Consider the following 57,671-nt stretch of genomic DNA (forward strand, 5'->3'; position numbering starts at 1 on the left):
CCAGCACCCCGAGCGCCGCCTCGTAGAGCTGCGTGGCGTGCACGGGCAGGCTCGGCGCTCCCAGGGGCACCCAGCCGGCCGCAGCGTGGTCCGCCGCCGCGGGGCTGCCGGCGGGAAACCGGACGCCCAGCGCGCCCGCCGTGACGCGGCCGTAGTCGCACCCCGCGAGGAAGCACCCCGTGCGCACGCTGGCGTAGGTGATCCCGAGCCCGGGCACGAGCCGGTCGAGGAACGGGAGCACGGGCGCGCCGCGGCGGAGCAGGACCACGCCGGCGACGAGCACGCCCGCGATGAGGCCTCCGTACGCGGCCCGTCCGGCATGGAGCACCGGGCCCCACGAGCCCCGCGCGAGCGCCTCGGGCGCGGCGCGCAGCGCCTCGAAGACGTAGCCGCCGAGGAGCGCGGCGACGTAGCCGCCGAGGAGCGCGCGGCCCTCGACCCCGACGTCGCCCCGGTCCCGGCGCACAAGCCAGAAGAACGCCATCGACCCGAGGAGCCCCGCGACCGCGACCATCACCGCGTAGGTCGGCGAGAGCCACGGCGGCAGGCCGTGGCGCTGCAGCCAGAGCATCACCGCCCCGCTCACGCCCGCCTCCGGATGCGCAGCAGCATGTAGCCCGCGGGCATGAGCAGCCAGAACGCGGCGCCCAGGGGCCCGGGCGCGCCCGGGCGATCTCCTTGCAGGTCGCGCCGGCCGGCGCTCAGGCGGCAGGTCGTCGACGGATCACCGTCCTTGGCGTTCCTGCAGTCCTGGTTGCAATCGCTGCAGTTCTGGTTGCAATCGCTGCAGTTCTGGTTGCAATCGCTGCAGTTCTGGTTGCAGCCGGCGACGTCCTCGTTGCAGCCCGAGCAGCCGCCGCCGCAGCTGCCGCAGTCGCTGGAGCCGGTCGAGCCGCTCGGCGCGCTGGTCGGGATGCCGGACGGCGCGGTCGGCTTGCCGTACTGGAGACAGCGGTCGAGCACGCCCATGCAGCCCGCGTCCGCGGCGAAGGCGAGCGCGCCGTCGCGGCCCGCGATCGGCAGCGCGGCGCACGCGCCGCTGCCCGCGGAGAGGACGCACTCCTTCACCCCCTCGATGCTCATCAGCGCGAGCACGCAGAGCGCCTCGGCGTTCAGCGCGTCGGCGTTGACCCACGCGCACTCCGCCTGCGCGTCGGCGAACTGCGGATCGGTGCGCTCGTGCTCGCAGGACCCGGCCAGGGCGCAGGTGCACACGTCCCGCACGCCGGCGGCGCACTCGGCGATCGAGCCGGGGAGGTGATACGGGTTGGCGCGCACCGACTTCGGCTCGATCCGGGGGAGCTCGGGCAGCGCGACGGCGCCGCCCGGGGGGCCGGAGGGCGGGGGCGCGTCCGAGGGCGAGAGGGCGCTCAGCGCGACAAGCCACGCGGCGTTGACGTACACCGCGCGATCCTGGGCGACCACGCCCGCCGGCAGCCCGGTGACGCGGATGAGGTCGCGCGCGCCCGCGCGCCGCGCGAGATCCGCCACGATCGCGCCGGCCCGGCCGTCGAGCGCCGCGTCCTCGAGCCCCGCGGTCTCCGGCGACGCCGGCTGCCCCGCGAGGACGGGCCGGGCGAGCGGCCCCTCGGACCCGCGCTCCGCCGCGAGGGAGCGGAGCACGAACCCCTCCGTGGACGGCTCGAGCGCGCCGAGGACGATCGCGTCCTCCCCGAGCTCCTCCCGCGCCGCGTCCGCGCTGCGGACCAGCGCCGGGACGCTCGCGATCTCGGCGCCGGGGATGGCCGTTTCCTCTTCCTGCGCGCGGTGCGCCTCCTCCAGCCGCACCGCGACGTCGTGGAGGGCCTCCTCGGGCAAGGCCGCCAGGACCTCCGGCGCGGCGCTCAGCGCGTCGCGCAGCGGCAGGCCCTCGTAAGGCGGCGTCTCGGCGCTGCACGCGCCGAGCGCGGAGATCGCGAGCAGCACAGCGGTACGGCGGATCGCGCTCTCGATGACGATGTTCGTTCGCATGCCCCCCAGCTCTCGCCTCCTGCGAGCCCGCGGAGCCTGACGGGAGTCGCCGTCCTTGCTGCGCGAGCGGGCGCGTCGCCGGTGAAGACACCGTCTCGAGGAGACCAGCAGAGACTGCCAGAACGAGAGGCGCTGGCCAAGGCCCATGCGGCGAGCGGAGAGGCGCGATGTCGCGAAGGCGAGAGGCCTTACGGCGGACGTCATCCGACATCAGGGGCGCTCGCCAGCGGGGTGAGACAGGGGTGCGCGCGCTCGGCCTTCTCTCCAGGTCAGAGCCGCCTTTCGGAGCTCCTCGGCCGCCGCGACGTGAGCACGACGAGGATCTCCACCCACGTGCTGAAACGCGGCGGCCTGACCGTCTGTAGCCCCCTCGACGGCCCCTTCGGTCCAGGGGTGTGAACGGACCGGGATGTGTCCGGCAACCTCACGATGAGGCGACCGCGCCGTGTCACTCAGGCGCGACGCGGCACGGCGCCTCCGGCTGCGCGTCCGCCGCGCCCCTTCCAGGCGCCCCCGGCCCCCAGGAAAGACGGCGGTTGTCGCCGGTGTTCGGCGGATCTGTCCTATGGCGCTGGACAGCATCTGGGCCTTGCGGCGCAGCGCCGATCCGTGAGATTTTCCGTGAGGGGAGGTCACAAACGGTGACGATCCAGACAGACCTGGTCCGGCGGCCTCGGTTGACCAGTCGACTGATGGTCAGGCCGCTCTAAACATATCGGGGTTACCATGGATAGATGCATCAGGTGTGACGGAGAGCTAGAGAAAGGCTTCATGCTCGACCGAGGTTCCGGCGACATCACCAGTCAAGCCGAATGGGCGAGCGGCGCTCCCAATACCTCACTTTGGCGGTTCTCTGCCGTTCAATCCGGCAACAAGGCGCTACCTGTGGTCACTTACCGTTGTAAGAGTTGCGGTCGTCTTGAGTCGTTCGCACATGCCGCGGCCTAACAATTCATTCAAGCCGACGCCGCTTCGCGGCGCGCCTTGATTCAGGCGTTGGGCAGACGGGCGTCAGCGCTCTGCTGATCACGATCCAAGCCACGGAATCGAACATGGCGTACTGGATCAACACGTACCACCCCCTCACCGCGCCCGGCTCGATCTCATGGCTCAGGAGATCGACAAATTCTACGGATCACGATGGCCGGCTACAGGGCTTGCGACGCAGCGCGGATCCGTGAGATTTTTCCGTGGGGGAGGGCACAAGAAGGCGACGATCTAGACAGACCTGCTCCGGCGGCTTCGGTTGACCAACCGACTGATAGTTGGGCGTAGTAGGTGACGAGAACGCTAAGAGGCCGAAAACGTGGCACCTTGGAGTGCGCACCCTGAGCATCGCGCCTCGGCTTCCGCCCTGATCGCAACCGGCGCCGGTGATGCCTGGGGAGGCGACGCTCTCGATGGCTCGAAGTAGCACGGAGGACAATCGAACGCTTGACAAGCTGCGCGGCTCTAGGCTTGGCTCTTGCCCGGAGGAGAGCAGACCCGATGGGACGCCGAACAGGTTTTCTCGGAACGCTCGCGCGGGAGATGGAGAAGTCAGCCAATCGAGCCGCCGCCGATGGCCGACGCCAGACGAGGCGTACCGAGGCTATGCAGAGCCGCGCCATCGAGCGGGAGATGGTTCGCTACGAGCGCGAGCAGGACCGGTCTCGCGTCCGCGCGGAGCGCGAGGCCGAGCGTCGTCGGATCGCCGCCGAGCGCGATGGCGCGGTACAACGGAAGCAGGAAGCAAAGGACGCACAGATTAGGGCCTGGCGGTTGGAGTACGAGGAGCACCAGGAACGCGAGCAGGACATTGATCGCATCGCCAACGACGCGCCGGAGGTGGAAGATCGCGATCGGCTCTACGCCGATCTCGCGGAGCGTCGAAATTATGAACCGCACGCATTCGTGGCGCCGACCCCGCCAAACAGCGAGGCGAAGGCGCGGAAATTGCGCAAGCAGGCCGACCACGAGGTGGAGGTGGCGCTAGCCTCCTTTCGTCCGGAAACGCGCGGAGTCCGGCAAGCGCAGGTACTCCTTGGGATTATTGGTATCGGCGGGGTCTGTCTGTCATTCGTGCAGGGCGTCGACGGGTCGTCGATTCCTACTTACGCACTCCTCGTCGGAATCGCCGGCGTGGTCGTGACGCAGTTCGTGGCGGTGAGGCAAGCGAAGCAGCAGCACGATGCACTCCAGAAGACGGTGGAGCAAGATGCGCGTGACCGACTGCAAGAAGCGCTCGACGCGCTCGCGCGCGAAGACGTGGCGCGAGCGCAGACGGTGCTCGCGACGGCGCGCGCAGCGCATGAAGCGGAGATCGAGGCGGCACGCACGGAGTTCAAACGGGAAGAGGATGAGCGCTTGCACGCGCTGCGCGAGCTCAAGGAAGGGAAGGTGACCCGCATGCGCGAAGCGCTGGAAGCCACCCTGCCGCTCGATCTACCTGCGCCCTGCAACGTAAGCTTCGACGTGCATTCTTCGACTGTAATTTCGCTTAGCCTCGATGTTCCAGAGCCAAGCGTCGTGCCGACGACGGAGGCGAAGCTCCTTGCCAGCGGGAAGGTCAGCTATAAGGAGAAGAGCGAGAAGCGAATCCGCGAGCAGTACATGCGGCTGGTTACCGGCCTGGCGCTTCGTCACGCCTCCGAAGCGATGTTGAACCTTCCCACATGTCAGACTGTTGAGCTGAGCGCGTTTCGTATCGCGCTGGATCCATCGATCGGGAGACCGACGCGACAAAGCATACTAGAGACGCGCTTCGATTATCCCACCCTCGCGCCGATAACCATGGACGGCATTGATCCCGTGTTGGCACTGAAGCACTTCGTGCATCGGATCAACGTTGGCCGAGATCGCGATCTGCAGGCGCTCGACGCGAGCGGAGCCTGACGAGCTGCCGTCGCGTGTCTCCCGTCCGGTACAGGCGTAGATCAGAACAAGAGTCGCAGCGCTGATGGCCACACGCCCAACAAGCCGCTGCTGGCGACGGCGCTGCGCGCCGCAGACCGGCGAGCCGTTGGGCAGGTGTCCGGTAATCAGAGGGCATCCCTGAAGAAAGCCGCTGCGGGCATGGGGTGCTCTCGAGCTCCCGACACCGCAGACCGGTTGCTCTTGAGCGCCGGACGGCCACGAACCCGCACGAGCACGAGCTCGTGCGCTCACGGCCGGGGCCGGCCGCGATGGCGCCAATGAGCCGCTTCGTTGCGCTCGATCTTCGAGGGTGTACAGTTAGACGTATGCCCCGCATGCAGGTCTACCTCCCCGACGATTTGTATGAGCTTGTGAAGGCGCGTGGTCTTCCGGCCTCGGAGCTGCTGCAAAAGGCGGTGCGGGCTGAGCTGCGTCGGCTTGATCTGCTCGCCGAGACAGACCGCTACGTGGCGGAGCTGGTGGCGGAGGTCGGGCCGCCTGCCGCAGGCGAGCGCGCTCGCGCTGGCGCCGTCGCGCGACGGGTTGCGCGAAAGCCCACCCGCCAGGTGGGCTGACCGGCGTGTTGCTTCTCGATTCGGGCGGAGTTACCCGTCTGGCCGAGCGATCCCGGCAGGCAGCGGCGCTGATCCTGGTGCTTCGCGAGCAGGACCTGTGGCCGCCCTTTGTCCCCTCCGTCGTGCTCGTGGAGTGCTTGCAAGGGCATCCTGGTCGTGACGCCCTGGCGAACAGCTTTCTCAAGACGTGCGACATCGTGGAGGAGATCTTCGAGCCGCTGGCGCGGCGGGCTGCGCTGCTCCGGAGGCGAGCCCGTCGAGGCTCCGCGGTCGATGCGCTCGTCGTCGCGCTCGCGGAGCCAGGCGGAACCGTACGCACCTCGGATCTCGGAGATCTCTCCGCGCTCGCCCAGCATCCGCGTGGCGTCAGGGTGGAGAAGGTCTGAAATCATCGTGAACAGCAGACTGCTCAACAAACCGCTGCTGCCGACGGCGCTGCGCACCGCGGCAGACCGGCAAATCGTTGGGTGGGCGAAGGCGTTTCGATGGCGTGTGGAAGGCGAAAAGATGCTGGAACAGCTGCCGAGTTTGCAAATCGCACCACCGGTGTCCATTGGAAGTGCTGTCGCGTACGACGCTGATCGCGCCTGGGTATGTCGCTTCGATGTACGAGGTAAACCTTACGTAACTCGGCTCGCCACAGCGGACGGTGCGGTTGGATGGCTTTCGTTGCACGATGACCGCTCGCGCGCAACAAGCTCAAGCCCAGCTCGCTCGTCCTCCGCTGCTCCCGATCGGGCAAAGGGGAGCAGTCGGGGGCGGCAATCCCGGGCGCAGACCCTACGGCGAGAAGCGCATCGTCTCGGCAGCGAAGCCGTCGCTGCCTCGGTTCGCCTTGTCGCGCGTCTCGTCGAGCACATCCGCGATGCCACCCGGGCCCCCTGGGCCGATCTCGAACGTGACGCGATCCAGGGTGAGCTGCTCGTCGTCGGCATAGGCGATGCCGATCGAGGGCCCGCCGGCGCCCCCGCCGCCGTAGCCGCCCTTGCCGCCTCCGCCGCCGTAGCCGCCTCGGCAGGCGTATTCGCCCCCCAATTCCGGCGCCTGCCCCGGCGGGCCTCCTTGCACACCCTGCCCGCCGAACTGGCCTCGACCCCCCTGGCCTCCACCGCCGCCCGTGCCCGTGATGACGCGCGTTTCCCGCAGCGTCAGCTTGCTGCCGGCATGGGCGAAGATCGCGATGCTCGCGCCGCCCGCGCCGCCGCCGCGGCCGCCCGCGCCGCCGCAGCCGCCGCCGCCGCCCGAGCCGCCCGATCCTCCTCCCAGCGCCGCGTTGCCGCAGGCGCTCCGGCCGCCCGGCGCGCCGCCGCCCCCGCCGCCCCCCTGGCCAGGCGCTCCCGTGCCGCCCTGGCTGCCAGGCACGCCTTCCCACCCGGCCTCGGTGAGGCGTCCACCCTGGCCGGCTACGCCGGGCCCGCCCGGCACGCCGTCTCCCCCACGGCGGCCGTCCTCGCACCGGGCGCCGTCTTTCGCGCCGGCGCCGCCCAGGCCTACGTCCCTGGAGTTCGGGGCCGGCAGTGGCTTGCCGTCCTCGGCATCGCCACCGCGGTCCGGGGTCCCGTCGCCCCCTTTGCCGCCTGTCGACACCAGGTCGCCGCACACGGTCGTCACGGCGGGCGCGCCGGCCACGGTCGCTCCCGAGCAAGCGTCCCTGCCGATCGCTCCGATCTCCCCGTACGCTGGCTGCGGATCAACGTAGACCGCATCCTCGCCGTGCTTGCCTCCTCCTCCCCTGTCCGCCTGGATCACGCTTCGAAGCACCTCCACGTTCGCGCCCGGCTGGAGCCTCATCGCGATGGAAGAGCGATCCGGCTGCAATCTGCGCTCGTGCTGCACGTGCATGTCCACGATCGTCGATATGCCGTCGGTGGCCCCCTCGCCGTCGTCCTGCGCTGCCACCACGGTGATCGGGGGACCCCCCTCGTTTGGTGAATAGAGGATCGCCGGCTTGTTGGTCACCCCTTCCGTGTAGTGTCTCCATCTCGACCAGCAAGCGAACCCGCCCCACAGATCGATGCCGGAGCGCAACGTGATGCCCTCGGCGTAAGAGTCGGTGCAGGCGAACACCCGCCCGCGAGCACGCGGTGCGAGCGCGACCGCACGGGCGAGCGTCTTCACCGGTTTCTCCATCGTGCCGGGATTGCTGTCGTCTCCAAACGACCGGCTCGCGAACACCCCGCACCCGGCCTGCACGCGCAGCGCGGCGAGCCCCTCGAGACACTCCTCCTCCGAGGCCGCGGGCTCTGGGTCGCAGGTGCCCCCCTCCGCGCACGGTGGGCCGAACGGCTCCGCTCCGCACCCCAGGGCGGCCGGAGAGGACAGCAGCACGATCCATGCAGCGGCTGTGATCTTCATGATCCTCTCTCCCTGATCATTCCCGTGCGAACGGCCTCATTGGGGCGGCACAATCAGCTCGGGGAACTCCCAGAGGACGGCGGTCTGGCCGTTCTCCGCTCTGGCGTTATCGTCGTTCGGATCGCCTCCGACTCCGCCGGCACCAGAGGCTCCCCAGGCCCAGTCGGCGCTCTCCGTGAGGTGAACACTGCTGTCCACGAGCGCGATGGTGATGGATACGCCCCCGAGCCCTCCGCCGCCATGGCCGCCTTTGCCTCCGGCGCCACCCCAACCCCCGTCGCATGCAAAGTAGGCCGCGGGGGCGATAGCTCCACGGGGGCCCGCTGGCCCGCCCCAGCCACCCTCTTGCCCCCGCCCCCCGTTGCCGCCGCGACCCCCATCGCCGGTGATCATAGCGGTCCTGTCCACCAGGACGTGAGCATGCAGCGCGATGATCCCGAAGCTGCCGCCTCCGTAGCCACCGCCTTGGCCACCGCGCCCTCCGCAGCCGCCGGCCCCGCCCGAGCCGCCGGACGGTCCGCCTTGCGGATCCACTGGGCGGCACTGCCCGTTCGTTCCGACGCCGCCCCCACCGCCGCCCCCTTGGCCGATCCGTCCGTTCTGGCCGTCCTGTCCCGAGAACCCCTGCCAGCCGCGCGCGCTGATGCTTCCGTACTTGAGCCGGTCCTCCACTCCCTTCCCGGCACCGACCCCGTTCGCGCCGGGCTCGCCATCGTCGCCCCACTCGCCGGGCGTACAGGTCATCGCCCCGCCTTTTCCCCCTTCACCATCGTCCACCGAGCCAGACCCCGGTGTCACGCCAGGCGCCGGTGCACCTGGCTCGCCGTCGCCGCCCGCAGCGACGTCGCCGTCGCCGCCCGCGCCGCCGATGGACCTCGTGCCGTCCTCGCACACGGTCACCGCCGGCGGAGCGCCCTCGGTCCAGCCCGCCCGGCACCCATCCCCCCCCTTTTGGCCACCCACCCCATCCGGCGCCCGCCACGGCGTGTCCTGGGGAGCGCTCTCCCCGTCCGCCCCATCCGCGCCGTTCCCCGTCAGGATCTCGCTCGACACCACCTCCACCGCGGCGCCCTCGCGCACGATCATCCCGATGGATGACCCGCTCGGCCGGGTCGCGTCCGCCGCCACGAGCCGCACGCCGAACACCGCCGACGTCATGCTCGCCTGGCGCGCCTCCACGGTGAGCGGCACCCGCTCCGGCGCCGGCGCGATCTCGGTGAAGCTCTCCTCGCCGCCCCAGGTCCACGCCTCGGCGGCGCAGTCCCGCCCGCCCCAGATCGCGACCCCCGACGGCAGCACGACCGCCTCCGCGAAATCCTCCGCGCAGGCGTACACCCGCCGCGTCCCCCCGGGCTCCGCGGCCTTCTCCACCGCGCGCCGCAGCGTCCTGACGGGCGCCTCCCTCGTCCCGTCGCTTGCGTCGTCGCCGCGCCGCGCGACGAACACCCCGCACCCGTCCTTCGCCGGGCTCGTCGCGGGATCGCCGTCGCACGGTGACGCCGGCAGCACGGGCGGCGTCTCGCCGGGGAGCGGCTCGCAGCTGTAGGTCGCCGCGCAGTCCGCGGCATAGGAACACCCGGCGCCCCCCGCGGCGCTCCCGCAACAGAGCGCGATCACTGCGACCGAACGCAGCGCTCCTCGACCTCGCGTCCCGCGCATCCCCATCGCCCCGCTTCGCCTCACCAGACGCCCTGAAGAACGAGCCCGGCCTGCGTTCCCGCCGCGCTCGGGACCACCTGGACGACCTCACGGGCCGGCGTGTCGCCCAGGAGCCATCCCTCCGCGAGGAACGACGCCGCCGTCGCGACCCCGAACACGGCCCCCGTCGCCAGCGCCACATTGCCGAGCGTGGCGAACAGATCCCGCTCGGCCACCTCCTTGCGGATCTCCGTGCACGCCGAGGGTGCGTTCGGCCACCAGCAGGTCGTCGACGTCCAGCCTCGCCGGCGGCGCACCACGTCCCGCTCGGCCAGGTTGCCGTCGAGCACATCGGCCCGTAGCAGGAGCACCGCGCCCGCCCCCAGCGCGGCCGTCGCCAGCGCCGCGCCCCCGATCCGCAGCTCCGTCACGGGGACCGCCGACCGCGCCGCCGGCCGCGCCGCCGGATCCGCCGCCCGCGCCGGGCCGCCGCCGGCCGCCTGCGGCGCGCCGCGCTCCGGCGCGCGGCGCAGCTTCAGCGTCAGCGAGCTGTCCTTGCCTGCCTGCCCCTCGAACGCGCCCAGCGCCTCGGCGTGGCCATCCAGCCGCGCCCGCACGGTGTGGTGCCCCGGCTCCAGGAACAGCTCGTAGGTCGGCGCCGGGCGACCCAGCGTCTTTCCATCGACGAGGACCTCGGCGTCCGGTGGATTCACACCCAGGTAGAACGTCACCACCCGGCGCTCGGCCTTCTTCAATCCCTCTTCGGCCCGCTCCGCCAGCCCGCTGCGGAGCGCGTCACGGTGCCTCAAGCTCTGCGCCAGGTGCTCGGCCGCGTCTCGATACCTGCCCAGCGCGAGCTCGCACAGCCCGAGCTCCGCGGCGATCTCGGCGCGCTCCGCGTCGGTCGTCCACGCCGCGTCGGCCGCCTTCAGCGAAAGCTCGTACGCCGCCGCGGCCTCGACCCACCGCCCCGCATCGCGCGCCTGCCGAGCACGGCGCAGCGAGCTCGCCAGGGTCGATGTTTCGCGCGGACCCGAGACCGCATGCGGCTCGCTTGCGCTCGCCACGCCCTCCACCACCGCGACGACTCCCATGAAGACGCACGGCAAGAAGGAGCAGAGCGCGTGACGCACGTCACCCTGAATACTCTTTCGCGCGGGCCCCTGTCAACGCGCCGTTTCCCGGAACCGCCGGGAATTCTCGTTCACGACCGCGTTCAGGACGGCCAGAATCGTCACCGGATCGATGAACGAAAGAGAATTGGAGCATCGATGAAGGAATGTCTTTGTGTCTTGGTTCCACCAGGGGGCTCAGGAGGGCGGAATGAGGAATGCCGCCATGGCGTCGCCAAGCAACGGAGCAGCTCCCCCGGCGGGCAGCGCTGCGATCCGAGGGGAGGAACCCTCGCCGGCCCCGTGTTCCCCCTCTTCGCGAACGCGTACGGTGGCGCCGTCTGTCCCACCTTCTTCCGGGGGCTCGGTCGATTGTTGAACCTTCGGACCGGGCCCGGATCGTCTGCTGGATCGTGGACCGAGCAACGCCGACCTGCCCTCTACCCGCCCGCGTGAGATCGCTCGTTACTTACGTCGGGGTGCCCTCGCGGGACATCGACGACGTCATGCAGGACGCGATGGTGCGCCTCTGGGAGAGGCGAGAGCAGGCCCGATCGGCCAGGAATCCGAGCGCCTTTTGCGACAGTGTCGTCCTGAACACGGCTCGAGATCACCGCCGGGGAGCGCACAGACGCGAGGAGGCGCTCACGGGCTTTGACGAGACGGCGCTCCGCGATGAGCGTCCGAGCCCCGAGGAGCACGCCATCGCGCGCCAGGAGGCGGCGCTGGTGCGGCAGCTCATCGAGCAGATCGGCGAGCGGCACCGCGGGGTCTTCATCGCGTGCGAGCTCCTGGAGCGGCCGATCGCCGACGTCGCCCGAGAGCAGGAGATCCCGCTGGAGACCGCGCGAAGTCGCCTGCGCCGGGCCTGGGAGGAGTTCGAAGAGGCGGCGGCCCGGTGGGAAGCGAGGCACCGAGACCGCGGCGCTCGCCGGCTGCGCGCGGTCCTGTTCCCACCCTGGCTCTTCGCGCGGCGCCGGCAGCGGCGAGACGGCCCCACGCGCTCGATGGCGGACGGGATGGTCATCGCCTTTGCGGCGGCGCTCGCCGTGCTGGTCACGAGCCACGCCGAGCCGGCCGGGCCCGTCCAGAGCTCCAGGGCTGCTTTGGTCTCGACCGCGATCGCGCCGCCGGGCGCGCAGGCCGCGAGCGACCCTGCGGAGGCCACGTCCACGCCCGCCCGCTCGACGCACGGAGCGCCGGTCAAGGCCTCTCTCGCCCCCGCCGCGCCGGCAGGCCGGCCAGCGAGGCAGCGCCCGGCGGGCGGATCCCGCGAACGGGATCTGGTCGCCCGCGCGCGGACAGCCGTGGAGGCCGGTGACATCGTGTCGCTCGTCGAGGCGCGACGCCTGCTGGAGGAGCACGGACGGAGGTTCCCGCGCGGGCGCCTGGCCGCGGAGCGCGAAGCGCTGCTCGACCGGCTCAGGTGAAGGCCGCGCGGTAGGCCACGGCCGAGCGCGAAACGGCCTTCGTGACGAAGGTCGCGCTGCACAACCGTGGTTCGTGGCCGCGGCCAGCAGGGGATTGAGCGCCTCGTGAGCGGGCTTGTCCGCGCGCGAGCGAGGATCCTCACGGAGCATTCACGTTTCATTGAGAGGCGAGCCATGGAATTTCCTGCGCTGCCGCCGCGAGGGGCGATCGTGCATTCCAGCGGATCATGCAGCTTCGCCGAGGAGCCGGCCCCTGTGGCGCGGCACGACAGGACGGCTCGTCCGGTCGCGTCCAGCGCGCCTCGCGTCGCGCCGCGGACGACGGTGCCGCCGGGATCTCCGTACGACGGGGGGAAGCCTGGGGCGGACATCGGCCGTGAGCACGCCTTCAGCACCCTCTTTCAGGCGGAGACGATCCGGCGCGTCCACCGGTGGCTGGGGAAGCTCCGCGTGCCGGAGCGCGATCGACACGACCTGAGCCAGGAAGTGTTCCTCGCGGCGTGGACGAGCTTTGGCCGCCACGACCCGGCGCGCGGCTCCGTGGCGCGGTGGCTGAACGGCATTGCGGTGAACCTGGCCGCGCACTACCACGCGAAGGCCTCTCACCGGCGCGAGGTGATCACGGATCCGGAGGAGCTGCGCAAGGCCGGCGGCGGCGCGACGGCCCTCGATCACCTCCTCGCCGAGGAGCGGCGGAACGTGCTGAGATCACTCGTCCTGGAGCTGCCGTTCGAGCTGCGCTCGGTGCTGGTCCAGCGCGACCTCTTCGAGATCTCCATGAAGGAGATCGCGGAGACGAGAGAGATACCCCTCAGCACGGCGTACAAATGGCGCACCAGGGCGCTCCACGGCGCGCGGGGAGCGCTCGCGAGGCGCCTCGCTGCGGAGTAGCCGCTCGGGCCGTCATCGGCTGTCCTTTTCCGTGAAGCCGAGCACGTGCATGCCGAACGAGGCCGCGAGGAGGATCGCCGCTTCGAGCGGAATGCGGGCGCCCTTCACGCGGTTCTTCGCCGGATCGATGAACAGATCCTGGGACCGAGGGAACTGCGCGTTTCCAAGGTCGCAATCCTCGAAGCGTGTCCCCGCGAAGCGGCACTCCTCGAACACGGCCCCGACGAGGTCCGTCGCGGCGAAGACCGACTCGGTGATCGCGCACCGCTCGAAGCGCGTCTTGCGCAGCGCGAGCGAATCCATGATGACGTATCGCATGTCGCAATCCTCGAACGACACGTCGGGGTATTTCGTGATGTTCGTCCAGTTGATGCCCATCAATTTGCACGAGTTGAACGCCACGCCGCGCAGCGAGAGCATGGTGAGGTCGGCTTTGGTCAAATCGCAGCTCTCGAACACGCAGTTCTCGAGCCGGGTGCGCGTCCAGCGGCTCTCGCCGAGCTTCGAACGCCGGAACACACAATCACAGAAATCTCGGCCGCTCAGGTCCGCTCGTTCCAGAGTGAGCCCATCGAACGTCTCACCGTCGAATGAGTCTTTCCCTTCGAACGGATCCAGTTTCCCTGGAGAGATCCCTCCACCGCCGCCAGCGCCGGGTTTGGGAGTATCGTCGATGTTCAGCCGTCCTCGTCGGGCCATTCCCTGCTCCAATTCACTGAACGTTTAAGATATCATGTCATCGTTTGGTGGGGGTCGTCAAGGCGCTCCAACGCCACCGTAGCTCACGGTAGCCCGTGACCGCCCAGCCAGGGGCATCGTGAGCGTCCGAGGACGCGTGGTGGATCCGACTCAGGCCGATCGGCGATGGCGATTCCCCCTCGTCCTCGCCTAGAACGCCGAACAGGTTAAAATTCAGCTAAATTCAACAGATTGTGGCACCCGTCGGAGCCGCCGAGGAGCACGCTGGAAGGGCACGGCACCCAGTCAGACGAGAGACCGCAAGGGCGCGAGGGGCGCAAGGGAACAGAGATAGAATTAACTTCTTCTCCCCCCTTGCGCCCCTTGCGCCCTTGCGGTCCTCTTCCCATGAGTCGATTTTAGCGGAATTTCAATGTGATCGGCGTTCGTGCGCCAGGCCAAGCCTGGGCGAGGAGGAAGCGATGAGCTGAAACTTCGCGAAGAAACCCTGCGGGTGAGAGTCCCGCCCGGCAAGGTTGGCCCACCAGCCGGAAGCGAGTCTTGCGGGGCGCCGGGCGACCGGCGTCGCGAAGCGTAGACAGCGAGCGTGCGGGCCGTGGGATGGAGCCTCGAAAGATCAGAGGTCGTGGGGTCGACGCCGTGAACGCAGCGGAAGACAACATCGTCGCGTCAAGAGCGAGCCCGGGTAGCCCCCGGTCGCAGGGCCTGGCGTGGCGACCCACCGGGGTCAGAGACCAGGGCACGTACGCAAGGGTTTCCCGAGGAACCTGGGAGGTCCCGCCGCCTCCACCGAGAGGTGGAACCGCCGAGCGGAGCGCAAGCGAGCGGAGCGGGGGCGACGGGAAGTCGGAGTGCACTCGTAGTACCGCGGAAGCGGGGGAACCAACCCGAGGGACCCCGTGGAGGGAAGGGGAGCACCGGGGCACGGGATCGTTGGAGGGAAAGATGAAGGAGACATCGGGCTCCGAAACCGTCTGCACGAAACTCGAACGAATAGCGGAGCTGGCGCGGCAGGCACCCACCATGGTGCTGACGACGCTCGCCCATCACATCGACCTGGACTGGATGCGCGAAGCCTACCGGCGAACGCGCAAGGACGGCGCGCCCGGCGTGGACCGGCAGACCGCGGAGCAGTACGCGGAGCAACTGGAGGACAACCTCCGGTCGCTGCTGGAACGAGCCAAGGCGGGCACGTACCGCGCGCCGCCGGTGAGGCGGGTCCATATCCCGAAGGGCAACGGGGAAACACGCCCGATCGGCATCCCGACCTTTGAGGACAAGATCCGGCAGCGCGCGGTGGCCATGGTGCTGGAGGCCGTCTTTGAGCAGGATTTTCTTGACTGCTCGTACGGTTTCCGGCCCGGCCGTTCGGCACACCGAGCGCTCGCGTCGTTCTGGGACAAGGCGATGGAGATGGCGGGCGGATGGGTCATCGAGGTCGACATCCGAAAGTTTTTCGACACGGTGGACCGTCAGCACCTGATGGATGCGCTGCGCCGCAGGGTACGAGACGGCGTGCTGCTCCGTCTCATCAGCAAGTGGCTGCACGCGGGCGTGCATGAAGACGGTAGCCTCAGCTACCCGGAGGCCGGCACACCGCAGGGCGGCGTGGTTTCGCCGATCCTGGCGAACATCTACCTGCACGAGGTGCTCGACACGTGGTTCGAGCGCGACGTCCGACCCCGGCTTCGAGGCAGGGTACACCTCATCCGCTACGCGGACGACGCGGTGCTGCTGTTCGAAGTGGGAGAAGACGCGCGCCGGGTGATGGCCGTGCTACCGAAGAGATTCGGCAAGTACGGGCTGAGCCTGCACCCGGACAAGACGCGCCTGTTGCCGTTCCAGCGGCCGCCGAAGAGACCCCCGCCGAGCGGCGGGGCGTCGCCGATGTGGCCGTCGACGTTCGATCTGCTCGGCTTCATGCATCACTGGGGCAGGTCGCGGCGAGGCAACTGGGCGATCAAACGCAGGACCGCCAAGGACCGCTTCAGCCGCGCGCTGCGGCGCGTGGCGGAGTGGTGCAGGGACCTCATGCACGATGAGCTGAGCAGCCAGCAGGGGAGCCTGGCCATGAAGCTGCGGGGTCACTACGAGTACTACGGGATCACCGGGAACTCGGAGGCGCTCCGTCGCTTCGCCTGGGAGGTTGTGGCGGTGTGGCGCAAGTGGCTCGATCGCCGCTCGCAGAACGCCAAGATGACCTGGGAGCGGATGCACCGGCTGCTGGAGAGGTATCCCCTTCCGCGGCCGCGCATCAGGCACCCCGCTCCTGCACGCTCGTAGCGAACCCGTGTCCCGAAGAGCCGGATGCGGGAATTCCGCACGTCCGGATCTGTGGGGGGCCGGGGGGCAGTCGACCCCGGTCTACCCGACTAGGTCGCCGCCGACGGCTCGACCTCCTCCGGCGCGCCGCCTTCCTCCGCGTCGACGTCGCCCGCCTCCTTGCCGCCGGCGGATGCGCCTCGGGTGACGGGGAACGGCGCATAGTCCCTCATCTTGTCGGTTCCGGCAAACCAGTATTCGGCGGCGGCGCGCAGCCTCCGCTCCGCGGTCACGACGAGCGTGTACGCGGCGTCGCGGACCTTGCGCGCGCGTTGCGCCTCGGGAGTGAACGTCTTGTCGGCGAGCACGCGCGTGAGCAGCGGCGAGAGCTCTCGGAGGCGGGCCGCGGCGGCGGCCTCGCCGCGAGGCGCCTCCCGGAGGGCCTCCGCGTGCTCCGCGCAGAGCACGAGGAGGTCGGAGACGTCCTGCACGAGATCCGCATCGCCGCTGCCCGCGCGGATCGCCGCGAGTCGCTTTTGACCCTCCGGGCTCTTCTTGAAACGAAGAGCGAAGAAGCGGAGGAGCGTTCGCCGGAGCGCTGCAGCCTCGGTGGCCGGCTTCTCGAACGCCGCGATGGCCCGCTCCCGGCGCCGCTGTGCGGCTTGCCAGCGCGATTGCGTGACGCGCAGGAGCTCGATCTTGTCCCGGAACGTGTGGAGGTCCTCGCGCGTGATCGGGGGCTCGTCCTCGGGGAACGGGGTCCGCACGAGATCCACCGCGTCGCGCTCGGCGGCGAGCAGAATGCGGCTCGACCAGATGACGCGTCGAGCGAGCTTGCCCGGGAACAAGAGCGTGTTCTCGCCGAGCGACTCCGCCTCTCGGAGCAGCTCGGCCTCTCGAGCCGCGCTCAGCGTGTACGCCGCCGCGCCGCGGGACGGCGGCGGTGCGCCGTCCGAGTCGCTCGAAGCGCGCTTCCGGGGGGCCTTCCTGGTCGCGGAGGACGCGGGGATGGGTGCCTTCGGTGCCATGATGAAACGTCGCCTCCTTGTCGGGGGTCAGCGCCCCTCTGGACGGAAGGGCGGATGATCCGACAAGCGTATCGGCACACCAGGAGCTCTGGCCAGAAAAGGAGAGCGCGGTGCTCACGTCGCAAGCAGCTCCGTGGTTCCCGCGGAGGGGGCGCAGGAGGGGAAAATGTTGCGCAGTTCACGCCGATGCGTGCCTGGGGCGGCGCAGCAGGGGTGGCGGCGGTGCGCAGGCGTCGAACCAGGGCTGCTCACGACGCCCACAGGGGCGGGCAGGACGGTGCCGGGGCCGCGCAGGAGCCAAGCGATTGTGACACAGGACACCCATGGGGCTGCGCAGCAGGGGTGCCGGGGCCGCGCAGGAGGGCGCGGGGGCTGCGCAGCAGGGGCGCCGGGGCCGCGCAGGAGCGCGCCGGGGCCGCGCAGCAGGGGCGCCGGGGCCGCGCAGGAGGCGCGGGGGCTGCACAGCAGAGGCGCCGGGGCCGCGCAGGAGGGCGCGGGGGCTGCGCAGCAGAGGCGCCGGGGCCGCGCAGGAGGGCGCCGGGGCTGCGCAGGCGGGTGCGGGGGCCGCGCAGGAGGGCGCCGGGGCTGCGCAGGAGGGTGCGGGGGCCGCGCAGGAGCGCGCCTGGGCCGCGCAGGAGCGCGACGGCGCGGCGCAGGTCGTGGCGCCCGCCGCCGCGACCGAGCCCAGGTCCGGCGGCCGGGCCTCTCGCTCAGCTCAGCTCATCTCGAGGAAGAGCCGATCCGGATCCTCCAGATACCCGATGATCTCGTAGGCAAACGCCGCCCCCACGTGACCATCGATGATCCGGTGGTCGAACGACAGCGACAGCAGCATCACCTCGCCGATCACGATCTGCCCGTCGCGCACCACCGGCTTCTGCTTCATCTGGTGGATCCCGAGGATCGCGACCTCGGGGAAGTTCAGGATCGGCGTCGCGAACAGCCCCCCTTGCTGGCCGAGCGACGTGATCGTGAACGTCGAGCCGCCGAGATCCTCCGGCTTGACCCGCCCCGACTTCGTGTCCTCGCCGAGCCGCGCGATCTCCTTCGCGATCCCGAGGACGCTCCGGCGATCCGCGTCGCGCACGACAGGCACGATGAGCCCGGCCTCGGTCGCGGAGGCGATGCCGATATGGTAGCTCTTCCGGACGACGATCTCCTGCGTCGCCTCGTCGAACGCGCTGTTCAGCGTCGGGTGCCTCTTGAGCGCGGCGACCACGGCCTTCACGAAGAAGGGCAGGAAGGTCAGCTTGACGCCCTCCTTCTCGGCCAGCGGGCGCAGGCGCGCGCGGCGCTCCTTCAGCGCCGAGACGTCGCACTCCTCGACGAAGGTGAAGTGCGCCGCCGTGTGCTTCGACCGCGACATCCCCTCGAAGATCCGCTTGCGCACGCCGCGCAGCGGGATGCGCTCGTCGCCCGGCGCCGCCGGCAGCCCGCGGCCGCGCTCCCCCTCGCGCCGGACCGCCCCGCGCCCGCGGTCCTCTTCTTCTTCGAGCAGCTCGGCCGCCGCGCCCGCCAGCCGCCTCGGCGCCACCTCGGACAGCACCGGCGTCGCCTCGGCCCCCTCGGGCGCCTCCAGCGCCCGCACGTCGTCCTTCGTCACGCGGCCCCCCGGGCCGGTCGGCGGCACGCGCCGCAGGTCGACCCCGAGATCGCGCGCCAGCTTGCGCGTCGCCGGCGTCGCGAGCGGCTTGTCGTTGAAGTAGGCGGCCTCGCCGGCGCCCAGGCTGCCGTTCGTCCACGCGGGTCGCGCCGGCGCCACGAGGTTCATCCCCGGCAGGTCCTCCTTGATGTCGCCGACCGCCGTCGCCGCGGGCTCCGCGGGGCCCGTGTTCGCCGCGGATTGCCGCATCCCCGTCCCCGACGCGGGCGACGCGGGCGACGCGGCGACCGAGCGGTCGTCGAGGTCGAACACGACGAGCACCGAGTGGACCGGGACCACCCCGCCCACATCGCCCCGCGTCTCCACGATCCGGCCCGAGCGCGGCGACGTGATCGTCACCGTCGCCTTGTCGGTCATCACCTCGACCATCGGCTGGTCCTCGGCGACCACGTCGCCCGGCGACACAAGCCAGCTCACGATCTCCCCCTCCGTGACACCCTCGCCGATGTCCGGAAGCCTGAACTCGTACTTGCCCATGCGTCAGTACCTCGCTGTCTCGAGGATCGCCGGAAGGATACGATGCGAGAGCGGGAGGTACTCGTTCTCGAGGGTGTAGGGGAAGGGCGTGTCGAAGCCCGTGATCCTGAGCGGCGGCGCCTCCAGGTGGAGGAACGCCTTCTCGTTGACCAGCGCGACGAGCTCGGCCCCGAGGCCGCAGCTCTTCGGCGCCTCGTGCACAACGATGAACCGGCCCGTCCGCCTCACCGACTCGATCACCGTGTCGATGTCGAGCGGCCACAGCGTCCGCAGGTCGATCACCTCGCACTCGATGCCCTGCGCGGCCGCCTGGTTCGCCGCGTCGAGCGCCTCGTAGAGCATCGCCCCCCAGACCACGAGCGTCACGTGCCAGCCCGGCCGGACCACCTTCGCCTGGCCGAGCGGGACCGTGTAGTCGCCCTCGGGGACGTCCCCCTTCGCCGCGCGGTAGATGCGCTTCGGCTCGAAGAACAGCACTGGATCGGGATCCCGGATCGACGAGAGCAGGAGCCCCTTCGCGTCGGCCGGGTTCGACGGGCACACGACCTTCAGGCCCGGCACGTGGATGAACTGCGCCTCGGGCGACTGCGAGTGGTAGTGCCCGCCGCGGATGCCGCCGCCCACCGGCGTGCGGATGACGAGCTTCGACGGGTACTCGCCGCCCGAGCGGTAGCGATACTTCGCCAGCTCGGACACGATCTGGTCGTACGCGGGATAGATGAAATCGGCGAACTGGATCTCCGGGATCGGCACGAGCCCGTAGAGCGCCATCCCGATCGCCGCCCCCACGATCCCGTTCTCCGAGAGCGGCGTGTCGATCACCCGATCGTCCCCGAACTCGTCGAACAGGCCCTGGGTCACGCGGAACACCCCGCCGACCTTGCCGACATCCTCGCCGAGCACGACGACCCGCGAGTCCCGCCGCATCTCGTGGCGTAGCGCGTCGTTGATCGCCTGGACCATGTTCATCTGAGGCATGCTCTTCGTCTCCGTCTCTCGGCCAGAAGGTGGGAGTGCAACCTCACAGGCGCCCCCGCTCCCCTGGGGACCCCGTCGAGCGCGGGCGGCGGCGCCACCCCGGCCGTCGGCGCTGCCCGGCGAGCCGCCCCGCCGAGAACGCCGTCCACGCCGCGCCCGCGCGGCCTAGCGGCCGCCGTGGCCCTTGGGCCTCGGGCCCGCCTTGAGCTGCTCCCGCTGCTCGACGAGGTGCCAGGGCGGCTCCGCATAGACGTCCTCGAACATCGAGTCGAGCGACGGCGGCGCCACCTTCTCCGAGACCGCGATGCAGGCCTTGACCTCCGCGTCGACCGCCGCCTCGATCTCGCGATCCTGCGCCTCGGTCCAGCCCTGGGCGCGCTCGAGGTGCCGCCGCAGCCGCTCGATCGGGTCGAGCCGGCGCCACGGGTCGAGCCACGCGTCGGGGCGGTACGCCTTGGGATCGTCGCTCGTCGAGTGGCCCGACAGGCGGTACGTCATCGCCTCGATGAGCGTCGCGCCCTCGCCGCGCGCGGCGCGCGCGATCGCGTCGCGCGCCACCTTCACCACCGCGAACAGGTCGTTGCCGTCGACCCGCACCCCGGGGACGCCGTACGCGACGCCCTTGCACGCGAACGTGTTGCTCGACGTCTGGCGCTCGGTCGGCACGCTGATCGCCCAGCCGTTGTTGCGGCAGAAGAAGACGACCGGCACCTTGAACACGCCCGCGAAGTTCAGGGCGCTGTGGAAGTCGGACGAGCTCGTCGCGCCGTCGCCGAAGTACACGAGCGTGGCGAGCTCGTCGCGCCTCAGCTTCGCGGCCCACGCGAAGCCGACGGCCTGCGTGATCTGCGTGCCGATGGGCGAGCTCACCGAGCCGAAGTGCCCCTCGCGGTAGGTGTAGTGGTCCGGCATCTGCCGCCCCTTCACCGTGTCGTTCGCGTTGCCGAACATGTTGTCGATGTACCGCTGGAGCGGCAGCCCCCGCCAGAGCGCGGCGCCGAACTCGCGGTAGCACGGGAACACCCAGTCCTGGGGCCGCGTCGCGGAGACGCTGCCGAGGACCGCCGCCTCCTCGCCGAGCGAGCCGATGTGGAACCCGATGCGCCCCTGCCGCTGCAGCGCCACGAGGCGCTCGTCGAGCTGGCGCATCCGCACCATGGTCTTGTAGAGGGTGGTCACCTCCGACGGGGCGAGCTGCGGATCGTGCGCGGGATCGAGCGAGCCGTCGTCGCGCAGGACCTTGATCACGTCGTCGGCACACGTGTCGAGCGGGTGCCGGGCGACGGCAGCCTGCGGCTCCAGGCTTGCCCCTGAGACGTTGGGCGGGCGGTCGGTGGAGTACGTCGCGGTGCTCATCGGCTCGCGGGGACACTAATCAAAGGCGCTGCCCGAGACCAGTGCCGAGACGCGTCGTTCGCTCATTCACTTCACGCGCGCCGTTGACTCGTCGCAGCGATCTCGTCGCAGGCTTGACTCGCCGCGGCGAGGTCGAACCCGGCGTGCGATCTCGTCGCGCGTCGCACACCGCACACCGTGGCGCGGATGTCCCGGCTAGACGTTGCCGGGCTCGGCCGCCTGCGCGAGCGCCTCGTCGACCGCGGCCACGTCGAGCTTGAACCCGCGCGCGAGCTGCACGAGCACGCCGTGCTCGTGCGCGTTCACGCTGCCTGACGCGGTCGCCATGAACGCCGCCACGCGGAGCACCTCGCGCTGATGCTCGGTCCGCCCGATCGTGCGGGCGACCATGGTGATGCGCTTCTCCATCCCGTCCTCGGCGAGCATCTCGCCGAGGTCGGCGAGCAGCGCCTCGAGCTGCTTTTCGTGGACGAGGTTCTGGCAAGCGTCCACGACGATCGCCTGGAAGCGCCTGCGCTCCGCCTCGTCGAAGTGGCCGTCGGCGTTCGCGACGAGGAACGCGGCCTCGATGATCGTCTCGAAGAGCGCCACCGCGGCCGGATCGAAGCCGGTGGGCATCGTGATGTCCTCGATCGGAGGTCGCGCGCTGTAGGCCCGCGCGGCCTGGGAGAGGATGGATGCCACGCGCGCGCGGGGCGTCTGTGTGCCGATGCGCGGGGCGCCGGGAGCGATGCCGCGGGGGCGCCTGTCGATGGGAGCGGACATCGTGGTCTCTGGCCCTCCTGCCGTCTTCCACGCTCGGCCAATCGCCGGGGAGCGTCAAGGCGCTTGCGGTGGCCGGCGCGGCGGCGGCGCGCCGGGGGGCGGGGCGGCGCTACCTGCGGACGAGAGAGGCCGCGGGGACGAGCTGCGCGGGGCTGGCCGACGCCGCCGCCGGGCCGTCGGGGGGGAAGGGCTCGTCGGGCGCGAGCTCTGCAGAGAGGCGGGCGGCCTCGCGGCGCGCCACGGCGAGCCGCTCCTCCAGGAGCGCCTCGACGTGCGCCGCGCCCGCGGGGGCCGCGCCCGCCGGGGCGCCGGCGGACAGCTCCGCCGGGTCGCGGTCGATGAGGCTGCGGACGAAGACCTCGGCGGCCTTGTAGCTCGACCGCACGAGCGGCGCGCTGGCGGCGTAGAGGAAGCCCATCTCGAGCGCCGCCCGCGCGAACGCGGCGAACGTGTCCGGCTCGACGAAGCGCTGCACGGGCGCGTGCTTCGACGAGGGGCGCAGGTACTGGCCGAGGGTCACGATGTCGACCCCCGCCGCGCGCAGGTCGCGGAGCGCCTCCAGCACCTCGTCGTCGGTCTCGCCGATGCCGACCATGATCGAGCTCTTCGTGAGCCGCCGCGGCGCCGGCGCGCCGCGCTCGACCGCGTCCGCGGCCATGCGCCGCTGGCGGTCCTTCGCGCGCCGGAGCACGGCGAGCGACTGGTCGTAGCTCGACCGGACGTCGCGGATGGCGCGCGTGATGCGGCGGACGACCTCCACGTTGTGGGCGAAGACGTCGGGCCCGGCGTCGACGACCGCGTCGACGGCGCTCATGTGGCCCTGGAAGTCGCCGACCAGCGTCTCGATGAGCAGGTCGGGGCGGAGCGCGTGCAGGCGGCTCACCGTGCGGGCGACGTGATCGGCGCCGCCGTCGAGCAGGTCGTCGCGGTTGACCATCGTCATCACGACGTACTGGAGCGAGAGCTGGGCGATGGCGCGGGCCACGTGCTCCGGCTCGCGCACGTCGACCGCGCCGCGCGGGTCGCCGGTCGTGACCGCGCAGAAGCGGCAGCCGCGCGTGCACACGTCGCCGAGGAGCATCACCGTCGCCGTCCCCTCGCGCCAGCACTCGCCGACGTTCGGGCAGCGCGCCTCCTCGCAGACCGTGTGGAGATCGAGCTTGCGGAACGTCTCCTTGAGGTGGTGGTAGGTGTCGCCTCCAGGAGCGCGGACCTTGAGCCATTCAGGCTTGGGCGAGAGCTGCGCCATCAGGGGTGTCCTTAGCCCATGCGGCGGGTGGGGGCGAGGGGGGAGGCGGACGGCGTCAGCCGGCCGGCGGCACGGAGCGGCTGATCTCGCGCGACGTCAGCTTGCCGCGCTCGGTGAAGATGGCGGTGACGAGCTCCGCGGGGGTGACGTCGAAGGCGGGGTGGCGGACGGGCACCCCGGCCGGGATGATGCGGCGACCGCCGACGACGGCGACCTCGTCGCGGCTCCGCTCCTCGATCGGGATCGACGCGCCGGTGTCGGTCGCGAGGTCGAGCGTGCTCCACGGGGCGGCCACGTAGAACGGGACGCCGTGGTGGCGCGCCAGGCAGGCGAGGCCGTAGGTGCCGATCTTGTTCGCGACGTCGCCGTTCCGCGCGATGCGGTCGGCCCCGACGACGACGGCGCCGATCTCGCCCTTCTGCATGAACCACGCGGCCATCGAGTCGGCGATCACCTCGACGGGGATGCCGTCGCGCTGGAGCTCCCAGGCCGTGAGGCGGGCGCCCTGGAGGTACGGGCGGGTCTCGCACGCGAGCACGCCGATGTTCTTGCCCTCGGCGATGGCGGCGCGGATGATGCCGAGCGCCGTGCCGTAGCCGCCGGTCGCGAGCGCGCCGGCGTTGCAGTGCGTGAGGACCGTGCCCGACTCGGGCAGGCGGGCGGCGCCGGCGCGGCCCATCTGGTGGCAGGCGGCGACGTCTTCCCGGTGGATCTCGCGCGCGAGCGCGGCGAGCTCCCGCGCGCGCTCCTCCCCGCGGCGCCCCGCGTGCTGCAGGGCCTCGGCGAGCATGCGCCGCACGGCCCACCCGAGGTTCACGGCGGTGGGCCGGGCGGAGGCGAGGAGCTCCGCCGTGGCGCGCATGGCGGCGAGGTAGCCGGTGGCGCCCTCGCCCCGGGCGGCGCGCGCGGCGAGCGCCATCCCGTACGCGGCGGCGATGCCGATCGCCGGGGCGCCGCGGATCGCCATCGTCCGGATGGCCTCGGCGACGCCGGCGGCGTCGGCGAGGGTCAGGTAGCGCTCGCGCTCGGGCAGCTCGCGCTGCTCGAGGAGGAACACGCGGTCGTCGCTCTGCGCGAGCTCGACGGCCGAGTAGTCCGCGCCGGAGATGGCCGCGGCCGGCGCCCACGGCGGCGTCGGCCGCGCGCCGTCGCCCCCCTGCTGCGACGTCTGTTCTGATTCGAAGCTCGTGCTCATTCAGCGCCTCCCGTTCGAGCGTGACGGCTCCCCCTGCGATCCTGCGTCCGTCCCCGTCCCCTCGGCGCTCGCGGCGAGCCGGCCGCGGATCTCCTCGGCGACGGTGGCGAAGTCCTCGGCCGCCTCGGCCTTGCGGCCCGCGAGGTAGGCGCGGAGCGCGTCGGCGGCGAGCAGCGCGAGGCTCCCGTTGATCCCGCGCGACGTGAGCGCGGCGATCACGTCGCCGTTCTTGAGCAGCGTCTCGAGGTCGTCGAAGACCGCGGTGAGCTCGGGCCCGGGATCGATCCCGCCGCCGCCACCGGGGCGCGTCTCCTTGTCGTCCTCGCCGCTCACGCGTCGCGCCTCATCTGGTGGTGGTTGTCGCCTTGGGGATCGCGCTGAAGGGGAAGTGCGGCGGCTCGACGCCGGGCACGCACTGGTACCTGGAGAAATCGGTGACGCCCTCCTCGCGGAGGAGGGCCTCGTCGATCCACGCCTTGCCGCGCCGGGCCGACGGCTCGCGCGAGAGCAGCGCGAGCGTCGCGTCGGCGAGGATGTCGGCCTTGCGCCAGAGCTCCGGCCCGCCGAGGCCGAAGTTCATGGTGGCGAAGCTCTCGATCGCGGTCGCGGGCCAGAGGGCGTGGGCCGTGATGTTGTGCTCGGCGTACTCGCCGGCGATCGCGTGGGCGATCATCGTCATGCCGAACTTCGAGACCGCATAGGCGCCGTGGTGGGCGCAGGCGTCGGCCTCGACGGGGGGCGACATCATGAGGATATGGCCGTACTTCTGCGCGATCATGTGGGGGAGGACGGCCTGCGAGAGGGCGAACGACGCGCGCACGTTGATGCCCATGATGAGGTCGAACTTCTTCATGGGGGTGTCCACGACGTCGGCCCACCAGAGCGCGCCCGCGTTGTTGATGAGCGCGTCGACGCGCCCGAAGCGCTCGACCGCCGCGGCGACGGCGCCCCTCGAGGCCTCGTCGTCGCGCACATCGAGCTTGATGGGCAGCGCGCGGCGGCCGAGCTGCTCGACCTCGCGGGCGACGTCGTGGATCGTGCCCGGGAGGCGCGGGTTCTCGGCGACGTCCGTCTTCGCGGCGACGACGATATCCGCACCTTCCCGCGCGCAGGCGAGGGCGATGGTCCGGCCGATCCCGCGGGAAGCTCCGGTGATGAAGACAACGCGGTCCTTGAGGCGCATGGAGGGCGGTCATAGCACAGGAGCCGGCGAGTGTGCGGCCCCTCGGCGCGCGATCGGGCGGTCTTTTCATCGTTCGCGTCGTTCGCGTCGTTCGCGTCGTTCGCCTCGTTCGCGTCGCGTGTGCCGTCTCGAGCGGCACTGAGGCGCGAGGCGGGCTCTGCCGTGGACGGGTGCGGGCGAGGGCCCTCATGGGCGCGCTGTGACACCGCGATGAAGGGGGGCGCCTCCAGATGTCAGGGGGCTTTCAACGTCTGACGTGCGCAGCTCGCCCGGCACGAGCACTCCGAGCGCCAGAGGAGACCTCCAGCGGACGAGCGACCGCCGACGGATCCTGGCTCAGCCCAGCGCCCCGACAGGCCACGATGGCGGGCGCGCGGCCCCGACAAGGCCGTTCGAGTCGAGCGTCGAGCGCTGGAGGCGCCGGCTGTCGAGCAGGTCAGTCGTGGTCTCGTGGACACGATATTTCCGGCATCGACAGAGCGCTGGCCCTGGTCTCCGCTCGGCATACGGAAACCCACCCTTCGGCTCAAAGGAGATGGGGTGTCCATCTGGCGCCATGTCGTACACCGGGCTTGTTGAAGAAATCCCGCCTCATCGAGCCCTGCGAGGGCCGGTTCCACGGGTCATGAAAAGATTCAGTGATCCAGCGGCAAATCAGGCGCATGGGAGTGTTTCGCATCTGGACATGCCAGCGGTCAGGTGACACCGTGTTATCAGCGAATCGAAGGGAGGCGCTGCGCTGCGTGGGAACGCGCTGAGCGCGACTTCGCCCCCTGAATAACGCTGTACTGGGGTGGCCCGTCGAGGCGTCGCGTGCCCCGGCGTACCTGCTGGCGCGAGCCGCGGTGCCGGGGCGGGCCGAGCTCAGACGGACTTACAGACAAGGAGCATGCATATGAGCGCTTTGCACCGGACGCTTGTCCTCGCCTTCATCGCTGGCTGTTCTGTGGTCGGCTGTCTCGGCTCGACCGAGGTCGAGCAGGAGCAGTCCGACGAGGCCTCCGAGCCGGTCGAGGGGGCGGTCTGCGATACCGCTCGGGAGGGCGCGGACATCTCGCTCTCGTGTCCGGCCGGGGAGGTCATCACGGCGGTCGAGTTCGCGAGCTATGGCACACCTCGCGGGGTCTGCGGCAGCTTCCGCGCGACCTCGTGCAACGCGTCGACGTCGAAGGCGGTGGTGGAGCGCGCGTGCCTCGGGCAGTCGAGCTGCACCGTGAAGGCGAACAACGCGACCTTCGGCGATCCGTGCAGGCGGACCACGAAGAGGATGAACGTTCAGGTCGCGTGCGCCCCTTCGGAGCCGGACGGCGGCGAGGGCGGCTCGACGGGCGAGGGCGGCTCGACGGGCGAGGGCGGCTCGACGGGCGAGGGCGGCTCGACGGGCGAGGGCGGCTCGACGGGCGGCGAGGTTTGCGGGAACGGGGTTTGCGGCGCGGGCGAGGACTGCTCGAGCTGCTCGAGCGACTGCGGCGCGTGCTCGACGTGCAGCGGCGCCGGGCCCAGCACGACGACGCTCGATACCGAGGAGCAGGCGTTTCTTTCCATCATCAACCAGTATCGCGCCGAGAGAGGCCTCGGGGCGCTCTCGGGCTGCACCGCGCTGAGCCGCGCCGCCCAGGGCCACAGCGAGGACATGCGCGATCGCAACTACTTCGACCACACGAGCCAGGACGGCCGGTCGCCGTGGGCCCGCGCGGCCAACGCCTGTTATGCGTCCGCCGACAGGACCGCCATGGCCGAGAACATCGCCGCCGGCAACTCGACGGCGCAGAGGACGTTCGATCAGTGGAAGAACTCGGACGGCCACAACAAGAACATGCTCGGGTCTGCCTACAAGGTCATCGGCATCGGGCGGGCGACCGGAGGCGGGACCTACGGGTCCTACTGGACCACGGTGTTCGGCGGCGCCTCGGACGCGAGCTGCAACTAGCTGCGACTCTCCCGCGTCGCAGCACGCAGGCCCCGCCGCCCGTCTACCTCCGCCCCTTGCTCCGCTTGCGCGTCCCCTGGACGATGCGCGACGGATCGCGCGGCGGCGGCGCGCTCGCCGAGAGCGCCGTCGCGAGCCGGGCGGCCTCCGCGTCCGAGAAGGACCCCTTCCGGAGCGCCGCGATCGCCTGCGCCACGACGTCGCGCGACTCGGGGCGCTCCGCCTGCGTCTTCTCCTCGAGCCAGCGCACGACCTCGGGGAAGCGCCCCGCGAGCGCCGCGATCTGCGAGGGCATCCCCTGCCGGAGGAGGCGCAGCCCCTGCAGCCGCTCGTCGGCGCGCGGCGAGCGGTCCGAGATCGCGAACGCCTCCTCGAGCCGCGCGACAACCTCCGCGCCCGCCGAGAGCCCGGCGAGGAGCGTGCGCTCGGCGAGCGCCTCGAGCGCGACGTACGCCTGCAGGTAGCCGTCGGTCCAGGACGAGAGCTCGCCGACCAGCGCGTCGCCGCGCGCCGCGATGACGGCGCGGAGCGCCGCCACGACCCCGTCGCGCACGACGCGCCGCGGATCCTCGGCCAGCTGCCCGAGCTCGTCGAGCGGATCAAGCCCGCCCCGAGCGCCGCGCGCCCGTGACGGACGCCCCGCGCCTGCCGCGCCGGCGGCCGGCGCCCCGCGCGCGGCGATCGCCGAGAGCGCCTGCGCCGCCACGATGAGCGCGTACTCCTCGGTGCTCGCGCAGAGCGCGCGCACGAGCTGCTCGGCCGGCGCGCCGCGATCCGCGATCGCCGCGCCGACCGCCCGCGCGAGATCCAGGTTCACGCGCGGCAAGGGGGCGGTCGGCCCGAGGTCGGGGCCGGGCGCGCGCCCCCCGCTGCGCCGGGCAGGGAGCCCGGAGCTGCGATCGAGCAGCGCGAGCAGCTCGGCCGGATCGCCGAGCTGCACGGCGCGCTCGATCGCCGCGTCGATCTTCGGGTTGCGCAGCGCGCCAGGGGGCGTCGCGCCCCGGCGCATATCCGAGGTGTCGGCCATTCAGAACCCCAGGGAGAGACCGACCTCGGGAGAGAGGACGGTGGTCATAGCGGGAAAGGTGAGGCTCGCGCGGAGCGCGAGGTTCAGCGATACGGCCTCGAGCGGCGCATAAGCAACGCCCACGCCGAGCGACGCGAACCCCTGGCCCGCTTGCCTGGTCGCGGCGAGCGTCTGCTGGCGCTCCTCGATCCTCCCGCTCTGGCCGGGCCTCGTGCACGGGCTCTCGATGCTGGCAGGATCGGCCCCGCACGCGGCCGCGTCCTCGAGGACCTTCACGTCGACCTCGGCGTCGACCTGCGCGACCCCGGCCGCGGCGAGCACGAAGGGACGGGCGCCGAGCTGCTCGAACGGCCGCGCCATGAGGAAGAGCTGCGCGCGCGCCTCGAGGTGGAGCGGCAGGAACGTGGCGCCGCCGTCCGTCGTGCCGCCGGCCGCGAGGCCGACGCGCCCGCCGACCGTGAGGTTGTCGAGGACCAGCCGATCGTAGGCGAGCGCCACCCGCGACGTCGCGAGCGCGAAGCCGAGGTTCACGTCGTTCGCGACGCCCGGCGTGGGCGCGCCGTCGTACCGGGTCCCGTCGCCGCGCAGGCAGACGAAGTTGTCGCGCTCCTGCGACGCGAGGGAGCACACGTCACGGCCGGAGAACAGCGCGACGTCGGGCGAGAAGGTGAGCCCGACCCAGCTCCGCCGGACGTCGGGCGCGGCCTGCTTTGCAGATCTCGTCGCGGCGCACGCGCCGCGGACACAGGTGAGCCCGCGGTTGCACTGCCGGTCGTCGATGCACTGCCGCGGCCGCTCCTGCTCCGGCGGCGCCGAAACCTCGACATGGACAGGGACGGGCGTGCGGATGAGCTGCTCGGGCGGCGGCGCGATCTTGAGCTGCGTCCCGGCCGCCGCGGGCGCCCCGACGCCGGTCGCGGCGCGCGCCTGCTCGAACGCGGACGAGACCTCCGGGGTCGCGAGATCCGGGTTCAGCTTCGCCGACGGATCGATGCGCAGGGCGTCCGCGAACGCGTCGCGCGCGCCCCCCAGCTCCTTTTTGCCCAGGGCGAGCACGGAGCCGAGCGCGACGAACAGCCTGGCCTCGACCGCAGGCGAGCAATCCGACGCGCCGCAGGCGTCGATGGCGGCCCGCAGCTTGCGCTCCGCCTGATCGAACCGGGTCTCGAGGTAGTCGACCCCCATCGCCTCGTTCAGGGCCGCCTCCGCCTGCGCGTCCCGGGGAGGCGCCTGCGCGGCCGCCGCGCCCGCGATGAGCCCCCCGGAGACGCTCCCCGCCGCGATCGCGATCAGCGCGCGCGGCGCGCAGCGGGCGGAGCCGTTCCGTACGGGCATCGGCCCGCAACGTAGCCCACCGGTGTGACCGCGAGCGCTACAAAAACTCCGGAGCCCGCGGCGTACCGGCCACCCGACCTCCGCTGCACGGCAGGCGCAGCACGGACAAATAATCCACAGGTTGTTCCCAGCATGTGGAATACCCACACGGGGCCCCTGGCATCTTCAAGGAGCTGCCGGGTCCTGCGCTGCTCGCGGGGCGACAGCTCCTCCAAGCGCCGGCGCCGGCCAACGCCAGCCCGGGCATGGACGCGCCGCCCACACCGATGCCACCGATTTTTCTGCGATCTCCGGCACTCCGCGGCTCGACGCGCCGCAGAACTTCCGGGCGCTAAACTCCCTCCTCCGGAACCGATCTGCAACCCAAAAATCACGCGTCTGAGCCGGGTTTGGAAGTCCACATGCTTGTCCACAGATTGGCCACCTGATGACCCCAGACAGCGCCCAGATTTCATCCACGTTGCGGGAAGTCGAGGGGGGACCGGGGTCCAGCGCGCGGGTCGTCGTTGACAACCGTGTGACGACCTGCAGAGGCGGACCGTCGGCGCCTGGGGATCGACCGGGGGCGCGGGGGCGGTGATCGCCGGGCCGCGCGGCGCCGCGCGCGGCGTGCTAGCTGGTGCGCATGCGCGTTCCGGAGATCCCCGAAGAGAGCGCGCCGGGCCTCCGCGCCGGCGACCCGCCGGCGCCGGCGCAGGTCGCGGCGCGCCCCCTGATCCGGAGGAGCGCGCGCGCCGGCGCGCGGCTCGCCGACCACGACGCGGCCTCGCTCGCGGAGCTCCTCCGTCAGGCCGGCGGCACCGCGTCCGCGGCGCGCGCGGTGGCCGGCAAGGTGGTGCGCCACGCCTTCGGCGCGGCGCCGGGCGCGCCGCGGACCGCGCCGGCGTGGGACGCGCGCGCGCTCGCGGCCCTGGGCGTCGGGGCGTGGGCGCACGAGGCGCTGCTCGCGCTCGATCCCGGGCTGTCGCTAGAGATCGCCGAGCGGGCGCCGTCGGAGGACGACACGCTCCGGCTGGTCCTGCGCGCGCGCGACGGCGCGCTCATCGAGTCGGTGCTCATCCCGGGGCCGGCCCGCACCACCCTCTGCGTCTCGAGCCAGGTCGGCTGCGCCCGGGCCTGCGCGTTCTGCGAGACGGGGCGGCTCGGGCTCGCGCGCCAGCTCGCCGCCGGCGAGATCGTCGATCAGGTCCGGATCGCGCAGGCGCTCGCCGCGGAGCGCCGCGGCGCGCCGCTCCGGAACCTCGTCTTCATGGGGATGGGGGAGCCCTTCGACAACCTCGGCGAGGTGCTGAAGGCCATCCGCCTGCTCACCGACCCGCGGGCCTTCCGGTTCGCGCCGTCGCACGTGACCGTGAGCACCGTCGGGGTCGTGGACAAGATCGAGCCGTTCTTCCGCGAGGCGCGGGCCGAGCTCGCCGTCAGCTTGAACGCCCCGGATGACGCCCGCAGGCAGGCGATCATGCCGGTCAACGCGCGCTTCTCGATGGCGGCGCTGAAGGAGGCGCTCGCGAGGTCGATGCCGCCCGGCCGGCGCGTCCTGTTCGAGTACGTGCTCTTCGACCGGTACAACGATGCCCCGGAGGACGCGGATCTCCTCGCGGCGTACGTCACCGGGCTCCGGTGCCGCGTGAACGTCATCCCCTGCAACCCCGGCCCGGATCCGGCGCTGCGCCCGCCGTCCGCGGAGCGGCTCGACGCCTTCGTGGCACGGCTGGCCGGCCATGGCGTGACCACGCTTGTGCGGCGGCCGCGGGGGCGCGACGTGGGCGGCGCCTGCGGCCAGCTCGCAGGGGTGGCCCGCGTCAGGCAGCCAGCGCCAGCGTGAGGGCGGCGCTCCGGACGAGCGGGGCCCCCACGCGCAGCGCCCCGTTGCCCGCCGCGAACGTGCGAGCGACCCTGCCCGCGTGCTGGTTCATCCGGGCAATCACTGCGCGCTTGCCCGTCTCGCGGGTCGTCTCGAGCGTCCCCAGCAAGGAGAGCAGGTCGGCCCAGACCCGAGCGCGCCAGCTCTTGAGCATGAAGAGCACGACGCTGGACGCGACGCGCTGCACTTCCCTGGTCACGGTCGCGACGCGGGCGAGCGGGCAGCCATAACGATCGCTCAGGATCGCGAAGATTTCGGGCATCGCCGCCGCGAGGATTTCATTCACGAGGTCATGGTCGTGCCGGTAGCGGCCGAGGAGCCGGGCGTCCTGCGCGGCGCCGTGCTGGACGATGTTCCGGTAGAGCCCGAGGGCCAGGTCGTAGTTGATGTGCGCGTTGATGCCGAGCAGCGCGTGCGCTCCCGCCGCCGTCCCGCCCGCGCGGCTGCAGGCGAAGGCGACGTCCCACGCCTCGATCTTCGTGGAGCGCCCGTCCAGCGACGCCGCGAGGGCCTTCAGGTAGTACTCGCAGAAGATCCCGGCGAGGCGCGAGATCCATGCGGGCTCGAGGAACCGCCGGTCCGTGCCGTCGACGACCGCCTCCTTCACGCGGCGCGTGATCACGGCGTAGACGTCGGGGAACACCGCCCGCGGGTCGTTCCTCTCGCGCAGCCGCGCGGCGACCGTCTCCAGCGCGACGAGCGCCTCCGCGACGCTCTCCGGCGTCATCGTCACCCCCCGCAGGATGGCGTGACGGGCGGCCGAGTCCGCGGGACGGCACGCGGCCGACGACCGCGTCTGCTTGCTCACCATCGCCAGGGGCCGATCTGAAGTAAGGGTCTTCATGGCTGCGCTGAGCGAGCGAATTCAAGGATCGTGCCCATATGTCGAGTTCGCCGTCGTGTGCAGTGCTGAGGGGGAGAGGCACTCTGAAGGGAGCTCGAGCGCGCACGGCCGCCCCAGACATGCTCGTCCGTTGCGCCGCTTCTCCCGGAATTTCCTGCGAATCCAGCGGTTGTCGTCCGGTGGAAGACCCGGGCGAGCGCGCGAGATCCTCGGCCATGGTCAGTGGCTATCCGGAGCGGACCGGCGAGCGGTGGCCACATCAGCGTCATCTCCCGACATGGTGAGAGAGCTGACGGGCGCGCCAATTTGCCCCATGGGGCAGTTTGTTACGCGCGGGCGGGGATAGCCTTCACAGAGAATGCGGGATTCCCTGACGCCGCGCATGATTCGACGATTTGACGCGGCGGTATGCGACGCGTTGCTCCGGCGTTTCGCGCGTGATGCATCGAGCCGACGTTTCGCCTTTCGGGTCGCCGGGCGATGCGCCGTATCCTGGGCGGCGCGATCGCGCGTCCGCGCGCATCCATCGACGTCGACCGGCGCGCGGGAGGGCGAGCTTCGCCCCTCCGCGGCTGCCCCTGCCGAGCACCATGAGCTTCCTCAAAATCGTCTGCTCCGAGCCGAAGAACGACCTCGCCTCCTTCCTCCAATCCCTGCCGATCGAGCCCGCGGAGCCGACCATCGCGCTCGTGCTGAGCACCGCGGATCTCGCCTATCCTCATGTGGTCGCGCGGACATTCGTCGCCTCGGCCAGGGAGGTGGGGGCGTCGCACCTCCTCTGGGTGGGCCCGTACCTTCCTCCGTCGAGCCGGGTGGGGCAGCAGATACGCGACGCTGAGGCATTTGTGCGCGCCGCCGGCGCCGGGGTGACGGCCGTGTGGCACGGTCCCTTGCTCAGCGCGCTCAACCTCTGGCGCGAGGAGATCCGGCTCCGTCGCACGCTGCCGTTGCCGCTCGGAAATGGCGCGCTGCCCTGGGTCGCGCCGGCCGACGTGGCCCGCATGGTGATCCGCGCGCTCGAGCAGCCCGGCGCCCAGGCGCCTGTCGTCTGCGGCCCGGCCGCGCGCACCGGCGCTCAGGTGGCGGCCGCGCTCTCCAGCGCCATCCGGGCCGCGCTGACGAGCGAGCGCTTCGCGTGGCGGAGGTTCGAGGAGATCGATCGCGACCGCAACCGTGCGCTCAGCGAGGACGAGCTCCTGCCCTACCTCACCGGCCTCGGGGTCCCGACCGACGAGGCGAGGGCGCTGCTCCTGGCCGCGGACACGACCGGCGACGGGACCCTCGATTTCGAGGAGTTCACCGCCGGGTTGCGGGGGCGGCTCGACAACCTGGTCCAGCAGCTGCTCCGCGAGGACACCTTCGAGATCCGGTACGTGGACACGCCGGCGGACAGGGCCGTCGCGACGCTGGTCCAGGCGGGCCTGCGACGGGCGGCGGCCGAGGCGCTGATCGAGGGGTGGGCGAGCGTGGCCGCCGAAGGGATCCCCGAGGCGGCCCGCGGGTCGGACGAGGCCTGGCTCGAGCTCCCGCCCGTGAGCGTCGACGTGTGGGCCGAGCGGCACGCGCTCGACTACGTCAACGTCCACCTGCTCCCCGGGCAGGGGCTCCTCTCCCGGCGCGAGGCGATCGTCGAGGACGGCGCGGCGATGGGCGCGCTGGCCGGCAAGGAGGTGGCGGTCGCGACGATCGTGGACAGCGGCGGCCGGATCCTCTCGCTCTCCCGCGCGCTCGACGGGAGCGGCGTCTCGGCGCGGTGGCTCGACGCGCCCCCCGTGAGCCTCCGGTGGGTGACGTGCGGGGACCGCGACAGGCGCCGCGCGCTGCTCGTGTCGAACGGGCAGCTCGCGGGGCTGCACATCGAGGGCGAGTGGCAGGGCCTCCCGTCCGCGATGCGGTTGCTCATGGCGCGCGCCCCGCTGCCCGGCTGGCAGCTCACGACGTTCCGGGAGCTCGGCGAGTTGAAGCTCGATCAGCCCGCGGCGCTGTTCGAGCCGAACGAGGTCGTGTGCAACTGCGCCGGGGTCAAGCGCGGGCAGATCACGGGCTTCGTCGAGGCCGGGTGCGCGACGCTGGCCGAGCTGTCCGAGCGGACGCGGGCGGGGCAGATCTGCGGCGGCTGCGTCCCGGCGATCGAGGAGATGTTGGGCGGGTCGAGCCTTGTGCAGGCGGAGGTGAAGGGCGCGCGGGAGCTCTCTCCTGGGATCTTCCAGATCGCGCTGTCGCCGATCGGCGGCGCGCCGGCGGCGTCCGTCCCCGGGCAGCACGTGCTCGTGCAGGGCTACCTCGATCGGCGCTGGGTGGCGCGCGCGTACACGCTCTCGGCGCCCGCGCGCGCGGGCGGCGACTACGAGATCACGGTGAAGCGCGAGGAGCTCGGGGTCTTCTCCCGGTGGCTGTGCGAGCGCGCCGCGGCCTCGTTGCTGCGCGCCTCGGCGCCGCGGGGCAGCTTCGTCCTTCCGGCGCCGCCCGTGGAGCGGGTTGTGTTCCTCGCGGGCGGGATCGGCGTCACGCCGGCCATGGCGATGCTGCGGGCGCTCGACGGGAGGGCCGACCGCCCTGACGCGCGGGGCTTCCTGCTGGACTGGTCGGCGTCGCGCGCCGCGGACTTCCTCTATTTCGAGGAGGAGCTGCGCGCGGTCGCTGCCCGCACGCCCGGCGTCGCGTTCCGCCTGCGCGCGACGCAGGCGGAGGGGCGGCTGTCCCGGGAGCACGTGGCCGAGCTGTACGCTTACCGGCCGGGCTCGCGGGCGCTCGTGTGCGGGCCCGAGGCCTTCATGCGCGACGCGCTCGAGCACCTGCGCGCGGCGGGCTGGCCGCAGGACGCCATCGAGCGGGAGCTGTTCACCTCGAACGTCGACGCCGCCGGAGCGATCCGCCCGACGCCGCTCCGGCGGGCCGGCGCTGTCCGCGTGGCCGGCGGGGTCTGTCCGGTCGAGCACGGGTCGTTTCACCTGACCCCGACCGCGCCCGCGGCGGTGCCGATCGAGGCCGAGGCGTTCCTGCGCCAGTGCTACGCGGAGCTCGGGGTGCCCTCCGCCGTGGACGAGCGCTGGCAGGAGGTGCGGGCGAGCCTGGAGAAGGACGGGACGTACACGCACCTCCCCGACGAGCTCGCCTACGGGGCGCGGCTGGCGTGGCGCAACAGCTCGCGCTGCATCGGGCGGTTCTTCTGGTCGACGCTCCACGTGCGCGATCTGCGGCACCTGAAGACGGAGGAGGAGATCTTCCAGGCGCTGCTCGAGCACCTCGATCTGGCGACCAACGGGGGCGACATCCGGGCGACGATGTCGGTGTTCAGGCCGGGGGAGCCGCGGATCCGCATCTGGAACGGGCAGATCGTCCGCTATGCGGGCTACCGGCTCCCGGACGGGGGCATCCTCGGCGATCCGGCGAACGTGGAGCTGACGGAGCAGGCCCTCGCGCTGGGGTGGCCGGGTGGGGAGCGGACGCGGTTCGATCTGCTGCCGTTGATCCTCCAGATCGGCGACGCCCGGCCGCGGTGGTTCGAGGTGCCGCGGGAGCGGGTGCTCGAGGTCCCGATCGAGCACCCGCGCCACGCGTGGTTCGCCGAGCTCGGGCTGAGGTGGCATGCGCTGCCGGCGGTGAGCAACCTGGCCCTCGATCTCGGCGGGATCCACTACACGGCGGCGCCGTTCAACGGCTTCTACATGGGGACCGAGATCGGCGCGCGCAACCTGAGCGACGTGACGCGGTACAACCAGCTGCCGCTCATCGCGGATCGCCTCGGGCTGGACCGGTCGCGCAGCGACACGCTGTGGCAGGACGCCGCGCTGGTCGAGCTGAACCTCGCGGTGCTGCACTCGTTCCGGCAGGCGAAGGTGCGGATGCTCGACCACCACACGCTCTCGGAGTACTTCAAGAAGTTCGAGCAGCAGGAGCGGCAGTGCGAGCGCCCGGTCTATGCGGACTGGACGTGGATCGTGCCGCCGATGTCGGCGTCGACCATGGGGGTGTTCCACACCAACATGGAGAACAAGATCCTGAAGCCGAACTATCTTTATCAGGACGATCCGTGGAAGCCGCGGAAGGGGTAGCGGGGGCTCCTCGGGGGCCTGCTCGCCGGCCGCGCGATGCACGGCGACGTCGCCGACGCGCGCCTGCTCATCGCCGCGGCGACGGAGCGGGCGCCGTCGCTCGCGCCGTGTGCGCCGGACGTGCCCTCCGAGGTGTGCGACGTCGTGGATCGTGCCCTCGCGTTCCACAAGGTCGAGCGTTACCCTGACGCGGCGACGATGCGTGCCGACGTCCGCGCGGTGCGGGCGGGCCGCCTGCCGCCGTACGTGGTCGCCGTCGAGGAAGGCCGGATCGCGCCGGGGGCCCCGCTCCCTCGCCGCTGAGGGCGCCCACCGCGCGGCGGGCGCCCTGTCCGGCTGCGGCGCGCGTCAGCGGCGACCGGCGCAGCGGAGCCGGCCGTTGTCGTTCTCGATGTCTCCTCGGCACCGCCGGAAGTCCACCATGCGCGTCCTGAGGTAGTTTCCCCTTCGGTCCCTGCACATCGCGGACAGCGTGCCTCGTTCGGTCCGGACGTTTCTGCACGTCCTGAGATAGGAGCCCTCCGGCGGCCGTCGTTGAGCTTCCGCAACATCGCTGCTGGACAGCAGGGTAGACAACGAGAGCGCGCCGAGGACCAGCGCGACGAGCGTATTCTTCATGATTCCCCCCTTGGCGCATCGCCTGGCAAGGCGATGCTCGCGTGATCTCATGGGGCAGACACCTGGAAGCCGCAATCCCGCTGTATACTCCCCGCCTCCCCGCTTCCCTGTGAATTTCCGAAAAATTTGAGAGGATTCCTCAGGAGATAAGAGTGAGGAGTGAGGAGTGAGAGGGGAGGCCAGCTCTCTCGTTCTTTATATCCTGTGTCCTCTGTTCCTCTCTGTGGTTCAATTCCGAGCTCGCCCGCCTCGATGAGGCTGTGTTATTCCGGAGACATGCGCGTCTCTTTGACGATCGCGGTCTCGGTCATGTCGGCTGTCGCCCTGAGCAGCGCCGGTTGCGCCGACGAGGGCGCTCCCGCGGCGGGCAGCTCGCCCGGCGCAGGCGGCCTCGGTGGCAGCGGCGGCCTTGGCGGCGGTGGCCTTGGCGGTGGCGGCCTTGGCGGCGGTGGCCTTGGCGGCGGCGGCGCCGGCGAGGCCTCGTCCGGGTCGAGCAGCGCCGAGGTGTCCAGCTCGACCGGCGTCGGGGGAGGGGAGGCGGGCCAGCGCGACAGGTTCGGGATCGCGATGCTGCGGCCCACGCTGCCCTCCGGCAAGGCGTGGTCCTCGACCTGGGACAACGGGGCTGCGCGCACGTTTTCAGGGATCGACCCGGAAGACGCGTGGTTCGACGCCGACCACGGCGACGCCTCGTATGACACCGACGGCCAGGGCATCCTCAAGATCAGCGGCAGGGTTCCGCGGATGTACGTGCACGACCCCGCGCTCGAGGACCCGTGGCGCGACGTCGAGGTGACGATGTATTTCCTGCGCGCCGCCGACGACGGGACTCCCTACGGAGGCCTCGTCGCCATGACGCGCACAAACCACGGCACGATCGGCGACGAGGACGACAACAAGTGCGACACGCGCGGGATCGCCGCGCGCATGCGCTATGACGGCAAGATCGATTTCGAGAAGGAGACGAATCACCCCGCCTCGGTGGCCATCCTCAGCAGGACGTACTGGGAGGGCGGCATGCCGGAGCAGGTCTGGATCGGGTACAAGCAGCTCGTCTACGACCTGCCGAACGGCGATGTGAAGCAGGAGCTCTGGATCGATGAGACCGACGGCGCGGACGGCGGCGCCTGGGTGAAGATCCACGAGCACGTCGACCAGGGGACCGATTTCGGCGTGGGGGGCGAGCCCTGCCAGCCGGGCATCGATCCCGCGATGAGGCTCACCGGGGAGCCGACCCGCCCTGGATCGGAGACGGGCAAGCCCAACATCAGCGTCTACTTCCGGAGCGACGGGGTAGGCCCCGATGGGCTCCTGTACAAGAAGGGCAGCGTGCGAGAGATCGTGCCCTGACCTGCCCCCGCGCGCCTGCGGGCGCCTCCGCCCGCGAGGTCAGCGACAAACGTGCGCGACGCCGCGACGCCGCGACGCCGCGACGCCGCGACGCCGCGACGCCGCGACGGCGTGACGCCGCGACGCCGCGACGCCGCGACGGCGTGATCTCGCGCCCCGGCGAGCCTTTACGCAGGGCGCGACTTCGCCGATCCTTGTGCAATGAACCTACGGCTTGTTTCAGCTTCAGCCTTGGCGTTTGCTGTCGCGCTCCATGCGTCCGGGTGCTCGGATGCTGGCACCGATCCCGGCGGCGCCAGCGCCAGCGCCGGCGCCGGTACCGGGGGCGCGGGCGGCGAGGACGAGGACGGTCCCGGGGAGATCGCCGGCGTCGGCGGCGGGGGAACCGAGCTCTCGAGCGCGGTGAGCGTGATCATCACGGCCGACAACGCGTACGGCTTCGGCTACGGGACCGGCGACGAGCTCCTGAGCTATTTCGGCGGGATCGAGAACAACCTCGCCCAGGCGATCTTCTCCTGCCCCATCGGCAATGGGCCCGAGTCGTACACCGTGCCGGCGGCGTCCGCGAACGCTGGACACTACCTCTACATCATCACGTACGCCGACAAGCTCACGACGCAGGGCGTGATCGGCCAGTTCTTCCGTGAGGGAGCCGCGCCCGTCTTCACCGGCAACGGCGCGTGGGAGGTCTGCGCGACGGGCGAGGACTACGACCTCGGCTCGCTCGGGCCGACGCTGGAGACCGTCAACCAGTATATCGCGCGCTGCAACGGCGGCGATCTCGACCCCCAGACGACCAGCGCTGGCTGGGTGACGACCGAGCCGTCCGCGAACGGCCATGTCGTGTTCGGAGAGACGAACGACACCGAACGCACGATCCCGGAGCCCGGCAACGAGTTCTCTGTCGTCTGCGAGATCGACAAGGAGGCTCGGTGGATGTGGTACGAGTGGGAGCCGGACCGAAGCACCGGCAGCCCGTTCCTGTGGCCCGGCGGCAGCGGCAACGTCACCAAGGACTTCCTGATCTTCCGCCTCGGCGCCGAGTTCGTCCCCGAGGTGCCGCGCTAGCCGCCGGAGGAACCGCGCCGCGGCCGTCGAGAGGCCGCGGCGCCCTTCTTCACTTCGCCTCGACCTTCACGCCGGCGCTGGCCTTGAAGTTCGCCTTCGCTCCCCCTCCTCCGTTCCCTTCCTCCACCGGCGTGGTCGCCTTCAGATCGAACGACGGCGGCGTGTTGGGATCGCACTCCGGCGGCGGCCCGAAGCCGTCGGCGTTGAACTTCCACGCGAGCGACCCCGAGGCCGACGGCTCCTTCCGGATCGCCTTGATCTCCACCTCGTGCTCCCCGGCGCGCGCCGGCGTGCAGTACGACAGCAGGTAGAAGCGCTTCATGTGCGCCTCGATCTTCGCCGCGATCTTCTCGAACGACTCCTTGACCTTGGCCTGGTCCGCCGCGAGCTCGGTCCCGTCGCGCCCGATCTCGTCGAGCCTCGCCTTCTCGATCTCGGCGCCGACGCCGACGACGAAGATCTGGTAATTCTTGTAGTCCTCCTTGTTGAGCTCCTTCAGCATGTCGTCGCGGCTCACGCGGTTCGCGCGATCGGTGCCGTCCGAGAAGACGACGAGCGTGCCGAACTTGAGCGGCCGCCGGTCCCTGTCGAGCTGCTTCTTGAGCTCCCGGACGCCCTCGACCACGCCGCCGTGGAGGTTCGTCGACGTGTCCTTGGGCTTGTAGCTCCGGAGCCCCTCGAGTCCGCCCTGGACCGAGCCCTGCGCCTCGGTGAACGGGACGACCGAGTGGATCTTTACCTCGCCATCGAACGCGTAGACGCCGACCTTCTGGCTCTTGCCCACCCGATCGCTGAACGACTGCGCGGCGTCGACGAGCGCGTCGGCCTGACCCGACTCGGTGATGCTGCCGCTCATGTCGACGAGCAGCATCGTGTACATGACCGCCGCGACCTCGGGGTTCTGGATGGTCTGCTTGCTCTCGAACTTCGAGACGAGGTCGCCGTCCTCGTAGATCTCGAAGTCCTCGGCCGTGAGGCCGCCCACCGGCTCGTCCTCGCCGGCATCGACGCTGAAGAACACCCAGACGTTGTTCGGCTTCTTCTGGGCGGAGTTGATCCGGTTGACCCGCAGCCCGCCGCCGCAGGCCACGCTCGAGAGAGCGAACATGGCGGCGAGCAGGATCCGGAACGCTGGTGAACAAAAGAGAATTTTCACGGCGCGATTAGCGCGCATCGGACGCTGCGCTGTCAATTCACTGCTGCAGGCGGCCCGCCGGGCGGCCGGCGCGCCAGCCGGACGCGGCCGCGCCCGCAGGCGGGCAGCGCGGCCCTTCCCGGGGAGGCCGCCGCGCGGACGCCTCGCCGGTCGGCGCCGGAGGGCGCTCGCGCCGGTTTACACCGGGCAGGAGACCGCCGTACATAGGCCGCCGGCGCGCGGCGCGGCAGGAGCCGGAGCGCGCGCGCCGCCGTCGGGCCGTCAGCGAGTTGCTCTCCCCCGGCGGATTTCCGTTACCCTGTCGCGGACATGGCACGCATCCTGATCGTCGAGGACTCGCCGGCAATGCGAGCGTATGTACGCTCGACGCTCGAGGACTGCGTGCTGGGGCTCGCGGGCGACGTCGACATCGTCGAGGCGATGAACGGCTTCGACGCGCTCCGCCTCCTGCCGCGCGGCGCGTTCGACCTCGTCATCACCGACATCAACATGCCCGACATCAACGGGCTCGAGCTCATCCGCTTCGTCCGGCAGAGCGACCGCTACCGGCGCGTCGGCATCCTCATCATCTCGACGCAGGCGACCGAGCGCGACGTCCAGCGCGGGCTCAGCCTCGGGGCCGACCTCTTCCTCCCGAAGCCGTTCACGCCCGAGGCCCTCCGCGACGCGGTGATCGCCTGCCTGGACTGGCGGGCCGAGCACGCCGACACCGATGCCCCGCCGCCGGCCGACCGCGAAGGCGGCGCCGAGGAGAGCCGATCCCCGCTGGCCGCTCGCGCCCCGGGGCCGGTGACCCGCACCAAGCAGCCCGGCTCCGACGAGGGAGGCGGCGGCTGATGGTCGACAGCGGCGATCGGGCGCGCGAAGAGTTCTTCTCGGAAGCGCAGGAGATCGTCGAGGGGCTCGGGCGCGACCTCCTCGCGCTCGACGAGGCGGTGCGGACCAACAAGGTCGACCCCGACGTCATCAACGACGTCTTCCGCGCCGTGCACACCCTGAAGGGGCTCGCCGGGCTCTTCGGCGCCACCCGGATGGCCACCCTGTCGCACGAGCTCGAGGAGCTGCTCGACAACCTGCGCCTCGGCCGCATCGAGATCAGCGCGTCCGTCCTCGATCTCCTGTTCCGCAGCGTCGAGCTCTACGGGCGCATCCTCCAGAACGAGAAGGACGGGCGCGACGCGCCCATGCCCGAGGTCGACGACCTCCTCCGCCTGCTCCACCAGGACGCCGGCCCGAGCGCGGCCGGCCTCCCGGACGACAACTACGACCTCGATCCGGGGCTGCTCTCCGTGCTCACCGAGTACGAGGAGCACCGGCTGCGCACGAACATCGCGAGCGGGATGACCCTGTTCCGGCTCCGCGTGCAGTTCCACCTCGCCACGATCGACCAGGCCCTCGACGACCTGAAGATCACCGCGAAGCCGTACGGTGAGATCATCACCTACCTGCCGACCGGCGCGGGCGCGGACCAGGACTCGATCGAGCTCGACATCCTGATGGCCTCGCGCGCGCCGCTCGAGGAGCTCCAGCGCGCCCTGCACCAGGCCGGCGCCGCGGTCGAGGAGATCCCGCGGCGCAACAACAACGGGCACGGCCGGGTCGCCCCGCCGGGGATGCCGTCGATGTCCGCGGCGCTCCGGGGCGGCGTGCCGACGGGCGTGTCGCGGGCGGTCGACCTGACCGGCTCGATGGCGGCGAGCCCGCCGTCGAGCGCGCGCAACCGCAAGGGAGAGCTCAGCTCCATCCGCTCGGTCGCCCAGACGGTGCGGGTCGACATCCACAAGCTCGACCGGCTGATGAACATCGTCGGCGAGCTCGCCCTCGTCCGATCGGCGCTCGGCCGCCTCGTCGAGCGCCTCCGGGCGGCGCCGACCGAGCGCGAGCTCTCCCTCGACCTCCACCGGCTCCAGCGCACGTTCGACCGGCACCTCGCGGCCATGCAGGCGGGCATCCTCGAGGTCCGGATGGTCCCGCTCGGGCAGGTCTTCGACAAGCTCGCCCGCGTCGTGCGCCAGATCAGCCGCGACGCGGACAAGCTCGTGAACCTCGTCATCACGGGCGCCGAGACCGAGGTCGACAAGCTCATCGTCGAGGAGCTCAGCGACCCGCTCATGCACATGATGCGCAACGCCATCGACCACGGCATCGAGTCGAAGAGCGTGCGCGAGGCGGTGGGCAAGCCGGCGGTCGGCACGATCGCGCTGAACGCCTTCCAGAAGGGCAACCACGTCGTCATCGAGATCGAGGACGACGGCAAGGGCATCGACGTCGACAAGCTGCTCGACGCCGCCCTGCGCCGCGGGGTCATGACCCCGGAGGACGCGCGGACCACGAGCTACCGCGAGGTCCTGAACCTCATCTTCCAGCCCGGCATCTCGACGAAGACCGACGTGAGCGAGATCTCGGGGCGCGGCGTCGGGATGGACGTCGTGAAGACGAACATCAGCAAGCTCGGCGGCGTCATCGACGTGCACAGCGAGCCCGGCATCGGCACCAAGATGACGGTGACGCTGCCGATCACGCTGGCGATCATCAGCGCGCTAATCGTCCGCGTCGCCGACCGGCTCTTCGCGATCCCGCTCACGAACGTGCAGGAGGCGGTCGCGCTCGACGAGGCCACGGTGCGCCAGATCGACGGCCGCGAGATGATCACGCTGCGCAACAGCACGCTCCAGCTCTGCTACCTGGCGCGGCTGTTCGGCCTGAACGAGGAGGAGGAGCTCAGCGCGCGCATCGCCGGCCTGCTCGGCGGGGCGCGCGGCGGCTCGGCGGCCCGCGCCGCCGTGTCCGGCGGGCGCCGCGGTGACGGCGGCCGCGGGACGCTCGGGCTCCAGGGGGGGAACAAGCGCAAGTACATCGTCGTGGCGTCGGTCGGCGCGCGCAGGCTGGGGCTCGTCGTGAGCACGCTCATCGGCCAGCAGGACGTCGTGTTCAAGGCGCTCGGCCCGTCGCTCGCCTCGGTGCGCGGCTTCTCCGGCGCCACGGAGCTCGGCGATCAGCGCATCGCGCTCGTCATCGACGCCCCGGCGCTCATCGAGGAGATCCTCCACGGCGGCGGCGACCGGCAGCGCAACGACCCGCGGAGCACCCATGGCTAACCTCTCCCGAAGGACCGCCCGGATCCCCGTCTCGAAGAGGAACTCGCGCGCGCAGGCGAGCGGCCCGCGGACCGAGTACCTCGCGTTCACGCTCGCGGGCGACACCTACGCCGCGCCCGTCTCGCTCGTGCGCGAGATCCTGAAGCCGCCCCCGCTCACGCCGGTGCCGCGCGCGCCGGACTCGACGATGGGCATCGTCAGCGTGCGCGGGCAGCTGGTGACCGTCATCGATCTGCGGCGGCGGATGCGGCTGCACGAGGGGGCGCCGCAGCGGCGGGCGCGCATCCTGCTCGTCGACGCGGCGAACGGCGAGACGCTCGGCCTGTTCGTCGACGAGGTCCAGCAGGTCTACCGGCTCGCCGACGCCGAGATCGAGCACGCCGCGACGGCGCTCGGGGGGGACGTCGCGGGCTACATCGCCGGCATCGCCCGGCCCATGCACGGGGCGAGCGCGTCGGATGGCACCCAGGGCGAGGCGCAGCCGCGCGTCATCATCCTGCTCGACCTGCAGGCCATACTCGCGTCCTAACGGACGAATCGTCCGCGCCCGGGCGGCTCGCAGAGCCCGGGCGCTCGGAGGCTCAGATGCCGTTGACTGGAGAGCGCAGCCGTCCCGACCCGCAGAAGAGCCTCGTCGGCTTCGTGGTCGGCGACGTGCAGTACGCGATCGACATCACGCGGGTGCGCGAGATCGTGAATCCGCTCGAGGTGACCATGCTGCCGCACACGCCCCCCGAGGTCTCCGGCGTCGCGAACCACCGCGGCGAGGTGGTGCCGGTGATCGAGCTCCGCGTGCGCTTCGGGCTGCCTCCGGTCGAGCCGAGCCGCAGCACCAAGTGGATCCTTGTCGACGTGGGGACGCACACGGTGGGGCTCGTCGTCGACGCCGTGACGGAGGTCTTCGGGACGAGCGGCGACTACCGGCCGACGCCGCCCGTGGGCGGCAGCGGCGATCTGCGCGGCATCGTGGGGGTGACGACCCACGACGAGCGGATGATCTTCGTGCTCGACGTCGGGCGCTTCATCGAGCTCGCGCTCGCGCTCGCCGCGTCGGGCGCCCTCCTGGAGGCCCCGTGAGCCGCGCCTTCGACGATCTCGGCCCGTACGGGGGTCCGCGCGTGAGCGACGCGGGCCCCTGGCCGACCGAGCCCGAGTCCATCGCGCCCAGCGTGCGGAGCACGCCGATGCCGATCGCGGCCATCGCCGCGGCGCTCGCCGCGGACGACGCCGAGGAGCGCCGCCAGGCGGCCGCGCGGCTCGGCAGGGCGGACGTCACGGAGGCCCTGCCGCTCCTGCTGCGCGCGCTCGGCGATCCCGACTGGCGCGTCCGGAAGGAGGCGACCTACGCGTGCCACCGGCTGATCCAGGCGGCGCCGCCGCAGGGCGCCGAGGGCGAGCGGCCGCCCGCGCCGCCGGTCGGCGCCGAGGGAGAGCGGCCGTCCGCCGCGCAGCTCCTCGTCGGGGCGGTGCTCGGCGCGCTGCGGGAGAGCGACGACGTCGGCCTCAGGAACGCGGCCATCGAGGTGCTCGGCTACTGCGGCGGCGACGCCACGCCGGCGCTCGTCGCGGCGCTCGGCGAGCTCACGGGGGACGAGCGCAAGCTCGTCGTCGACGCGCTCGGCCGCACGCGCGACCCGGCCGCGCTCGACGCGCTCTACGCGGCGCTCGCGGAGAAGGACGACAACCTGCGCCAGAGCGCGATCGAGGCGATCGCCGGGATGGGGCTCATCGCGCGCGAGCGGGTGACGGACATCCTGTACGAGCGGCTCGGCGATCGGGATCGCTTCGTGCGGCTGACCGCGCTGAACGGGCTGAACGGGCTCGAGGCGCCGGTGCCGTGGCGGGTGCTGTCGCTGCTCATCGACGACCCGATCCTCCGCTCGGCGGCGCTGGTCGCCGCGGCGCTCGCGGAGAGCCCGGAGGCGCCGCGGGCGCTCGCTGCGGCGCTCGCGACGGCGCGGGGCGGCGCCTTCGCGCAGCTCGTCCGGGCGCTCGCGCGGCTCGTCGAGGGGCCGCTCGCGTCGCACGTGGTCGACGCGCTGCGCGCGGCTCCGCAGGAGGTGGGCGCCCGCCTCGTGCAGGTCGCCTCCGCCGCGCCGGGCTCCGCCGGCGCGGAGCCCCCGTCGTGGCGCGGCGTCGGCGTGGATCCGGTGGGCGGGCGCGCGCACGCGCTCCTGCTCGCGGCGATGGCGCGCGCGCCTGGCGCGGCCGACGCCGCGGTGCAGGCCATGATCGAGCCCGCGCTCGTCGAGACGGCGCAGCGCGCGCTCGGGCTGCTCGGCGGGGAGGCGCTGCCCGCGGTGCTCGCCTACCTCGAGCGGCACATCGATCCCGATCCGGATCTCTGGGAGGGCCTCGACGACGCGACGGCCGCGCTCATCGACGGCGCCGTGGCGATCGCGGAGCAGCGCTGGCGCGAGGGCGCGCTGGCGCGTCCGCCGCAGCCCGCCGCCGATCCGACGCTCGACGAGCTGCTCGGCGCGGTGCGGAGGTCGGTCAAGAGCCCCTCGACGCTCGTGGCGACCAGCGCGCTCTACGGCCTGGCGAAGATCGGCACCGCGGACGACTTCTCGCGGGTCGTGTCGCAGACCCGCGCGATCTCGCTGCCGGTCGCGCGCGCCGCGGAGTGCGCGCTCGCGGGGCTTTCGGAGCGGTACCCCGAGCCGGCGCGCGCGCTGGCGCGCCCGCTGATGCAGGCGGAGGAGACCCACCTCGCGGCGGCGATCGTGATCGAGGCGCTCGGCACGGCGGATCCTGAAGAGATCGCGTTCCTCACGAGCGCCGCGTCGGTGGGGGACGTGCGCGCGCGCCGCGCGGCGGTGACCGCGATCGCGGCGGCGGCGGGCGTCTCGGCGCTCGAGGTGCTGAGCCTCTCGCTGGCGGACGAGGAGCGGGAGGTCCGGCTCGCGGCGGCGCGGGCGCTCGGCCGCCTGTACGCCTCGCTCGCGGATCGGGCGGGGGACGAGCGGGCGCGCGCCCGCGAGCTGCTCGGGCTTGTGCGCGCGTCGGGGGAGCCGGAGCTCGTCGCGGCGGCGGCGCAGGGGGGCGCCCCGTTCCGCTCGGATCCGCCGTGGGGCGAGGCCGGGGATCGGCCGGGCGCGCCCGCCTCGAGCGAGGGCGGCGAGGGAGCGACGTCCCCCTCGGGGATGTCCGGCGGGCCGCCGTCGGGGAAGGTGCTGTGAACCGGCGGCGGGACGACGAGATCCGCCTCTTGCCTGACGAGTTCCAGAGGCTGCGCGACCTCTTCAACAAGCACTGCGGGCTCCAGTTCGGTCCCGAGGCGCGCACGTCGATGGAGCGCCGGCTCCGCGAGCGGGTCGTGGTGCTCGGGCTCTCGTCGTTCGCGCAGTACCACGAGTACCTGCGCACCCACAGCCGCGCGCGCGCCGAGCTCGACGAGGCGATAGAGCTCATCACGGTCAACGAGACGTACTTCTTCCGCGAGGACTACCAGCTGCGCGCCCTCATGACCGAGATCGTGCCGATGATCGTCAAGGCGGGGGGCGCCAAGGGCCGGCTGTCGATCTGGAGCGCGGGCTGTTCGACGGGCGAGGAGGTCTACTCGATCGCGATCACGGCGCGGGAGTCGGGCGCCGTGGATCGCGGCGAGGTCCGGATCTTCGGCAGCGACATCTCGCGCCGCTGCGTGGTCGCCGCGCGCAAGGGGATCTACGGCGCCTCGTCGTTCCGCGTGGCGCCGCCCGAGCTGAAGCGGCGCTACTTCACGGAGCGGCTGGACGGGTTCCACGTGGTGGACGAGCTGCGCTCGCTCTGCCAGTTCGGCCACCTGAACCTGCTCGACTCGTCGCGCGCGGCGGTGGTCGGGCGGGTGGACGTCATCTTCTGCCGCAACGTCCTCATCTATCTGGACGAGGAGTCGCGGCGCCGGGTGATCGACATCTTCTACGAGCGCCTCTCGCCCGGCGGGTTCCTCCTGCTGGGCCACTCCGAGTCGCTCCTGAACGTCACGACGGCGTTCGAGATCGTGCACCTGCGGGAGGATCTCGTGTACCGAAAGCCGGCGGCCACGCTGCGTCTGGGGCTCGCGGAGACCTTCCCGGAGCGGGGGGGCGGGGAGGAGGGCGGATGAGGCGCCGACGAAGTCGAGGCTGTACGGGCGACGGGTGGTCCCATGGCGCTCCGGGTGGGGTAGAATGAACCTCCGGCGGAAGGTTTTGCGCTCATGACATTCGCTCCCCTGCGCGTGCTCGTCGTCGACGACTCCGCGTACAACCGGCGCAACATCGCCGAGATCTTGAGCGGAAGCGACGAGATCGAGGTCGTGGGCAAGGCCGGAGACGGCGACGACGCGCTCCGTCAGGCCGCCCAGCTGAGGCCGGATGCGATCACGCTCGACCTCGAGATGCCGCGGATGGACGGCTTCACCTTCCTCCGCATCCTGATGGCGAGGCAGCCCACGCCTGTGATCATCGTCTCGAGCTACAGCCACAAGGAGAACGTCTTCAAGGCGCTCGAGCTCGGCGCCGTGGATTTCGTGGCGAAGCCGGACCGGCAGTTCACGGCGGACGCGCAGATCCGCAGGGAGATCATCCAGAAGGTCCTGCTTGTGCGCTACCTCCGGCCCCGGTCTCCGATGCCGGCGGCCACGGCTCCGACCCGGGCGTCGCAGCCTGCGCTGCAGCGCCCGGTGCAGGAGTCGTCGCGGCTCGGGGTCTCGCTGCGCCACCTCGTGGCGGTCGGCTCGTCGACCGGCGGTCCCACGGCGCTCCTGGAGATCTTCAACCGCATCCCGGATCGCTTCCCCGGCGCGATCTTCATCGCGCAGCACATGCCGGACAAGTTCACCCGCACGTTCGCCGAGCGGCTCGATCGCAAGGGCGGGCTCCGCGTTGTGGAGGCGCAGAACGGCGAGCAGGTGCTGAGCCGCAAGGCCTACGTATGTCCCGGGAGGATGTGCATGGAGATCGCGGTGACGCCGGGCAGCGGGGTCGGGTTGAGCGGCGACATCCGGATCCGGGTGGGGGCGCCGGCGCCCGGCGATCGGTACGTGCCGAGCGCGGATCGGCTGTTCCGGAGCGTGGCGCAGGTGGGCGGCAGCCGCGCGGTGGGCATCATCCTGACGGGGATGGGGGATGATGGGGTGAACGGTGCGCGGGCGATCCGCGCGGCCGGGGGCACGGTGGTGGCCGAGAGCGAGGACTCGGCGGTGGTCTACGGCATGCCGGGGGCCGCGGTGCGGGCGGGGGTCGTGAACGAGAGCCTTCCGTTCACGGCGATCGGCGACTTCATCGCGCTGCTCTCCTGAGGCGGCGCGGTAGATCCGCTGGAAGCCCGAAGGAAGAGAGGTTTCTGCCCGTCTCCTCGCCTGGCCCTCTTCCTCTGCTGTCTTCCCTCTGTGTCCTCTGGGCCTCTGTGGTTTAAAATCTCTCCCTTCATCACATCTCCGCCGGTGCTGTGTGTGCTCCAGCCCCCCGACTTCTGGAGGTTCGCGGCCGTTTCGCCTGACTGTCAAAGTTGACCCCTCGGGCGCATCGTGAGACAGGTCGGTCCCTGACATGCGGATCCGACGCGCCGCACGCAGGCTTGTTTGTTTTGGCTGGATGGCCGCCCTCTCGGGCGTCGCTCTCGACGGCCTCGCCGCGCCTCCGGAGGCTGCGGCCGAGGCGAAGAAGGCCGAGCCGGCTGCGGCCGAGGCGAAGAAGGCCGAGCCGGCTGCGGCCGAGGCGAAGAAGGCCGAGCCGAAGAAGGACGGGGTGGCCGACGGCAAGGCGGACCGGCCGGAGGCGAAGAAGGCCGGCGAGGTCAGGGCGGAGAAGCCGGCGCCGGCCAGGCCCGCCGCCGCGTCGAGCGGGAAGGACGGCGCGAAGCGCGTGGCCGCCAAGACGCCGGCGAAGCCGGCGGCGCGATCGAAGGCGCCGAAGAAGGGCGCGACAAAGATCCCGCGCAAGGCGGGGGAGCCCGGCGTCCCGGACGCGGCCGCGCGGCGGGTCATCGCGGGCACCGCGACGCCGGCGGGGGCGAGCGTCGCCGAGTCGCCCGAGCTCCGCACGATGCGCGACATCGACCTGGCCCTGTTTCCCGGCGCGACCCCGAGCGCCGGGCCCGCGTGGCCGGTCGACGGCACGCTCCTGCTCGGCGCGGGCGAGCCGCGCCTCGAGGCCTCCGGCCTGCCGCCCTCGGGGCTGCCCGTCGCGCCGGCGATGTCCGAGGAGACCCGCGACATCTCCTGGCTGCGCCAGCTCGATCTGCCCGAGATCCCGGTGCGCTGGGACGGCCGGGTCGTGCGCTACCTCGAGTACTACAAGGACGACCCGCGCGGCCGCTCCGCCGTGGTCACGTGGATCAAGAGGAGCGGCCGCTACGGCGCCGCCATCCGCCGCGTCCTCCGCGAGCAGGGGCTCCCGGAGGACCTGCTCTGGCTCTCGCTCGTCGAGAGCGGCTTCGACCCGACCATCCACTCGCCGGCGGGCGCCGCCGGCCTCTGGCAGTTCATGCCCGAGGGCGCGCGCATCTACGGCCTCACCGTCGACCGATGGGTGGACGAGCGGCTGGATCCAGAGCGCTCCACCCTCGCGGCGGCGCGGTACCTCTCGGATCTGCGGCGGCGCTTCGGCGGCTGGGAGCTCGCGTTCGCGGCGTACAACATGGGGTACGGCGGGCTGCTCGCGTCGATCCGGAAGTACAACACGAACGACTTCTGGGAGCTGTCGCGGCTCGAGGCGGGGATGCCGCTCGAGACGGCGCTCTACGTGCCGAAGATCCTCGCGATCGCGATCGTGGCGCGGAACCTGAAGGTGTTCGGCTGCGACGACGTCGAGCTCGATCCGGCGGTGACGTTCGACAAGATCTCGCTCGGCTCCGGGATATCGCTGCAGTCGGTGGCGGCCGCGGCGGGGGCCGGGGCGCCGGAGATCGAGGCGCTGAACCCGCAGCTCGTGGCGAAGCGCACGCCGCCCTTGCCGGTGGACGCGAAGGAGCAGGCGCGCTGGGAGGTCCGGGTGCCAGCGGGCGCGGGGGCGCGCGCGGCGAAGTCGATGCCGAGGCTCCTGGAGCGCGAGCCGAAGCTCGAGCGCTACCTGGTCCGCTGGGGCGAGTCGCTCGACGACATCGCGACGTTCCGGGGGACGACGCGCTGGACGCTGCAGACGCTGAACGGCCTGCGGCCCGGCGAGCCGGTGCGCCCGGGGGCGCTGCTGTTCGTCCCGGCGGCGGCGGGCGTGGGCGTGGCGGCGGCGGAGCACCTGCTCGCGAACGGCGCGCCGCTCTCCTCGGAGGCGAAGCCGGTCGTGGTGGTCCCGGCGCAGCGCTTCTCTTACGAGGGTCGCCGGCGCGTCTTCTACCGCGTTGTCGCGGGCGATGCGCTCCGGGAGCTCGCGGCGGTGATGTCGGTGACGCCCGACGAGATCTGCCGCTGGAACACGCTGGCGCCCGGGGCGTCGCTGCACGAGGGGATGACGCTCCAGCTGTTCGTCCCGAGGTCGCACCGCTACGACGGGGTGTTCCTGCTCGACGAGGCCGGCGCGCGCGTCCTGGAGGTCGGCTCGGAGGAGTTCTTTGCCCACTTCGAGGCGCTGAAGGGGCGGAAGCGCATCGAGATCGCGGTGCGAGAGGGGGATACGTTCAGCAAGCTCGCGAGCCGCTACGGCCTGAGCGTCGGCAGCCTGGAGCGGATCAACCAGCGCTCGCGGCGGAGCCCGCTGATGCCCGGGGATCGGCTCGTTGTGTACGTGCCGACCTCGCGGCCGGACGAGCCGGCGCCGGTCGAGCCGCGCGAGGACGAGGTCCGCGTGGCGTCGGCCCAGGCGGCGGGCGTGGTGGACGACGGCGACAAGGCGGCCGCGGCCGAGCCGGTGAAGCCGGCGGTGCTGATGGCGCCCGCGGCGCCCGCCGAGGCCGCGCGCGCGAGCGCCGGGAAGGACGGCCGCGAGGGGTCCGTCGTCAAGGACGGGAGCAGCACGCCGGGAGGCGCTGCGGCGGCCGCGGGCGAGACGAAGCCGGCGCGGGCCGAGAAGGCCGACGCGGGCGAGACGAAGCCGGCGCGGGCCGAGAAGGCCGACGCGGGCGAGACGAAGCCGGCGCGGGCCGAGAAGGCCGAGGCGGGCGAGACGAAGCCGGCGCGGGCCGAGAAGGCCGACGCGGGCGAGACGAAGCCGGCGCGGGCCGAGAAGGCCGAGGCGAGCGCGGGCGACAAGCCCGGCGGCGCCGGCGCGGCGGGCGCGGGCGATCAGGCCGGAGCGACGCCGGAAGAGAAGAAGACCGCCGAGAGCGAAAAGAAGCCGGCGCCGGGCGGCGCAGACGAGAAGAAGCCGGCGGGGCGCGACAAGGGAGCGCAGGCCAGGGAGAAGCCCGCGGCCGGCGCCGGCACCGCGCTGTGAGTCGAGTGGCCCTGCGGCCCTGGTGAGCTCCTCCCGGCAGGCCTCCCGGAAGGCAAGACAGCCGGCGTCGTGGTCAGGCTTTGCCTGAAGGCTTCTTCAGGTCTCGTCGCGTCCGTGAACGCTGGCTGGCGGGCTCGTCGCTTCCACCGCGGTGAAAGGTTCGATGATCTTGTAAAAATGCGATGCGCCTTTAGGCACGGTCCAGGAGTCGCCCGGCTCCAGGCGCACCATCTGCCCCTCGATGTGCAGCTCGGCTCGCCCCTCGATGACGAACCCCACCGTCTCGTAATCGCGCACGGTGGGCTGTTTGGCGTCGCCCGGCAGCTCTCGCTCCCAGAGTCGCATCGAGACCTGGATCCCGGAAGCCAGGTATTTTTGCCCCATCTGGCCTCTCGGGGAGCGGCCGGAGGAGACCTTCATGATGGTTGTGTCGCCCATGTGCGCGTCGCTTTCCTCGAGTCGTTCGCCGGGTGTGGCAGCAATCGTGGGCGGCGATCGTGGATCCGAGCCCGGCACGAGCGAATCAGGCTTCTCCCGCATTCCGGGTCCGTCTTTCGTCGTCCGTTCTCCGTTGCAGAGAACGTATCGCGCCGGGGAGAAGTGCTGTAGGATGGCTCGCGCAGGAGGCGCGTCCCGTGGACCTGGGGATCGGATGTTACGTCGTGCGGGAGCAGGCGCATGAGGGATCGGGCGACGCGAGCGCTGGGCGGTGGGGGTGCCGGAGGCATGTCTCGGCTCGCCTCGCGTCGCTGGCCGCGTCCGTCCGGGCGTGCTCCGTGAGGGTGGGGCGCGCCGCGCTGCCGGAAAGCCGCTGATGTCATCGCCGACGAGTTCGACATGGCTCGCCTCCGGCGTGCTGATCGACAGGAAGTACCGGCTCGTGCGCCAGATCGGCGAGGGGGCCATGGGCGTCGTCTGGTCGGCGGTGAACGTGGCGACCGCCCGCGAGGTGGCGCTGAAGCTGATCCACCGCCCCGAGACCGAGTTCCGGCTGCGGTTGCAGCGCGAGGCGCGCAACTGCGGGGCGCTGCGGCACCGGAACGTCATCGACGTGTACGACATGGGCGAGACCGAGGCCGGGGAGCCGTTCCTCGTGATGCAGCTGCTCACGGGGGAGACCGTGGCCGAGCTGCTCGCGCGGCGGCGCCGGCTCGACCCGCCGGTCGCGGCGTCGATCGGGCGCGACGTGGCCCGGGGCCTCGCGGCGGCGCACGCGATGCACATCATCCACCGCGATCTGAAGCCGGCGAACATCTTCCTGCACCGCGAGCCGGACATGGACGAGCCGGTCGTGAAGGTGCTCGATTTCGGCGTCGCGAAGAACCTCTCGGTCAACGACGGCCTGCACACGGTGCTGGGCGGCGCGGTGGGGTCGCCGCTCTACATGAGCCCGGAGCAGGTGAGGGCCGAACCGAACGTCGATCACCGCGCCGACCTCTGGGCGCTCGGCGTGGTGCTGTTCGAGATGCTGACCGGCATGCGGCCGTTCCAGGGGGACGCGCAGGCGGTGTTCATGGGGATCCTGACGGGCGAGATCCCCACCGTGTCCAAGTACCTGCGGCGGGTGGACCAGGGGCTCGTCGACCTGATCGCCCGCTGCATGCGGCGGGACCGCGCGGACCGGATCGGCTCGGCGGCGGAGCTCGCGGCGCAGCTCGATCGGTATGCGGCGCGGGGCGTCGGCTCGGGCATGGACGCGGCGTGGCGGCAGACGTCGCCGGAGGGGCAGGGGCTGCTTCCGGGCGAGGGCGTGGACGGCGGCTGGCAGGGGGTGCAGGCCGGAGCGGCGCAACCCGGGTCGGTGGCGCAATCCGGGTCGCAACCCGGGTCGGTGGCGCAATCCGGGTCGCAACCCGGGTCGGTGGCGCAATCCGGGTCGGTGGCGCAACCCGGGTCGGTGGCGCAATCCGGGTCGCAACCCGGGTCGGTGGCGCAACCCGGGTCGGCCGGCGTCGACGCGGGCGCGGGAGCGCTGCCGCTGGCGCTGCTCGGTGGGGGGCCGCGGGCTCCGATCCCGTTGCACGAGCCGCCGGGGGCGGGCGGGTTGCCGTCGCAGCGGTCGGGGCAGGTGGCTGCGGGGCAGGCGGCCGGCCCGAGCCAGGTGGCGTATGCGGGGCAAGCGGCGGTTGCGTCGCCTCGACGCGCGGGGAGCTCAGGGCAGCACATCGCCGCGGCGTCGGCGGGTCGCGCCCTGTGGGAAGAGGACGTGGCGACCCTGCCGATCACGCGGGGGAGCGCGGAGGCGGCCGGGGCTGGCAAGCCGCGCGCGGGATCGGGGCAGCACCCGGCGGCGGGACATCCCGCGGCTGCGCTGTTGACGCCGTTGCCTTCGCCGGCCGGCGCGTCAAGGCAGTCCCACGCGAGCTGGGCGCAGCCGGTGCAAGCTGCGCCGGCGCAGGCCGCGCCGGGGGCGCACCCGGAGCGCGGGCCCTGGGGAATGACGATGCGCATGGCCTCGCCGGCGATGCCGGAGGGAAACGCAGGGCCGGGCGGCATCGGTCTTGCGGGCGCGCCGGCCCGCGGCAGCGTCGGCGCGTCGTCGAGCCGGATCCCGGAGTCGACGGTGAACTTCGCGCCGGAGGCGGGCGCGAGCGTCTCGGACTCCAGGCCGTCGGATTCCAGGCCGTCGGACTCCAGGCCGGGCGCAACGACGGGCACGGGCGTGCCGCAGCAGGCGGGGAGCTCGTCGACGACCCCGCTCGTCTCGAACCACCCGGCGGTCCATCAGACCGGGGCGTACATGGCCCAGGGGGCTCAGGAGGCCGCGCCGCAGGGCGACGATCTGAAGCGCAAGCGGACGGCCGCGACGCTGGCGATCGCGGCTGCCGCGCTGTCGCTGATCCTCGTGGGGATGCTCATCGCGTTGCGGTCGCAGGAGACGGCGCCCGCCGCGCCGCCGCCGTCCGGGAGCACGATGCTGCCCGGGATCACCCCGGAGAGAGACACGGGGAAGCCGGAGGGCGGCGGCGCTCGGCCACAGGACGACCGGCTCCCGGAGCCGCCTGCGGGAGCGCCGACGGGCTCGGCGGTGAAAGCCCCGTCCGAGCCGCCGGCGGCGCAGAGCGCCGCTCCGGTGAGCAGCGCCGGGACCGCCGCGAGCGACAGCGCCGGGACCGCCGCGAGCGACAGCGCGGGCAGCGCGACGGGCGCCGGCACAGCGGCGGGCGCCGGCACAGCGGCGGGCGCCGGCACAGCGGCGGGCGGCACGCCGACGACGGCGAGCAGCGCGAAGCCGCGCGCGGTACCGAGCTCGCCTCCGCCGGCGACAGCGCAGACCGCCAGACCTCCCTCGAATCCGTGCGCTGGTCTCAAGTTCATGGAGAAGCAAAAGTGCATAGCGAAATTAAGAAAGTAGGCTCGATGCTACGGGGTCTGGCGCCGCTTCTCCCGCGCTGACACGGCGATCGCTCGCACCGGTGCTCGCAAGAAGCGATGCGCGGGTGACGCTCCGGTGTGCTGAGCGCAGGCCGCGCAGGAGCGCGCCGGACCCGACCTCGCGCTCCTGCGCCCCGCCGCCGCCCGGGCACGTGCCTTTACTTGACGGTACGCTATCTCACCTGCGACAATCGCCTCCGAGCGCGTTCGATCTGTCTCTGCGCCCGTCCTCAACGCGAGCCCATCCATGCCCTCTCCCTCGCCTCCTGCCGCGCCGCCGCCAGGTGCGCTCGTTTGCGGCAAATACCGGCTGCTCCGTCGGATCGGCGAGGGGACGATGGGGGTCGTCTGGGCCGCGCACAACGAGGCCACGTCGCGCGAGGTGGCGCTCAAGCTGCTTGCGCGGCCCGACCCGGAGCTCCGCGTCCGGCTCCTCCGGGAGGCGCGGGCCTGCGGCGCGGTGAGCCACCGGAACATCGTTGATATCTACGATGCTGACGCGACCGAGAACGGCGATCCGTTCCTGGTCATGCCCCTGCTGTCCGGCGAGACGCTCTCCTCCTTGCTCAAGCGCAAGCGAAAGCTGGAGATCCCCGAGGCCTCGCGCATCGCTCGTGACATCGCGCGCGGCCTCTCCGCGGCGCACGAGCGTGGCATCATCCACCGGGACCTGAAACCGTCCAATATCTTTCTCCACACCGAGCCTGGCGAGAGCGATTACGTCGTCAAGATACTCGACTTCGGCGTGAGCAAGGTCCTCGCGGGGCCCGATCAGGTACGCACCGCGACAGGCATCCTCATCGGCTCGCCCGCCTACATGAGCCCGGAGCAGGTGCGGGCGCAGGGCGATATCGACACGCGCGCCGACCTCTGGGCGCTCGGCGTGTTGATGTTCGAGATGCTCACAAGCCGGCGGCCGATCCAGGGCAGGGCGGACGAGGTCCTCAGACACGTGGTGCAGGGTGAGATCCCGACGGTCGCCCAGATCGTCTGGCAGGTCGACCCCGGCCTCGATGCCCTTGTGGCGCAGTGTCTCCGGCGCGATCGCGAGCAGCGGCCGCGCTCGGCGGCGGATGTGGCCGCGGCCCTCGAGCCGTTCGTCAGGCCGTCGGCGCAGCCGCGCAGCGCCTCGTCGCCGGGATCGTCGCCGGACCTGCGGTACGACGTGCCGCAGCAGCCGGGGCGAGGGCCGTGGGGCGGGGCGGCGCCAGGGCCATTGCCGGCGGCCACGACGCCGCTTCCGGTGTCGGTGGCGTCTCTGCAGCTCCCGCACGGGCGCGGGAGCTCGCCGGCGCTATCGCCGCACGGAGGGGGCAAATCGCCGGCGCAGGCGCCTCCTCCGGGCGGGGGCCCGGCGGCGCTGGCGCCCCGGAAGCCGACGGCGAGCCATCCCCTGCTGGGGGAGAACGGGACCGTCAAGCTCTCACCGGCGGAGGCGTCCGTTCATCGGCAGGCGTTCGGCGCTGCGCAGGCGTCTGCGGCCGGAGCCGTCGCGCAGGTGCCCGCGCCGGCGCCGCCGCCGGTGGGCGTCACCGTGCCGCTCGGGCCGCTCCGCGCGCCGGAGCGATCATCGCCTGAGCTTGCCCGGTCGCGGGTCGCGTGGATCGCGCTGGCCGTGCTCGCGGCGGTGCTCCTCGTGGGGATCGGCATGGCCGCGGGGTACCTCCTGTTGCGCGCCGGGGCGGAGAGCCCGGGAGGTCGCGGTGGCGCGCGTGTTACCTCGCGATGACGCCCTTTCGTTCTGCGATAGATAACGATACCTTGCGCGCCTCGGTGCGGCGCCTCGACCAGCCCTGTTGAGCTCGATGTCCAAGTCCTTCACGCACATCGCTGCCGGCCTGGTGATCGCCGAGAAGTACAAGCTGGTGAGGCGGCTGGGCGAGGGCTCCATGG

At 71.8% G+C, this 57,671-nt stretch carries 44 protein-coding genes (2 of these 44 cut by a window edge); 23 read left to right on the top strand and 21 right to left on the bottom strand.

All coding sequences use genetic code 11. From position 1 onward, the window contains the following. Positions 1–586, bottom strand: the beginning of a protein-coding gene (locus tag WMF28_RS07565) for a prolipoprotein diacylglyceryl transferase (protein ID WP_437601426.1). 1,211 nt of this gene lie to the left of the window's left edge; only the first 586 of its 1,797 coding nucleotides appear in the window; the start codon lies at positions 584–586; its stop codon lies off the left edge, out of view. Next, positions 583–1,971, bottom strand: coding sequence for a hypothetical protein (locus WMF28_RS07570; RefSeq protein WP_437601427.1), 1,389 nt, complete (start codon positions 1,969–1,971; stop codon positions 583–585). The genes WMF28_RS07565 and WMF28_RS07570 overlap by 4 nt, the downstream gene beginning before the upstream one ends. A 1,488-nt stretch (positions 1,972–3,459) precedes the next feature. Here WMF28_RS07570 and WMF28_RS07575 point away from each other — a divergent pair. The 3 genes from WMF28_RS07575 to WMF28_RS07585 all read left to right on the top strand — a co-directional run bounded on the left by WMF28_RS07575 (position 3,460) and on the right by WMF28_RS07585 (position 5,827). Beyond that, the gene (locus WMF28_RS07575; RefSeq protein WP_437601428.1) at positions 3,460–4,845 is read left to right on the top strand and encodes a hypothetical protein; all 1,386 of its coding nucleotides are present in this window, start codon (positions 3,460–3,462) and stop codon (positions 4,843–4,845) included. 356 nt (positions 4,846–5,201) lie between these two features. Continuing rightward, the gene (locus WMF28_RS07580) at positions 5,202–5,441 is read left to right on the top strand and encodes a hypothetical protein (RefSeq protein WP_437488117.1); all 240 of its coding nucleotides are present in this window, start codon (positions 5,202–5,204) and stop codon (positions 5,439–5,441) included. A 5-nt stretch (positions 5,442–5,446) separates the two neighbouring features. Beyond that, on the top strand, positions 5,447–5,827 hold the full coding sequence (locus tag WMF28_RS07585) for a hypothetical protein (RefSeq protein ID WP_437601429.1): 381 nt from the start codon (positions 5,447–5,449) through the stop codon (positions 5,825–5,827). A 394-nt stretch (positions 5,828–6,221) separates the two neighbouring features. Here WMF28_RS07585 and WMF28_RS07590 read toward each other — a convergent pair whose 3' ends face one another. From WMF28_RS07590 to WMF28_RS07600, 3 genes are all read right to left on the bottom strand, one after another. Next, on the bottom strand, positions 6,222–7,796 hold the full coding sequence (locus WMF28_RS07590; RefSeq protein WP_437601430.1) for a hypothetical protein: 1,575 nt from the start codon (positions 7,794–7,796) through the stop codon (positions 6,222–6,224). 36 nt (positions 7,797–7,832) lie between these two features. Then, positions 7,833–9,413, bottom strand: a complete 1,581-nt coding sequence (locus WMF28_RS07595) for a hypothetical protein (RefSeq protein WP_437601431.1) — start codon at positions 9,411–9,413, stop codon at positions 7,833–7,835. Positions 9,414–9,475: 62 nt separating this feature from the next. Further along, complete coding sequence (locus tag WMF28_RS07600; RefSeq protein ID WP_437601432.1) at positions 9,476–10,567, bottom strand: PEGA domain-containing protein; 1,092 nt, start codon at positions 10,565–10,567, stop codon at positions 9,476–9,478. Between the two features lie 431 nt (positions 10,568–10,998). Between WMF28_RS07600 and WMF28_RS07605 the strand changes: the two genes are divergently transcribed. Further along, positions 10,999–11,976 carry an RNA polymerase sigma factor gene (locus WMF28_RS07605; RefSeq protein WP_437601433.1) on the top strand — a complete coding sequence of 326 codons (978 nt, stop codon included), beginning with the start codon at positions 10,999–11,001 and terminating at the stop codon, positions 11,974–11,976. 174 nt (positions 11,977–12,150) lie between these two features. Further along, entirely contained in the window at positions 12,151–12,867 is a 717-nt protein-coding gene (locus WMF28_RS07610; RefSeq protein WP_437601434.1) for an RNA polymerase sigma factor, read from the top strand. A gap of 12 nt (positions 12,868–12,879) precedes the next feature. On the opposite strand, the gene WMF28_RS07615 is transcribed toward WMF28_RS07610, so the two are convergent. Beyond that, positions 12,880–13,578 carry a pentapeptide repeat-containing protein gene (locus WMF28_RS07615; protein WP_437601435.1) on the bottom strand — a complete coding sequence of 233 codons (699 nt, stop codon included), beginning with the start codon at positions 13,576–13,578 and terminating at the stop codon, positions 12,880–12,882. A gap of 933 nt (positions 13,579–14,511) precedes the next feature. On the opposite strand from WMF28_RS07615, the gene ltrA reads away from it, so the two are divergent. Beyond that, on the top strand, positions 14,512–15,849 hold the full coding sequence (gene ltrA, locus WMF28_RS07620; protein WP_437601436.1) for a group II intron reverse transcriptase/maturase: 1,338 nt from the start codon (positions 14,512–14,514) through the stop codon (positions 15,847–15,849). A gap of 89 nt (positions 15,850–15,938) precedes the next feature. Here the strand turns inward: ltrA and WMF28_RS07625 are convergent, their stop codons facing one another. From WMF28_RS07625 to WMF28_RS07665, 9 genes are all read right to left on the bottom strand, one after another. Beyond that, on the bottom strand, positions 15,939–16,856 hold the full coding sequence (locus WMF28_RS07625; protein ID WP_437601437.1) for an ATPase: 918 nt from the start codon (positions 16,854–16,856) through the stop codon (positions 15,939–15,941). Positions 16,857–17,571: 715 nt separating this feature from the next. Next, on the bottom strand, positions 17,572–18,996 hold the full coding sequence (locus WMF28_RS07630; protein WP_437601438.1) for a dihydrolipoamide acetyltransferase family protein: 1,425 nt from the start codon (positions 18,994–18,996) through the stop codon (positions 17,572–17,574). 3 nt (positions 18,997–18,999) lie between these two features. Continuing rightward, entirely contained in the window at positions 19,000–19,974 is a 975-nt protein-coding gene (locus WMF28_RS07635) for an alpha-ketoacid dehydrogenase subunit beta (RefSeq protein ID WP_437601439.1), read from the bottom strand. 165 nt (positions 19,975–20,139) lie between these two features. After that, positions 20,140–21,330, bottom strand: a complete 1,191-nt coding sequence (locus tag WMF28_RS07640) for a thiamine pyrophosphate-dependent dehydrogenase E1 component subunit alpha (protein WP_437601440.1) — start codon at positions 21,328–21,330, stop codon at positions 20,140–20,142. A 195-nt stretch (positions 21,331–21,525) separates the two neighbouring features. Then, entirely contained in the window at positions 21,526–22,095 is a 570-nt protein-coding gene (locus tag WMF28_RS07645; protein ID WP_437601441.1) for a tellurite resistance TerB family protein, read from the bottom strand. A 109-nt stretch (positions 22,096–22,204) separates the two neighbouring features. Continuing rightward, positions 22,205–23,344, bottom strand: coding sequence for a lipoyl synthase (gene lipA, locus WMF28_RS07650; RefSeq protein WP_437601442.1), 1,140 nt, complete (start codon positions 23,342–23,344; stop codon positions 22,205–22,207). A 55-nt stretch (positions 23,345–23,399) separates the two neighbouring features. After that, positions 23,400–24,539 (bottom strand): S-methyl-5-thioribose-1-phosphate isomerase, encoded by a 1,140-nt coding sequence (gene mtnA, locus WMF28_RS07655; protein WP_437601443.1) that lies wholly within the window; start codon positions 24,537–24,539, stop codon positions 23,400–23,402. Beyond that, the gene (locus WMF28_RS07660) at positions 24,540–24,872 is read right to left on the bottom strand and encodes a hypothetical protein (protein ID WP_437601444.1); all 333 of its coding nucleotides are present in this window, start codon (positions 24,870–24,872) and stop codon (positions 24,540–24,542) included. It abuts the gene before it with no gap. A 10-nt stretch (positions 24,873–24,882) separates the two neighbouring features. Then, the gene (locus tag WMF28_RS07665; protein ID WP_437601445.1) at positions 24,883–25,722 is read right to left on the bottom strand and encodes an SDR family oxidoreductase; all 840 of its coding nucleotides are present in this window, start codon (positions 25,720–25,722) and stop codon (positions 24,883–24,885) included. A gap of 895 nt (positions 25,723–26,617) precedes the next feature. Between WMF28_RS07665 and WMF28_RS07670 the strand changes: the two genes are divergently transcribed. Beyond that, positions 26,618–27,652, top strand: a complete 1,035-nt coding sequence (locus WMF28_RS07670; RefSeq protein WP_437601446.1) for a CAP domain-containing protein — start codon at positions 26,618–26,620, stop codon at positions 27,650–27,652. A 43-nt stretch (positions 27,653–27,695) separates the two neighbouring features. Here WMF28_RS07670 and WMF28_RS07675 read toward each other — a convergent pair whose 3' ends face one another. Both WMF28_RS07675 and WMF28_RS07680 read right to left on the bottom strand, forming a co-directional pair. After that, positions 27,696–28,679, bottom strand: a complete 984-nt coding sequence (locus WMF28_RS07675) for a hypothetical protein (protein WP_437601447.1) — start codon at positions 28,677–28,679, stop codon at positions 27,696–27,698. Then, positions 28,680–30,014, bottom strand: coding sequence for a hypothetical protein (locus tag WMF28_RS07680; protein ID WP_437601448.1), 1,335 nt, complete (start codon positions 30,012–30,014; stop codon positions 28,680–28,682). It abuts the gene before it with no gap. Positions 30,015–30,639: 625 nt separating this feature from the next. On the opposite strand from WMF28_RS07680, the gene rlmN reads away from it, so the two are divergent. Further along, entirely contained in the window at positions 30,640–31,839 is a 1,200-nt protein-coding gene (rlmN, locus tag WMF28_RS07685) for a 23S rRNA (adenine(2503)-C(2))-methyltransferase RlmN (protein WP_437601449.1), read from the top strand. Here rlmN and WMF28_RS07690 read toward each other — a convergent pair. Next, positions 31,817–32,722, bottom strand: coding sequence for a DUF5995 family protein (locus tag WMF28_RS07690; protein WP_437601450.1), 906 nt, complete (start codon positions 32,720–32,722; stop codon positions 31,817–31,819). The genes rlmN and WMF28_RS07690 overlap by 23 nt on opposite strands. Before the next feature lie 590 nt (positions 32,723–33,312). On the opposite strand from WMF28_RS07690, the gene WMF28_RS07695 reads away from it, so the two are divergent. Both WMF28_RS07695 and WMF28_RS07700 read left to right on the top strand, forming a co-directional pair. Further along, the gene (locus tag WMF28_RS07695; RefSeq protein ID WP_437601451.1) at positions 33,313–36,777 is read left to right on the top strand and encodes a nitric oxide synthase oxygenase; all 3,465 of its coding nucleotides are present in this window, start codon (positions 33,313–33,315) and stop codon (positions 36,775–36,777) included. A gap of 36 nt (positions 36,778–36,813) precedes the next feature. Next, positions 36,814–37,080 (top strand): hypothetical protein, encoded by a 267-nt coding sequence (locus WMF28_RS07700; RefSeq protein ID WP_437601452.1) that lies wholly within the window; start codon positions 36,814–36,816, stop codon positions 37,078–37,080. 45 nt (positions 37,081–37,125) lie between these two features. Here WMF28_RS07700 and WMF28_RS07705 read toward each other — a convergent pair whose 3' ends face one another. Next, positions 37,126–37,395, bottom strand: a complete 270-nt coding sequence (locus WMF28_RS07705) for a hypothetical protein (RefSeq protein ID WP_437601453.1) — start codon at positions 37,393–37,395, stop codon at positions 37,126–37,128. Between the two features lie 276 nt (positions 37,396–37,671). On the opposite strand from WMF28_RS07705, the gene WMF28_RS07710 reads away from it, so the two are divergent. Continuing rightward, positions 37,672–38,745: a hypothetical protein gene (locus WMF28_RS07710; RefSeq protein ID WP_437601454.1), complete on the top strand. Its 1,074-nt coding sequence runs from the start codon at positions 37,672–37,674 to the stop codon at positions 38,743–38,745. 231 nt (positions 38,746–38,976) lie between these two features. Beyond that, the gene (locus tag WMF28_RS07715; protein ID WP_437601455.1) at positions 38,977–39,813 is read left to right on the top strand and encodes a hypothetical protein; all 837 of its coding nucleotides are present in this window, start codon (positions 38,977–38,979) and stop codon (positions 39,811–39,813) included. 49 nt (positions 39,814–39,862) lie between these two features. Here WMF28_RS07715 and WMF28_RS07720 read toward each other — a convergent pair whose 3' ends face one another. Then, complete coding sequence (locus WMF28_RS07720; RefSeq protein ID WP_437601456.1) at positions 39,863–40,969, bottom strand: VWA domain-containing protein; 1,107 nt, start codon at positions 40,967–40,969, stop codon at positions 39,863–39,865. 309 nt (positions 40,970–41,278) lie between these two features. On the opposite strand from WMF28_RS07720, the gene WMF28_RS07725 reads away from it, so the two are divergent. From WMF28_RS07725 to WMF28_RS07760, 8 genes are all read left to right on the top strand, one after another. Further along, positions 41,279–41,806, top strand: a complete 528-nt coding sequence (locus WMF28_RS07725) for a response regulator (RefSeq protein ID WP_437601457.1) — start codon at positions 41,279–41,281, stop codon at positions 41,804–41,806. Beyond that, positions 41,806–44,067, top strand: coding sequence for a chemotaxis protein CheA (locus WMF28_RS07730; protein WP_437601458.1), 2,262 nt, complete (start codon positions 41,806–41,808; stop codon positions 44,065–44,067). The genes WMF28_RS07725 and WMF28_RS07730 overlap by 1 nt, the downstream gene beginning before the upstream one ends. Continuing rightward, on the top strand, positions 44,060–44,596 hold the full coding sequence (locus WMF28_RS07735) for a chemotaxis protein CheW (RefSeq protein WP_437601459.1): 537 nt from the start codon (positions 44,060–44,062) through the stop codon (positions 44,594–44,596). The genes WMF28_RS07730 and WMF28_RS07735 overlap by 8 nt, the downstream gene beginning before the upstream one ends. A gap of 56 nt (positions 44,597–44,652) precedes the next feature. Further along, positions 44,653–45,144 carry a chemotaxis protein CheW gene (locus tag WMF28_RS07740; protein WP_437601460.1) on the top strand — a complete coding sequence of 164 codons (492 nt, stop codon included), beginning with the start codon at positions 44,653–44,655 and terminating at the stop codon, positions 45,142–45,144. After that, entirely contained in the window at positions 45,141–47,249 is a 2,109-nt protein-coding gene (locus WMF28_RS07745) for a HEAT repeat domain-containing protein (protein ID WP_437601461.1), read from the top strand. Before WMF28_RS07740 ends, WMF28_RS07745 begins: the two co-directional genes overlap by 4 nt. Continuing rightward, positions 47,246–48,157 (top strand): CheR family methyltransferase, encoded by a 912-nt coding sequence (locus WMF28_RS07750; RefSeq protein WP_437601462.1) that lies wholly within the window; start codon positions 47,246–47,248, stop codon positions 48,155–48,157. Before WMF28_RS07745 ends, WMF28_RS07750 begins: the two co-directional genes overlap by 4 nt. Positions 48,158–48,250: 93 nt before the next feature. Then, positions 48,251–49,333: a chemotaxis-specific protein-glutamate methyltransferase CheB gene (gene cheB, locus WMF28_RS07755; RefSeq protein WP_437601463.1), complete on the top strand. Its 1,083-nt coding sequence runs from the start codon at positions 48,251–48,253 to the stop codon at positions 49,331–49,333. Between the two features lie 295 nt (positions 49,334–49,628). Next, the gene (locus WMF28_RS07760) at positions 49,629–52,403 is read left to right on the top strand and encodes a transglycosylase SLT domain-containing protein (protein ID WP_437601464.1); all 2,775 of its coding nucleotides are present in this window, start codon (positions 49,629–49,631) and stop codon (positions 52,401–52,403) included. A 96-nt stretch (positions 52,404–52,499) separates the two neighbouring features. On the opposite strand, the gene WMF28_RS07765 is transcribed toward WMF28_RS07760, so the two are convergent. Continuing rightward, positions 52,500–52,841 (bottom strand): cupin domain-containing protein, encoded by a 342-nt coding sequence (locus tag WMF28_RS07765; protein ID WP_437604226.1) that lies wholly within the window; start codon positions 52,839–52,841, stop codon positions 52,500–52,502. 376 nt (positions 52,842–53,217) lie between these two features. Here WMF28_RS07765 and WMF28_RS07770 point away from each other — a divergent pair, with 376 nt between their 5' ends. The 3 genes from WMF28_RS07770 to WMF28_RS07780 form a co-directional block, all read left to right on the top strand. Then, on the top strand, positions 53,218–55,758 hold the full coding sequence (locus WMF28_RS07770; protein ID WP_437601465.1) for a protein kinase domain-containing protein: 2,541 nt from the start codon (positions 53,218–53,220) through the stop codon (positions 55,756–55,758). Between the two features lie 267 nt (positions 55,759–56,025). Further along, positions 56,026–57,507: a protein kinase domain-containing protein gene (locus WMF28_RS07775; protein ID WP_437601466.1), complete on the top strand. Its 1,482-nt coding sequence runs from the start codon at positions 56,026–56,028 to the stop codon at positions 57,505–57,507. Positions 57,508–57,583: 76 nt separating this feature from the next. Beyond that, positions 57,584–57,671 carry the 5' portion of a protein kinase domain-containing protein gene (locus tag WMF28_RS07780; RefSeq protein WP_437601467.1) on the top strand. The gene runs 1,892 nt beyond the window's last position, so 88 of the gene's 1,980 nt are visible here — the first part of the coding sequence; its start codon is at positions 57,584–57,586; its stop codon lies off the right edge, out of view.

The sequence above is a fragment of the Sorangium sp. So ce590 genome (assembly GCF_051521365.1).
In the GTDB taxonomy this organism is placed as follows: domain Bacteria; phylum Myxococcota_A; class Polyangia; order Polyangiales; family Polyangiaceae; genus Sorangium.

Bases quoted from the DNA above. Each gene is read 5' to 3' on its own strand.
- WMF28_RS07570 (WP_437601427.1), bottom strand. From the start codon at position 1,971: ATGCGAACGAACATCGTCATCGAGAGCGCGATCCGCCGTACCGCTGTG.
- WMF28_RS07575 (WP_437601428.1), top strand. From the start codon at position 3,460: ATGGGACGCCGAACAGGTTTTCTCGGAACGCTCGCGCGGGAGATGGAG.
- WMF28_RS07580 (WP_437488117.1), top strand. From the start codon at position 5,202: ATGCAGGTCTACCTCCCCGACGATTTGTATGAGCTTGTGAAGGCGCGT.
- WMF28_RS07590 (WP_437601430.1), bottom strand. From the start codon at position 7,796: ATGAAGATCACAGCCGCTGCATGGATCGTGCTGCTGTCCTCTCCGGCC.
- WMF28_RS07610 (WP_437601434.1), top strand. From the start codon at position 12,151: ATGGAATTTCCTGCGCTGCCGCCGCGAGGGGCGATCGTGCATTCCAGC.
- ltrA (WP_437601436.1), top strand. From the start codon at position 14,512: ATGAAGGAGACATCGGGCTCCGAAACCGTCTGCACGAAACTCGAACGA.
- WMF28_RS07625 (WP_437601437.1), bottom strand. From the start codon at position 16,856: ATGGCACCGAAGGCACCCATCCCCGCGTCCTCCGCGACCAGGAAGGCC.
- WMF28_RS07630 (WP_437601438.1), bottom strand. From the start codon at position 18,996: ATGGGCAAGTACGAGTTCAGGCTTCCGGACATCGGCGAGGGTGTCACG.
- WMF28_RS07635 (WP_437601439.1), bottom strand. From the start codon at position 19,974: ATGCCTCAGATGAACATGGTCCAGGCGATCAACGACGCGCTACGCCAC.
- WMF28_RS07640 (WP_437601440.1), bottom strand. From the start codon at position 21,330: ATGAGCACCGCGACGTACTCCACCGACCGCCCGCCCAACGTCTCAGGG.
- WMF28_RS07645 (WP_437601441.1), bottom strand. From the start codon at position 22,095: ATGTCCGCTCCCATCGACAGGCGCCCCCGCGGCATCGCTCCCGGCGCC.
- lipA (WP_437601442.1), bottom strand. From the start codon at position 23,344: ATGGCGCAGCTCTCGCCCAAGCCTGAATGGCTCAAGGTCCGCGCTCCT.
- mtnA (WP_437601443.1), bottom strand. From the start codon at position 24,539: ATGAGCACGAGCTTCGAATCAGAACAGACGTCGCAGCAGGGGGGCGAC.
- WMF28_RS07665 (WP_437601445.1), bottom strand. From the start codon at position 25,722: ATGCGCCTCAAGGACCGCGTTGTCTTCATCACCGGAGCTTCCCGCGGG.
- WMF28_RS07670 (WP_437601446.1), top strand. From the start codon at position 26,618: ATGAGCGCTTTGCACCGGACGCTTGTCCTCGCCTTCATCGCTGGCTGT.
- WMF28_RS07675 (WP_437601447.1), bottom strand. From the start codon at position 28,679: ATGGCCGACACCTCGGATATGCGCCGGGGCGCGACGCCCCCTGGCGCG.
- WMF28_RS07680 (WP_437601448.1), bottom strand. From the start codon at position 30,014: ATGCCCGTACGGAACGGCTCCGCCCGCTGCGCGCCGCGCGCGCTGATC.
- rlmN (WP_437601449.1), top strand. From the start codon at position 30,640: ATGCGCGTTCCGGAGATCCCCGAAGAGAGCGCGCCGGGCCTCCGCGCC.
- WMF28_RS07690 (WP_437601450.1), bottom strand. From the start codon at position 32,722: ATGAAGACCCTTACTTCAGATCGGCCCCTGGCGATGGTGAGCAAGCAG.
- WMF28_RS07695 (WP_437601451.1), top strand. From the start codon at position 33,313: ATGAGCTTCCTCAAAATCGTCTGCTCCGAGCCGAAGAACGACCTCGCC.
- WMF28_RS07700 (WP_437601452.1), top strand. From the start codon at position 36,814: ATGCACGGCGACGTCGCCGACGCGCGCCTGCTCATCGCCGCGGCGACG.
- WMF28_RS07705 (WP_437601453.1), bottom strand. From the start codon at position 37,395: ATGAAGAATACGCTCGTCGCGCTGGTCCTCGGCGCGCTCTCGTTGTCT.
- WMF28_RS07710 (WP_437601454.1), top strand. From the start codon at position 37,672: ATGCGCGTCTCTTTGACGATCGCGGTCTCGGTCATGTCGGCTGTCGCC.
- WMF28_RS07725 (WP_437601457.1), top strand. From the start codon at position 41,279: ATGGCACGCATCCTGATCGTCGAGGACTCGCCGGCAATGCGAGCGTAT.
- WMF28_RS07730 (WP_437601458.1), top strand. From the start codon at position 41,806: ATGGTCGACAGCGGCGATCGGGCGCGCGAAGAGTTCTTCTCGGAAGCG.
- WMF28_RS07735 (WP_437601459.1), top strand. From the start codon at position 44,060: ATGGCTAACCTCTCCCGAAGGACCGCCCGGATCCCCGTCTCGAAGAGG.
- WMF28_RS07740 (WP_437601460.1), top strand. From the start codon at position 44,653: ATGCCGTTGACTGGAGAGCGCAGCCGTCCCGACCCGCAGAAGAGCCTC.
- cheB (WP_437601463.1), top strand. From the start codon at position 48,251: ATGACATTCGCTCCCCTGCGCGTGCTCGTCGTCGACGACTCCGCGTAC.
- WMF28_RS07760 (WP_437601464.1), top strand. From the start codon at position 49,629: ATGGCCGCCCTCTCGGGCGTCGCTCTCGACGGCCTCGCCGCGCCTCCG.
- WMF28_RS07765 (WP_437604226.1), bottom strand. From the start codon at position 52,841: ATGGGCGACACAACCATCATGAAGGTCTCCTCCGGCCGCTCCCCGAGA.
- WMF28_RS07770 (WP_437601465.1), top strand. From the start codon at position 53,218: ATGTCATCGCCGACGAGTTCGACATGGCTCGCCTCCGGCGTGCTGATC.
- WMF28_RS07775 (WP_437601466.1), top strand. From the start codon at position 56,026: ATGCCCTCTCCCTCGCCTCCTGCCGCGCCGCCGCCAGGTGCGCTCGTT.